This is a genomic window from Nocardia sp. NPDC001965, assembly GCF_053594175.1.
In genome coordinates, this window is record NZ_JBSFDZ010000009.1 from 192,310 (window position 1) to 239,666 (window position 47,357).

Sequence of the window (47,357 nt, forward strand, 5' to 3'; positions counted from 1 at the left end):
CACCGTAGTCGCCGCGGCGAGCGCGGTGGCCAGCCGATTGGCCGCCTGGTCGCGGGCCTGGGCGTCGTGCTCGGCGGTGACATCGCGGACGGTGCCGACGAAGATGTGTTCCTCGCCGTCGGGTTTCACCAGGGCACTCGTGCTCACCGCGATCCAGCGGCGGCGTCCGTCGCGGTGCTGGATCGGCACCACGAACCGGGACGCTTCGGTCCCCAGGTCGGGGTAGCGGGGACCCTCCGGGATAGCCCACGGATGCGGTAGCGGATAGGGCACCCCGGCGGCGCCGTAACCGGTGAGCTCACCGAAGGCCTTGTTCACCTCGATGAGGGTGCCGCGCGCGTCGGCGACGAAGAACCCGTCCTGGAGCGATTCGACCAGCGCGGTCCGGAATTCGTCGCGTCCGGCGAGATCGTCGGCGCGGGACCGTTGCTGTTCGTAGCGGCGGGTGCCGTCGAGATAGCCGCGGGTCGCGACATCCAGTGTGATCAGGGTCTGTAACAGGAATTCGAGTGCCCGCTCCGCGAGCGAATTCTCTTTACCGGCCGATTCCGGCGGCGGGGCCGCCGCGACGGCTTCCGACTGCACCTGCCTCGCCACCCGGAAATGGTGCTCGGTGAGATCGAGCAGGCTGATGCCCTCGACGAGCGCCCGGCGACCCAGCTCATGGCCTTCGGCCAGACCGTCGCCCTCGGGATCGGCGAGATGGCGGCGCAGGGCGTCGGCGTAGGCGTCGAGGAACGCCGCGAGTACCGTGCTCATCGCCGGCCTCGCCGGATCACGACACTTCTCGCTGGGCGGTTCCGTTCGAGGCACCGCGCACCCGGGCCGCGAGGACCAGGGCATCGTCGGAGTCCTTGGCGTGCCGGTTCAACAGCTCGTGCACGATCTCCGCGGTCGATTTCGCGAGATCCACACCTTGGCCCGGTTCGGCTTCCACCCCGTCGGTGGACATCAGCAGCAGATCGCCGGGCCGGACCGGCACGGTCTGCGGCTGCAGAATCGAGGGCAGCCGATATCCGACGATACCGCCGCTCTGTAGGACACTGGCGCTGATCTGCGGGCCGGTGGGACCGGCCGTGAACAGATGCGATTCGACATTGCCGACACTGAGCCACTGCGTTTCCTCCGTGCCGAACAAGACCAGGGTGACCGCGGCACCACGAGTATCGGACATGGCCCGATGGCACAGCACCATCAGTGCGTCCAGCGGTTCGGCGCGGTGCTCGGCGAGTACCCGTGTCGCGCGGTCCACCGCGGCGGCCGCCGCCGCGCCGTGACCCAGACCGTCGAGCACCGCGAACAGAACGACACCGGCACCGGTATCCAGGACGAGGCAGCGATCTCCGGATACGTCCTGTCCGGGGAGGGGGCGGCCGGCCATCGCCCATTCGATCCGGCCGATGTACCCGTCCTCATGCACCGTGGGGTACCCACTTCCACATCTCCACCAACGTGCCTGCGCCGGGCGCGGATTCGATGGCCATGCCGTCCATCAGCCGTTTGGCACCGGGGAGACCGAGACCCAGGCCGAGGCCGGTCGAATAGCCGTCTTCCATGGCCCGGGCGATATCGATGATTCCGGGACCCTGATCCTTGGCCTGGACCACCAGAGCGCGGCGGCCGTCGCGTTCGTCGACCTGCAGCCGGATCTCACCGCTGCCGGCATAACTGGTGATATTCCGCGCGACCTCCGAGATCGCCGTGGAGATCATGGTCCGGTCGGTCAGGGTGAAGCCGAGTTCTTCGGCCAGCTCACGTCCGGCCTGACGTGCGGTCACGATGTCGTTCGACATCTTCACCGCGATAACCACCTGTTCAGCGGGCACTGTCACGACCATCTCGGTGCTGACGCCGCGCCGAGGCCTTGCGGTTCAACCAGGCCAAGCCCTCTTCGAGGTCCAGGGCGGTATGCATGTCCTCGAAAGTGAGGCCGAGTTGCACCATGGCGAAAGCGACTTCGGGCTGTAGGCCCACGATGACGGTTTCCGCCCCGCGCAGCTGTGTCATATGCGCGATGGTGCGCAATGATCTGGCCGCGAAGGAGTCCATCACGTCGATCGCTGTCACATCGACGATGATGCCCTGCGCGCGGTACTTGCTGACCTGCTTCATCAGGTCGTCCTGGAGGCGTTCGGTATCGGCATCGGTCAGCGCCGACTGCACCGACGCGATCAGATATGTGCCCTGTTTGAGGATCGGTACTGGCATAGTGGATTCCGGTCAGCGCGAATCGCGTTCGCTGCGCTCGGTCACTCTGGACACTTCGTAGCCCAGTAACCGTTCCGCTTCCTCGATACCGCCCTGCAGATCGCCGACCGCGTTCATCTTCGACAGGTCCAGCCCGATGGTGACCAGTGTCAGCGCGATCTCGGAGGACAGGCCGGTCATGATGACGCTGGCACCCATGAGTCCCGACGCGTCGACGGTCTGCACCAGGTGATTGGCCACGGTGGAGTCGATATCGGGCACACCGGTGATATCGATGACGACGACCTTGGCACGGTTGTTCCGGATGGCGCGCAGCAGTTGTTCGGTGAGCTGGCGGGCACGCTGGCTGTCGAGCACGCCGATTATCGGCAGGATCAGCAGTTGTTCACGGACCTGCAGAACCGGGGTGGACAGCTCCCGGATCGCTTCCTGCTGCTGGCGGATGACGCGTTCGCGCTCCTGGACGAAGGAGACGCCCACCGTATTGGCGATCCGGTTGGCCGCCGGTTCGTAGGCGTCGAGCACCGCGTTCAGCAACTCGAAATTGGACTGGTACTTCTCGAACAACGACCGGGCCAGCACATCGCGCAGCAACAGCACCATGCCGAGGACCTCGTCGGTCTCCACCCCACGCGGAATGATGCGCTCGGAGAGATCGCGGGCGTAGGCCTGCAGCGCCTCGACGCTACCGGTCTCCAGAACCTCGACGTAGTTGTCGTAGACCGAGGTCGCCTCGGAGAAGACCTCCTCCGGCGTCATCGCGGTCAGCAGGCGCGCCTCGGTGATCCGCCGGGCCCACTCCTCGCGCAGCGCGGTGCGGTTCTGGCGCAGATGCTCGACGAGCTGTGGGAGCAGATTGTCTACGGGTCCCGCAGCCAACGAGTCCGCCGAAAGGCCCATGGACACCTCGGACATGTAACTTGTGCCCCTTTCGACGGCGGTCGGGTACATCATAGATTTCCGGCGGTCGTGCCGATTACCGAGCCTAGTCATACCCACGCGCCCATACTGGCGAAACCTGCCGGTCAGGTTTTATCGCGTCGGTGTGACCGGGGTCGCGCCGGGGGTCGGGAAACCGTGCTCGAGCGCGCCGAGTGCTCGATCCAGATACACGGTGAGATCCGCGTCCGCCCGGGCGAGCCACGCGTCGAAGGCGGCCCGGGCCGCGGCCAGCGTGGTGCGCCCGACCGCCATCGGCAGGAGTGAATCCGCGGGTTCCCCCAGCCGTTCGGCGGCGAACTCGCCCACGGTGCGCTCCCAGGCGTCGTAGTGGGGACCGGCCGTAGCGGTCAGCGCGGGTACATCGGCGACGAGTTTCATCCGGACCCGTAGTTCGGGGACGTCCTCGGCGCGGTATCGATTGGCGTTCACCACCACGCGCCGGACGGCTGCCATCATGGGCTCGGCGTCGGGCACGGTGGCGAACGCGGCTCGTAGCGCGGTGACCTCGTCGTCGAACGAATACCAGAGCACTTCGGCCTTGCCCGGGAAATACCGGAAGAAGGTGCGGCCGCTGATCCCGGCCGCGGCGGCGATCTGCTCGACGGTGGTCTCGTCGAATCCCTGCTCGCTGAACAACCGCATCGCGATCAGTTCGAGCTCGCGTTTGGTGGTGCCCCGCGGGCGGCCGCGGGGATGCTGTGCCGTCACGAGTAAATAGTGCGCTGTGACCGCCGCGTTCGGGGTCGGTACCCCCGGGCAGTTGCGTCCGGGGCTGTCGCGGGGCCCTGGGCTCTTGATTATGTCAGTCACTGACGTTAATCTCGGCGCATGATGGTGGCGGACCTCACATCGCCCGAGGTGGGCGCGCCCGGCGCGGCCGCCCGGGTGCTGCTGGTACCGGTCGGCGCGACCGAACAGCACGGCCCGCACCTGCCGCTGTCCACCGATACCGATCTGGCCGGTGCGATAGCGGCGGGCCTGGCCGCGCGCCGTCCCGAGACGCTCGTCGCCCCGGCGCTCGCCTACGGCGCGAGCGGTGAGCATGCCGGATTCCCCGGCACGCTGTCGATCGGGCAGGCGGCGCTGGAATTGCTGGTCGTCGAACTGTGCCGGTCCGCGACCGATACTTTCGAGCGGATCGTGCTGGTCAACGGGCACGGCGGCAATATCGACGCGTTGCGCCGGGCGGTGGGCCGGTTACGCGGTGAATCCCGCGATATCCGGCTGTTCCTGCCACGCCACGACGGTGACGCGCACGCCGGCCGGGCCGAGACCGCACTGCAGTTGCACCTTGCCCCGGAACGCGTGCGCCTCGGACGCGCCGAATCCGGCGATACGCGGCCGCTCGCCGAAATTCTGCCGCAGTTGCGGGCGGGCGGCGTAGCCGCGGTGAGCGCCAACGGGGTGCTCGGTGATCCCACCGGCGCGACCGCTGCCGAAGGCGCCGAACTACTCGAACGGCTCGTCTCCCAGTTGTACGAACAGATCCGGCAGTGGTGGCCGGAACCAGTGGAAAGGATCCGACCATGAATCCGTGGTTCGAAACCGTCGCCGAAGCGCATCGGCGCGCGAAGAAACGGCTGCCGAAATCGGTGTACGGCGCCTTGGTCGCCGGCTCGGAACGCGGTCTGACCATCGACGACAACCAGGCCGCCTTCGGTGAGCTCGGTTTCGCCCCGCACGTCGCCGGGCCCATCGGCGAACGCGACCAGTCGACTACCGTGCTGGGTCAGCAGATCTCGATGCCGGTGATCATCTCGCCGACCGGTGTGCAGGCCGTGCACCCCGATGGTGAGGTCGCCGTGGCCCGCGCCGCCGCGGCCCGCGGGACGGCGATGGGCCTCTCCTCCTTCGCCAGCAAGCCGGTGGAAGAGGTCGTCGCGGCCAACCCCGCCACCTTCTTCCAGCTCTACTGGTGCGGGAGCAAGGACGATATCGTCGGGCGTATGGCGCGGGCGAAAGCCGCGGGGGCGGTGGGGCTGATCCTCACGCTGGACTGGTCGTTCTCGCACGGCCGCGACTGGGGCAGCCCGTCGATTCCGGAGAAACTCGACTTGAAGACGATGGCGAGTTTCGCGCCGCAGGTGATGGTCAAACCGCGCTGGCTCACCACGTATCTGAAATCGGGGTCACTGCCCGATCTCACCGCGCCCAATATGGCGCTCGGGGACGCGCCGGCTCCGGGCTTCTTCGGCGCCTACGGCGAATGGATGGGGACGACACCGCCGGACTGGGCCGATGTGGCCTGGGTCTGCGAGCAGTGGGACGGTCCGGTGATGCTCAAGGGTGTGATGCGGGTGGACGACGCGCGGCGCGCGGTCGATGCCGGTGTGGCGGCCATCTCGGTGTCCAACCACGGTGGTAACAACCTCGACGGCACCCCGGCTTCCATCCGTGCCCTCCCGGTGGTGGCGGATGCGGTGGGGCACGAGATCGAGATCCTGCTCGACGGCGGTATCCGCCGGGGCAGCGATGTGGTCAAGGCGGTGGCGCTCGGTGCGCGGGCGGTCATGATCGGCCGCGCATACCTGTGGGGTCTGGCGGCGAACGGGCAGGCCGGGGTGGAGAACGTGCTGGACATCCTGCGCGGCGGGATCGATTCCGCGCTGCTCGGGCTGCGAAAGACCAGCATCACCGAGCTGGACCGGTTCGATATCGTGATCCCCGAGGGCTTCGAGCGGCGGCTGGGCGTCGATGCGTCGACGCAGTTGCGGATACCGGAATCGACTGCCGAAGCGGTATGACGCGGTCGGTGTAGTGGTCCGATTCGCACCGCAGTGCTGCGGCCGTCTCGCTTCGGGAGAGCCGGCCGCAGCACTGCGGTGATGTCCGGATCGGGACGCCCTGTGATATCGGTCATCCGCCCACACCCGGGGGCTTCGCGGGCAGCTCGCTTACTTGCAGGTGAGGTACCGCACTGGAAAGTGTGTACTTGTCGGCCCCACCGGCCACGCCGACACTCGATCCCTGTGAACATGACTGCAGAACCGCCCCGAACAGCACGTACGGGAGGCCGACCGGCCGACCGGCCGATTCCGGTGACTGTGCTCGGCACCGGGTCGATGGGTCGTGCTCTGGCCGAAGCCTTTCTCGCGGCAGGGCATCCGACCACCGTATGGAATCGCACCCCGCAACGAGCGGCCCCGTTGGTGACCGCGGGCGCCGACCATCGGCTCGCCATCGCCGATGCCCTGGCCGTCGGCTCGCTGATCATCAGTTGTACCAGCACATTCCGGGCCGCACGCGAAAGCTTGACGGGCGCAGAGTCCCAGCTGACCGGGCGAACCTTGATCACCCTCAACAGTGGCACCCCCACCGACGCGCGGGAATTCGCGGCGTGGGTGCGCGGCTGTGGGGCCCGGTTCCTCGGCGGAGCGATCAAGAATGTGCCCGCAGCCGTCGGAAAGCCGGACACACTGCTGTATTTCGGCGGTGACCGGGCCGTCTTCGACGACCATGAGGGCGTATTGCGGGCTCTCGGTGGCGATCTCGTGCATCTGGGCGAGGAACCGGATCTGGCCGCCCTCTACGAGTCGGCCGTCGGTGCCACTCTGCTTCCCTCGCTGCTCGGGTTCTTCGAAGGGGCGGCATTACTGTCGGTGCGCGGGCTCTCGGCGCAGTCGATGGTGTCCTACTCTGTCAAGTGGCTGCAGATGATCGAATCTCTGCTACCGCTCATGGCCGGAGAGATCGACGACCGGGACTTCACCCGGCTCGGTTCCTCGATCGCCTTGTTCCACGATCAGATCCCCGACGACGAGCGGCTCGGCGCTGATTCGGGTGTCGATATGTCGTGGCACGCTCCGATGCACGAGCTGTTGCGCCGGGCGGTGGCCGAAGGTCGAGGCGAGCAGAGCATCACCGCGCTGTTCGAGCTCATGGCTCCGGCCGCCCGGGCCTCGGCCGCCCGCGAACCCCGCAAGGATGCGTGATCATGCGTCGAGTAGCCGGTTCGGTGACCGTTATCGGGCTCGGTCCGATGGGGCGGGCAATGGTCGAGACGTTGCGTGCTGCGGGCACCGCGGTCACCGTGTGGAACCGCAGTCCGGAGAAAGCGCACGCCATGGGGGAGTTCGGCGCTGCCCGTGCGGATACGGTCGCACAGGCCGTCGATGCCGGCGAAGTGATCCTGGTCAGTTTGACCGACTACGCCGCGATGTATGACGTCCTCGAGGCTGCCGCCGATCATCTGCGGGGGAAGACGATTGTCAACCTCTCGTCGGATTCGCCGGAGGAGACACGTAGTGCGGCGCGATGGGTCCGGGCACGAGGGGGCCGGTTCCTCGCCGGTGGAGTGATGGCCGATGGAGCGGGTGTCGGGGGCGCGGACTCCTTCATCTTCTACAGCGGCGAACGCGAGGTGTTCGATGCCTGCGTCGAGATACTCGGCCCCCTGGGCCGGCCGGAATACCTGGGAGTGGATGCCGGGCTCGCGCAACTGTATTACCAGGCAGTCCTCACGATCTTCCTGTCCGGACTGCTCGCTTTCGAACAAGCGCTGGCCATGATCGAGCGCTCGGGTGAACCGGTCGAGCGGTTCCTGCCTTATGCGCAACGGTCGATGGGCGATATGACGGAGCTGTACGCTGCGGTCGCCGCCATGGCCGCCGATACCGGCGGGTGGCGTGATATCGGACATCTGCAGATGATGGCGGCCGGTGCCGGGCACGTGGTCGAGACCGCCGCGGCCGTCGGAGTGGGTACCGACCTGGCGCGTGCGGTTCGGGATCACTGGCTGCGCGCCTTGTCCGAGAGCGAGCGGGCAGGTGCGCCGGTTTCGACTTTCCAGCTGCTTCGAGGTCGTGATGCCTGACCCCGGCCCCGGAGCCGTGACGGCCGGATACGGATGCGGTGCTACCGGGCGATGGTTCCTACGGTGCCAGGGCCGGTAACCCGCCGATCACCGGTGCTGGTGGGTTACGATTTAGGTTTGCCTAACTCCAGGTGGGGTGCGGGAAGGCCGCTAGGCTCGCTGTGCTCGACCCCGGCGCAGTGGCTGTTCTCCGCGGCTGCGCCCTGTTAGACCAGCAGCCCACCTCCAAAGGAGTGCGATCGGTGACCGCGCCCGAGTTCCGTTATTCAGACCTGCTCCCGATCGGCGCCGACGACACCCCGTACCGGCTGCTCACCACCGAGGGCGTCAGCACCTTCGAATCCGGCGGCCGGACCTTCCTCCAGGTCGACCCGGAGGTCCTGCGGATGCTGACCGCCGAGGCGATGCACGACATCAGCCACTATCTGCGGCCCGCGCATCTGTCCCAGCTGCGCAGCATCATCGACGATCCCGAGGCCAGCGGTAACGACCGTTTCGTGGCGCTGGATCTGCTGAAGAACGTCAATATCTCCGCCGGCGGGATCCTGCCCATGTGCCAGGACACCGGAACAGCCATCGTGATGGGTAAGAAATCCGAGGGTGTGCTCACCGGTGCCGACGACGCCGAATGGATCAGCCGCGGCGTCTTCGACGCCTACACGAAGCTGAACCTGCGCTATTCGCAGCTCGCGCCCATCACCATGTGGGACGAGAAGAACACCGGGTCCAACCTGCCCGCGCAGGTCGAGCTGTACTCCGCGCCCGGCGATCCCGCGAAGCCGGCCTACAAGTTCCTGTACATGGCCAAGGGCGGCGGTTCGGCGAACAAATCGTTCCTGTACCAGGAGACCAAGGCGATCCTGAACCCCACGCGGATGCTGGAGTTCCTGGACGAGAAGATCCGCTCACTGGGTACCGCGGCCTGCCCGCCGTACCACCTCGCCGTGGTCATCGGTGGCACCAGTGCCGAATTCGCGCTCAAGACCGCCAAATACGCCTCGGCGCACTATCTGGACAATCTGCCCACCGAGGGCTCGATGACCGGGCACGCCTTCCGCGATCTCGACCTCGAACAGGAAGTCTTCAAACTGACCCAGTCCTTCGGGATCGGCGCCCAGTTCGGCGGTAAGTACTTCTGCCACGACGTCCGGGTGGTGCGGTTGCCCCGGCACGGTGCGAGCTGCCCGGTGGCGCTCGCGGTCTCCTGCTCCGCCGACCGGCAGGCCCTGGCCAAGATCACCCCCGAGGGGGTGTTCCTGGAGCAGCTCGAACGCGAACCCGCGCAGTATCTGCCCGAGCAGACCGACGCCATCCTCGGCGGTGATGTGGTGAAGGTCGACCTGAACCGGCCGATGGACGAGATCCGTGCGGAACTTTCCAAGTACCCGGTGAAGACCCGGCTCTCGCTGTCGGGTCCGTTGGTGGTGGCCCGCGACATCGCGCACGCCAAGATCAAGGAACGCCTCGACGCGGGCGAAGAGATGCCGCAGTACCTGCGCGATATGGCCGTCTACTACGCCGGACCGGCCAAAACCCCGGACGGCTACGCCTCGGGTTCCTTCGGCCCCACCACCGCGGGTCGGATGGACTCCTATGTCGACCAGTTCCAGGCGGCCGGCGGGTCGTTCGTGATGCTGGCCAAAGGCAACCGCTCCGCCCAGGTCACCAAGGCGTGCAAGGAGCACGGCGGGTTCTACCTCGGCTCCATCGGCGGCCCCGCCGCCCGGCTCGCGCTGGACTGCATCAAATCGGTCGAGGTCCTCGAATACCCGGAACTGGGTATGGAAGCGGTGTGGAAGATCGAGGTCGAGGATTTCCCGGCGTTCATCGTGGTGGACGACAAGGGCAACGATTTCTTCGCCGAAACCCAGAAGCCGATCGCGCTGCGGGTGCGCACTCGGTCCGCGGAACGGGTCTGAGTCCGCGGTCGGGGTTCCGGAAGGCCGGCTTCCGTTCCGCGCCGCGCCTGCCGGGCAGGCGCGGCGCCACCACCGTGCCCCGGCCGACGGGACTCGCCGGGGCGAGATCGGCGGCCGGGCACAGAAACCGTTGTGCTACAAGGAATCCCGGCCCCGCGTAGATCTGTGGCGAATCCGGCCGATCCGGTGCACCCAGGGTTGCCGGCGGGTACCCCGATGCGGTAGCCGGTCTCGTAAGCATGGGTAAGGGTTTTTTCGTGGTGGACACGGCGGTAAAGACGCACGCGACCGCTCCGCGGGCCTCATTCGTCGGACAGGACCTCGATGTACCCGTCCGTCCCGTTCACCCGGATCCGCTGCCCGTCACGGATCAGCCGGGTGGCCTGCTCCACGCCCACCACGGCGGGCAGGCCGTACTCCCGCGCGATCACCGCGCCGTGGGTCATCAGTCCACCCACTTCGGTGATCAGGCCCGTGATCGCCACGAACAAGGGTGTCCAGCTCGGATCGGTATAGGCGGTGACCAGAATGTCGCCCGGTTCGAGGTCGGCGCGCGCCATATCCGAGACGACCCGGGCCCGCCCTTCCACGATCCCACTGGACACCGCCATACCGGCCAGCGCCCCGGCCGGTAGGTCCGCGCGTCGATACGCTCCGGCGAAGGTCTCGCCGTCGGAGGTGATCACCCGCGGCGGTGTCAGCGCTCGGTAGGTGCGGAAAGCTTCCCGTCTCTCGCTGATGAGCTGGTCACAGGACTGCTGGGTGCGCACCAGCCGGGCCAGCTCATCGAAGGTCAGATAGAAGATGTCGTCGGGCCGGCGCAGCACCCGGCCCCGGACGAGACGCTCGGCCTCGCGCAACAGTGCCTGCTTGTAGATGAAATACCTGCTGACCATGCCGTACTTCGGATACTCCCGGTATCCCGAAAAGGTGCGGAGCTGCTCGATCATGCGCGCGGTTTCGCGGGCTTTCCGCTCTCCGTCCGGTAGGGCGCGCAGACGCGTCAGCAGGTCCGCTTCCTTCTGCCCGGCTTCGCGGCGGCCGTCCTCGAAACGCCGTTCGGCCGCACCCGGCTCGAAACTCTTGATATTGCCCAGGATCGTCGGCACGAGTGCGGCGGGACGTTCGCTCCAGCGCGGTCGCGTGAGGTCGATCTCGCCGGCGCAGCGCATACCGTACCGGTCGAGATAGGACTCGATAGCGGCCTGCGCCTCGCGGCCGCCCGGCACCCGCACCAGCTCGTCGAGGAAATCCCGGCCCTCGTAACCCGCCTCTTCGACCTGCCGCAGAAAAGTGACCACCTCCGGGTACGGCCGGATCACATCGGCGACGTCCAGCAGTGCGAGACCCATCTCCGAGGTCACATTGTGCGGAACCGATTGGGCTAGCGTATCGGCCGCGTTGTTCTTCTCGCCCAGCCATTCCCCGAGGTGGTCGTCGAGCCAGAAGGCGGCGTCGATACTCGCTACGATCGCTCGGTAGCTGCGCGGGTCGAACAGGAGTCGCTGCATCTCCTGGATATCGGTGTGGATGAAGTCGAGCAGTTCCGGTCCGGATCTGGTCTCGATATCGCGCTTCAGAGCCTCGACGGAGGCCTGGTTGTCCGCGATCAGTTCGGTGACGACTGCCGGATCTATTTCGGTCGGGCCGGGGGCGGCACCGGCCTCCGGTACGGCGGCGGCCGCCGCCTCCGGTTCTGTCCGCACGATATCGTCCCGTTCGGCGACGGTCCGCAACGCGTCTCCGATGAGCGGATCGGATTTCCCGAGTGCCTCGATCATGGTCCGCCGGGCCGTCGGCGATGCCAGCCGTTCGGTGACGTCGATGAACAGCCGGCCACCGGCGTGCCGCATGGGCGCCCGGCTGGTCAGCTGCCATATCGAGATGCCCAGCGGTTTCATGGGGTCGGTCATCATCTGCTGGTGGCCGACGGAGACGTAGACGCGGTTCGCGTCGTCGGCGGCCTCGGGAATCGGGAACAGCGTGGTGATCGGCCGGCTCTGCACAATACGGAATTCGTCGTCGGCCAGACACCATTCGATGTCCTGCGGGCTGCCGAAATGCGCTTCGATGCCGCGGCCCAGGTCCGCGAGGTCCACGATCTGCGCATCGGTGAGCACCTGCTGGTTCTGTCGTTGGTCCTCGATCTCCTGAACGAACGTGCCGCCCGCCGGCGCGGGCGCGACCGCGACCCGCTTGGTGGCGACGGTCCGGTCGATGATCACGCTGTCGCGCACCTTGTAGACGTCCGCGTTCACCAGACCGGAGACCAAGGCCTCGCCGAGTCCGAAGCCGGCGTCGACGGAGACCACCTTCCGGTTGGACGTGACCGGGTCGGCGGTGACCAAGATCCCGGCCGCCTCCGGGAACACCATCTGCTGCACCACCACCGCCATCTGCACCTTCCGGTGTTCGAAGCCGTTGTGCAGCCGGTAGGTGACGGCCCGTTCGGTGAACAGCGAACCCCAGCACCGGCCGATGTGCCGCAGCACCGCCGCCGGCCCGACGATATTCAGATAGGTGTCCTGCTGCCCGGCGAAGGACGCGTTCGGCAGATCTTCGGCCGTCGCGCTGGACCGGACGGCGTAGGCGTGGTGGGAACCGAGTCCGGCGATCGACCCGGCGATCTCCGCCGCGATATCGCCGGGGAGGGCCGATGCTTCGATCGCCTCCCGTATCGCCGCGCTCAGCACCCGAATCGACTCCCGGTCTTCCGGATCGATCCGCGACAGCTGTCCGATCAACTCGTCGATCACCGGTGTACCGGCCACGACCTGCCGAAAGGCCGCGGTCGTCACGCAGAATCCGTCCGGCACCCGGACACCCTCGATCCGCGACAGCTCCCCGAGGTTCGCGCCCTTGCCGCCGACGACCGCGACCTGGGTGCGGTCGATCTCCTGGAAGCCCAGCACGTAACCCATTCACCGCTCCTCACCTGTGGTTTCTGCGTACCGCGGCGATTATGGACCACGATCCGGTTTCTCATGAGGGCCACGAATCCTGTATAACCTGAAAGGGGGATGGGGAGTCACCACAGCCGTTCGGTCGTCGAACTCCCAGGTGTGAATCTGCCCTGTCCGGTCACCGATCACTCGCTCCATGTTCGCAGGCCACGGAGTTTGTCGGGATTGACCTGGAACCGGAGGTGGTGAATACGGCCGTCCAGCAGGTCGTAGGTCATGGCACCCACCGGGTGCTCGCCGAGGACGACCAGCAGGCCGAGTTCGCCGTTGATCGTGGCCGGTTCCAGTCGCGTCCCCGCCGAGCCGGGTTTCGCCATGACGCCGAGCAGCCAGCGCGCGATATGGTCCGGGCCGTGTAGCGGCCGGCGGGCGGCGGTGACCTTGCCGCCGCCGTCGTTCCAGAGCGTCACGTCCGGGGCGAGCAGTTCCATCAGCGCGTTGACGTCGCCGCCGTGGGCGGCGTCCAGGAACTGTTCGGTGATCCGGCGGCGTCCGGTGGAGTCGGAATCGTGTCGCGGCCGCCGGGACCGGACGTGATCGCGGGCACGGTGGGCGATCTGGCGAACGGTGGGCTCGGGTTTGTCGATGTATCCGGCGATCTCGGCGTGGGAGTACCCGAACACCTCGCGAAGTACGAAAACCGCGCGTTCGATGGGGCTCAGGGTTTCCAGTACGACCAGCATTGCGGTCGAGACGGTGTCGGCCATTTCGGACTCCTCGGCGGCGTTCGGTGCTGTGAGCACGGGTTCGGGAAGCCACGGGCCGAGGTAGGTTTCGCGAGTGGCGGCAGCCCGGGTGAGCCGGTTCAGCGACAAGTTGGTCACGGTGCGCACCAGGTAGGCCTTCGGGTGGGCCACCGTATCGGGGTCGATATCGTGCCATTTCAGCCAGGCGTCCTGGAGGACGTCCTCGGTATCGGCGACACTGCCCAGCATCCGATAGGCGGTGCCGAACAGCAGGCCCCGGTGTTCGTGGAAGGGGTCGGCGCCGGCCGGCGCCGGGTCGGTGTCGTCCGTGTCGTGTGGCATGAGCTCAGGCTTTCCGTGCGCAGGTGTTTCGTTCGGCTGCCCGCTCACCCGCTGCGACAGGTATGCGGACACGGGTCGGTGGCTGCGTCCGTGATTCCACCCGTGGTCATACTGCCTTCCGGGTCGCGCGACCGCCCTTGGACAGGGTCACCGAGACGTTCATCTTCTTGCTCAGCCGCAGCACCGGCACCGGGCTACCGCTCACGCTCTCCTTGTAGAACACCGCGGCGCGGCCCTTCAGATACCAGCGCCGCGGGCTGTCGTCGGCGTGGGTGAACTGGATGACGGCGTCGCGGCGGCCCAGACTCACCGGCTGGTGGAAATAGCCGAACCGGAAGGGCGCCACCTTCTTGTTCCGCAGTCGCCGGGTGACTGCGTCGGCCACATAGGTGGCCGTGGGCAGGCCACTCTGGCAGGTGCCGTGGATCCGGCCCCAGGCCATCTCCACCGCCGCCGCGTCACCGATCGCGTAGATATCGGGATGCGACACCGACCGCAGCGTGGAATCGGTGATCACCGCACCCTGTGCGTCGGTGGCGATCCCGGACTCCGCCGCCAGCGCGGGAACCTGTACGCCGGCCGTCCACAGAGTGAGATCGGACGGCACCACCTCGCCGTCGGCCAGCCGGACGCCGCCGGGCAGCACCTTCGTCACCTGCGCACCGACCTTGCGGACTATGCCGAGCCGATCCAGTGCCCGGTTCAGATGGGCGCGGGCCCGCGCACCCATCATCGCCCCGGGTTCGGCCGACGCGATCAGGGTGACGTCGAGTTCCGGGTGGCTTTCGGCGATCTCGGTGGCCGCCTCGATACCGGTGAGCCCACCACCGACGACGGTGACGGTGCCGCCGGCGTGCGCGAGTTCGGTCAGGCGCCGGGAGAAGTGCCGGGCGCGGCGCGGATCGTTCAGCGTCCAGGCGTGGTCGGCGGTGCCGGGCACCCGTGTGGTGTCGGTGCTGCTGCCGAGTGCATAGACCAGGGTGTCGTAGGCCAGAACGCGGCCGCTGTCGAGCATCACCCGGTGGGCGACCGGGTCGATGGCGGTGGCCGCCGCCCGGTGGAAATCGACTCCGGTCCCGTCGAGCAGGTCGGGGATCCGGTGGTCGGCCAGGGATTGCCCGGCGGCGATCTGGTGCATACGCAGCCGTTCGGTGAAGCGGTCCGCCGGGTTGACCAGCGTGATCCGCACCTTAGTCTTGCGGGTGCGGTGGGCCAGCCGCTCGGTCGCGAGCATGCCGGTGTAGCCGGCGCCCAGGATGACGATGTGGTGGGTTGCGGTGGTGTTCATGGCGTTCTCCGCGGTCTCGGCGTTGTGGTCGAGCATTGGACAGAGCAGCCGCGTCGAACGTGACAGCACCTCTATGTGATCTGAATCACTATGACCTGACCTGCTGATTTCCCAGGCATACGGAAACGGGGATGCTTCCACCCGGTCGAGTGGAAGCATCCCCGGCTGCGGCCGTGGTGGGCCGGTGGCCCCCACGCATCGCTCAGGCCTCGTCGGTCCGGTAGGCGTCGAGGCGGATGGTCGCGGTCGCCTCGTGGGCGGCCATACCTTCGTACTGCGAGATGGTTTCCACGGCGCCGGCTGCTTCGGGGGTGGCGCAGCGTTCGACGCGCTGGTAGGTCAGCGGTTTGAGGAAACGGGAAACCGACAGTCCCGCACTGTGTTTCGCGCCACCGGCGGTGGGCAGCACATGATTCGTACCGGCCATGCCCTTGTCGGAATACGCCACGGTGCTCCATCGGCCCAGGAAGATCGAGCCGTAGTTGTGCAGGGTGTTGTGGTAGTACTCGTCGTCTGCGGTCTGGATCTCCAGGTGTTCCGGTGCCAGATCGTCCATCAGCGCGGCGGCGGTCGCGGCATCCTTGGCCCAGGTCACCGAACCGTAGTCGCGCCAGGCCGGTCCGGCGATATCGCGGGTCTTCAGTGTTTCCAGCTGCCGGTCGGCCTCGGCGATCACCGCTTCGCCGAGCTGCCGCGAGGTGGTGACCAGGGCAGCGGGGGACTCGGTTCCGTGTTCGGCCTGGCCGAGGAGATCGGCGGCGACGGTGGCCGGGTCGGCGGTCTCGTCGGCGATCACCGCGACCTCCGACGGGCCGGCCAGCAGGTCGATGGCGACCTTTCCGAAGAGCTGCCGTTTGGCCTCGGCCACATAAGCGTTGCCCGCGCCGACGAGCATATCGACAGCAGGCTCACCGACCAGTCCGAATGCCATCGCGGCAAGTGCCTGGACGCCGCCGAGGACATAGACGCGATCGGCGCCGGATAGATAGCAGGAGTACAGGACGGCGGGGTCGGCGGTGCCGTCGCGGCGTGGGGGAGTGCAGGCGAGCACGGTCGGCACCCCGGCGACCTTGGCGACCCCGACGGTCATGAACGCGCCGGCGAGCAGTGGGAAACGACCGGCCGGAACGTAGGCGCCCACTCGGGACAGGGGTATGTAGCGCACGCCGGTGGTGAGGCCGGGAGCGAGCTGGGTTTCGAAATCCACCAGATGCGAACGGGTTTCGCGGGCAAACGCGCCGGTGCGCTCGTGTCCCAGTTCCAGGGCCGCCCGCAGTTCCGGAGACAGTGAGTCCCCGGAGCGCGCCAATTCGGCCGAGCCCAGTTCGACCTGGGTGGATTCGAACCCGTCGAGGGTGCGGGCGTAGGACAGCACCGCGTCCAGGCCGCCCTTCTCGATCGTGGACAGCATCTCCGACACGGTGGCGATGACTTTCGGATCGCGCTGTGCGGCCGGGCGGTCCAGGCCGGGGTGCTTGAGGATCTGGAAGGAGCCTTCGAGTTCGGCGAGGCGGGCGGGGGTGAACTTCATGGCTTCGACGGTATGGGGCCGGTTGTCAATGGACAAGCCTATTGAGTCCTGCAGATTTCGCAGGTAAACCCTTTGTATTGTCGGAGGTGGCAGGCCGGTAGCGTCGACTCGTCGAAACCGACTAGTCGTTCTCTTGTTGTATCGAGGAGCTCACCGCCTTGAATTTCCTACGCGCCTTCGCCCCCTGGATCGTCTATGCCGCCGTTCCGTCCGCGCACTGGCAGTGGGCCGCTCTCACCGCCGCGGCGATCGCGTTGGCCGAGTTGGTCCTTCGGCTGCGTGCCCGGTACAGCGTGGACGGACTGATAATCGAGATCGGTTCACTGGTGTATTTCAGCGCCCTGAGCGTCCTGGCCTTCACTCACCCGGACACCCCGCTCCACGCCTATGCGCCTGCCCTTGCCAACGGGGCACTTGCCGTGATCGCGGTAGCGTCGCTGGTCCTGCGTGCGCCGTTCACTCTCGGTATCGCCAAACAGTCCACGCCACGAGAGCTCTGGGAACAACCTCTGTTCATCCGCACCGGATACTTGCTCACCGGGGTCTGGGCGGCGAGTTTCGCCACCGGCTGTCTCGTCCTGGCTCTCCTCGCGCACGCGGGCGCCGGGGTACTCACCGGCGTGCATCTCCTCATCTTCGGTGTACCGGCTGTTTTCACCCTGTGGTACGTGGCACGGGTCCGCTCTCGTGCCGCCGCACTGTCCGCCGCGCACTCGTGACGAGATCCGCCCGGCGGTGGAGGCCGGTGCGCAGTGGTCGCGGCTTCAGTGAAACGTCCTTCGCGATCCGGCGATACCGAGCCCACGCCCGCCGGAATACGGGCAAACCCGATCGGGACGAGCCCTCGCATAGGATCATCCTGTGACTCTTCGGCAGCTGCGCGCATTTCTGGTCACGGCCCGTACCGGTACCTTCACCGCCGCCGCCCGATCGATGGGAATCGCCCAGGCCTCGGTCTCCGAACTCGTCCGGACCCTCGAGGACGAGTACGGGACCACCCTGTTCGTGCGTGGGGGGCGCAAGCTGGTGCTGACCGCTGCCGGGGTCGCGTTGCTGCCCCATGCCGAACAGTCGCTGGCCTCGGCCGATAGCGGCGTGCAAGCGCTGAAATCGGTGCGCTCGCTGACCGGCGGGGTCGCTACCTTCGGGGTACTCCGCAATGCCTCGTACTATCTGCTGTCGGATCTGGCGGAGGAGTTCCACCACCAGTTCCCGGAGGTGCGGATCCGGCTGGTCGGGATGAACTCGGTGGAAGTCGCGGCGGAAGTCGCCGAGGGGCGGCTCGAGGCCGGGCTCGTGGTGCTGCCCATCGACGCGGACGGGCTGCGCGTGACTCCACTGGTGCGCGACGAAGTGCTCTACGCCTCCACCTCGCCGGAGCGAGTGGCGAGCGCGGTCACCATCGAGCGGTTCGCGCATTCCACGGTGATCCTCTACGACGCGCATTACGGATGGAAGGAGCCGACCCGGCGGCAGTTGGCCGAACGGGCCCAGCTCACCGGGCTGAAGATCGAACCGCTCATCGAGGTGGAGCAGGTGGAATCGGCGCTCGGACTGGTCCGCCGGGGGATAGGGGACACGATCGTCTCCCGTGCGGTCGCCATGAGTTCGGCGTGCCCGCCGGAGGTGCGGGTGGTGAGTTTCGACCCGCCGCTGTACGACACCATCGCGCTGGTGCAGCGGGAGTCGGGGGTGTTGTCGCCGGCGACGCGGGAGCTGGCGCGGATGGCGCAGCAGATGTTGTTGCGCAACCGGGTCGCCGCCGCGGAACGCGCCGGCGACCCGGACGGTGATCAGTAGATGTTCTGGCTCACGTACGGCTCGTCGCCGCGATGGGCGTAGATCTGCGAGCGGGTGGCGATATCGTCGTAGATCCGGGTCTCTTTGACGATCTTCCCGGACTGCACCAGGAACTGGGAGATGCCGAGGATCTCCACCGGGGAACCGGTGAGCGGTCCGTAATCGGCGATTCCGTCGTATTTTCCGGTGAACTTCCAGGTCACCGCGATACGCAAGCCCCCGTAGCGGGGTGAGTCGTTGGCCGCGACATCGCGGATATCGAAGGTGCCGCCCGGGAACGGCCGCAACATCCGCATGAGTGCGCGGCGATACCCCTCGGGGCGGGCGATGGTGCGGTCGTCGATGGTGTGGAGCCAGAGGTCGCGAATCCAGAACTGTTCCACGCGCTCGAGTTCGCGGTTGTTCCAGACCGACTCGATGAAGTCGAGCACCATCTCCACCTCGGGCCGGAAATCGTCCGGGCGGGGACCGCTGCCACCTTCGGTGATCACATCGGCGGGAGCCGGGCCGGCCATGGAGCCGCTGTAACCGCGGAAGGCCTGACGCCGGGCGAGCTCGTCGGGATCCCGGCCGAGCTGGCGCGCCACCGACAGGGCGTCACGCACGACCCATTCCTCCACCATGCGGCCGCGGCGGTACAGGCAATTGGCGATATTGCGGCTGCGGTACTCCAGGTTCTCCCGGTCGGTGCCGAGTACCAGGTGGGAACTCATGAATGCGTCGTCGCCGCGCGCTTCCCAGACGATGTCCTCGGCCTGGCCCACCCGGTTCGGGGTGGTGGAGATCCGCATCAGCGTTCCCTCGATCACCTCACGCGCGGTGGTGGAGGTGCCGTATACGCCGTGCACGATCGAATCCGGCTCGTAGTTGTCGTTGATATGGCCGATCGCGCGCTCGATCCAGATGTGATCGGTGACCTCACGGATGAAGTCGTCGGGGTCGGCATAGGGCTGATAAGCAATCGGATCGAGTGGCATGACCTTCACAATACATACGTATTCAGGGGTAGGGAAGTCGGCGCGGGGCGAGTTTTACCGGGACGTTCCGGCGCCGACGCCGCGAACGAACACGAGGCGCCGACCGGACCTTCGCCCGGTCGGCGCCTCCGAAAAAACGCAGCTCAGGCGGCCAGTCGGGCGCCCGTCTCCGGATGGAACAGATGCACTTCCTCATGGCTGCGCAGACCCACCCGCACCGTCTGCCCGATCCGCGGCGGCGTGCGGCCGTCGACCCGGACGTTCACGCGGTGCGCGCCGGAGGGGCTCAGAACCGTGCCGTGGACATACGCATCCGCGCCCAGTTCCTCCACCAGTTCCACGGTGACGGCGAAGCCCTCGTCTGCTTCGCCGATCAACCGCAGCGTCTCCGGCCGGATGCCGCAGACGATTTCCCGCAGATCCGAGACCGCCGCCCGCGCGACCGGAACGGTGCACTCACCGATCTCCACCCCGTCGCCGGAGACATTCAGGGTGGTGAGATTCATTCCGGGCGAACCGATGAAACCCGCCACGAAAGCATTGGCCGGCCGGTCGTACAGCTCGCGGGGAGTCGCGACCTGTTGCAGTACACCGTCTTTCAATACCGCGACCCGATGTCCCATCGTCATCGCCTCCACCTGGTCGTGGGTGACGTAGACGGTGGTGGTCGCCAGCCGCTGCTGCAGCGAGGCGATATTGGCGCGGGTCTCGACCCGTAGTTTGGCGTCGAGGTTCGACAGCGGCTCGTCCATCAGGAACACCGCGGGATCGCGAACGATCGCCCGTCCCATCGCCACCCGCTGCCGCTGGCCGCCCGAGAGAGCCTTGGGTTTGCGGTCGAGATAGGGGGTGAGGTCCAGCATCTTCGCCGCGTCCGCGACCTTCTGCCGGACGGTCTCCTTGGCCACACCCTTGAGTTTCAAGGCGAAACCCATATTGTCGCCGACGGTCATATGCGGGTAGAGCGCGTAGGACTGGAACACCATGGCGATATCGCGTTCCTTCGGCGCCACGAAGGTCACATCACGGGTGCCGATGGAGATCGACCCCTCGTCGACGTCCTCGAGCCCGGCCAGCATGCGCAGCGCGGTGGTCTTACCCGATCCCGACGGACCGACGAGGACGAGGAATTCGCCGTCGGCGATCTCCAGATCCAGGCTGTCGACGGCGGCGGTATCGGACCCGGCGTAACGGCGGGTCGCCCTCTGGTAACTGACTTCTGCCATATCAATGCCTTTCCGAAGCGGATTCGCCCGCCGGACCCGAGGGTTCGTCGCCCCGGGCGTGGGCGATCTGGGCCAGGACAGCGAGTTGGTCGTAGACCCGCCACTCCTGCACGATGTGGCCGTCGCGCAGCAGGAATTGTGAGGATCCGAGGATCTCGACCCGGGACCCGGTGACCGGCCCGAAGACCGGGAGCCCGGAGTAGGTGCCGGTGAGCCACCACACGACACCCACCCGCAGGCCGCCGTGCGGAGCCGAATCGTTGGCCACGACATCGCGGACCTCGATCCGCGCGTCGGGGAAGGGCGCGAGTACGTCCATCCAGGATTCCTGGTAGTTGCGCGGCCGGGTGAGGGTGCGGTTGCCGACGGTGTGGCAGGTGATATCGCGTGCGATGTAATCGGTGATGCGCTGGAACATCCCCTGGCCGAGCACCGTATCGAACATATCCAGGACGAAGGCGCATTCCTCCCGGTGGGTATCGGGCCGGGCGCCCGAATCACCGGCGGCGAGCGGTTCGACGGGCTGTTCGCGGGTCGCCGAACCGGTGAAACCGCGGAACGCGAGGGTCCGGGCGACCTCGAACGGGTCGAGGCCGAGGTCCTGGACGACCGCGAGTTCATCGCGGATCACCCATTCCTCTTCCATCACGCCGTTGCGGTAGAGGCAGTTGGCGATGGTGCGGTGCGAGAACCGGCGATGTGTGGGCGGCCCGTAGACGGAATGCTTGGCGTTCGTCCCGCTGCTGAAGATGCGATGCGAACTCAGGAACGCGTCGTCACCGCGGGCCTCCCACACCACGTCCTCGGCCTGGCCGACCCGGTCGGGGAAGGCGCTGATCTTGGCCAGCGTGGAGGCGACCACCGGCTCGACGCCGACGCCGGTGCCGTACGCGCCGTGCACGATCGCGTCGGGCGCGTAGTTCTGCCTGATCAGCCCGACTCCGCGCTGTACCCAGATACGGTCGGTCCATTCGACGATGAACTCCTCCGGATCGGAGTAGGGCAGAAAGGCCTTGTCCTGCAAAGTCATACATTCGTCCTTCGGGTGGAGGCGAGGGCTGGTCGCTCAGTCGAGATCGTGGATCCGGCGCGCGGCGTCGGTGAGCTGCGCGCGCACATCGGCACCGTTGGCCATATTGCTGACGGCCACGGCGAGGACGTCCATGATCCGGGGCCAGTCGAGGTCCATCGGGATCGCGCGGGCGGACTGGAGTGCTTCGTACTGCAATCCGGGCAGACCGTTGTTGGCGGCGTCGACCTCGGGATCGAGCATGTTCGAATCGTGCACGGTGATACCGGTGTTCGTGGCCGGCGACGATTTGTCGAGGGCAATGGCGCGTTCGGTGGACGCGTTCGCCATCCACTTCACGTACTCCCAGGCCGCGCCCTGATTACTCGAGGTGTTCATCACCCCGGCCAGCCAGGTATAGGCGTAGCTCTGCGCTTCGTGGCCGGGGAATCCCGGCACCGGCGCCACGCCCACGTTCCCGGTGAGTTCCGGTGCGGCTTTGGTGGGGTTGACGAAGTCCTCCAGATGCCAGGACCAGGTGAACACGGTAGCGGCATCGCCGTTCTGGAATGCCTTGGTGGATTCCAGCTCACCCCAGTTCGAGGATTCCGGTGGGCTGTAGCCGGTGCGGAAGGACTCCAGGTACTTCTCGGTCGCCGCGATTCCCGCCGGGCTGTCGAACGCCGGTTCGCCGTTCTCGTCGAGCAGTTCCGCGCCGTTGCTCCACAGCATGGACAGCCAGGTGTTCAGGTTCTGGCCGTTGCGCCGGTTGAACTGACCGGCCACCGGATACTCCGGCCGGGCCCTCTTGATCGTTTCCAGTTGGCGGTAGTATTCGTCCCAGGTCGTGGGCGGTGTCAAACCCAGCTTCGCGTAGATGTCCTTGCGGTAGAAGAGGTTGTAGGAGAAGCCGCGCATGGGCATCCCGTAGGTGGTATCCGGCTCGCCGGCGGCAGCGGCCTCCTTGAACGGTCCGGAGAAATCGTCCATGGTCACGCCGTGCGCGGCCATGACCTCGTTCAACGGCTGGACGCCGATCTTCAGCGACGGTCCCCAGGCGTCCGGCCAGATCAGCGCATCGTAGGTACCGCCGCCGATGGCGCTCTCGGCCACGATCTTCTGCAGGTACGCCGCGTAGGGGATATTCGACCATTCGACCCGGATACCGGTGCGCTCGGTGAATTCCGCGGTGCGCTGATGCAGGGCGGCGAACTGGGGCACCGTCGCACAGCAGGTGAGCAGGCGGATGGTGGTGCCGTCGTAGGGTTTCCCGTCGAGCAGGCCGTCGGGCCCCACCGGCGCCTGCGCCACCTGATCCATCAGGCTCTTGGTCTCCGGCGCACTGGTGCAGCCGCCGGCCAGTACCGCCACCACGGTCGCGAAGACCAGGGCGAGAATGCCGCGTTTACGTCTCGTATGTTCCGGTCGTCCGGACAGCGTCTTCACTTGACTGCTCCCAGGGTCATGCCCTGCGCGAAGTGCTTGCGCACCAGTGTCGCCAGGACGATCATCGGCACCATCACCAGCAGGCCGGCCGCTGCCATCTGGCCCCACAGCACCCCGTCGGGCTGGTCGAGTGTCATCAGCGAGACCGGCAGGGTGACCGCGTTGCTCCGGGCCAGGAAGGTGGGGAAAAGGAATTCGTTCCAGGCCAGCAGGAACGAGAACACCACGCCGACGAAGATCCCGGGCGCGGCCAGCGGGGTGACCACCCGCCACAGCAGGGTCAGCTGCCCGCAGCCGTCCAATCGGCCGGCCTCCTCGACCTCGATCGGCAGACCGTCCACGAACCCCTTGAGCAACCAGGTGTTGTAGGGGACCACGATCGCCAGGTTGGTGATGATCAGCGCGAGGTGGGTGTCGAGCAGGCCCAGGTCGCGGTACATGGTGAGGAAGGGCAGTGCGATGGCGACGCCGGGAATGAACTGGGTCGCGACGATACCCAGCAGGATCGGTTTGGCACCCGGGAACTTGTACCGGGAGAAACCGTAGGCGGCGAGCATCGACAGCGGTACCGCGATCACTGTCGTCACCACGGCCACGATGATGCTGTTCCACATCGGATGGACCAGATCGTTCGGGCCGCCGATGATGGCCCGGAAATTGTCGAGCGAGGGCCGGAACAGCACCGAGGTGGAGAACACCTCGCGGTCCGGTTTGAACGCGGTGAGGGTGAGCCACAGAATCGGGAACATCACGAAGAACAAGATGGCCAGCGTGCCGAGCAGGCGCAGCAGGCTGCCCGCCCGGCCCAGCAGTGACGGTCCCCGCCGGGCCGCGTTCCGGGCCGGTGCCGCGGTGGCGGTGACGGATTCGAGTGTGTCGGTCATTTCTTCTCCTGCCGACCCATGAGGATCAGGTATCCGGTGGCGAGCACGCCCAGCACGACGACCAGGATCCACGAGACGGCCGAGGCGTAGCCGATATCGAGGAAGGTGAAGCCCTGTTCGTAGGCGAAGAAGTTGAGGGTTTCGGTGGCCCGGCCCGGTCCGCCGCCGGTGGTGGTGACGACCTGGTCGAACATCTTCACCGACCACACGGCCTTGAGGAACACCACGATCAGGATCAGCGGCCGTAGCAGCGGGAACTTGATCCGCCAGAACTCCTGCCAGGCGTTCGCGCCGTCGACGCGGGCGGCATCGCGGATCTCCGGTGAGATGGAGCCGAGGCCGCCGAGGAACATCAGCGCGATGAGCGGGGCCCAGCCCCAGATCTCGCTCAGCGTCACCACGACCAGGGCCCAGAACGGTTCACCGAGCCAGTTGATATCGCGGGTGAACGGCAGCAGTTTGTCGAGCATATCGTCGTAGATGCCGTAGTCGGGGTTGAACATGAACCGCCACGAGTAGCCCTTGAGCGCGGGGGCGATGGCGAACGGCAGGATGAGCAATGCCTTGGTGAGGCCGTTCAGCCACGTCGCCTTGTTCAGGATCAGTGCCATGACCAGGCCCAGGCCGACCGACAGTGCCACCGACATGATGGTGAAGAGCAGCGTCACCCAGACGGCGTTGTGGAACGTGTCGTCGGTCAGCGCCTTGGTGTACTGCGCGAAGCCGACGAACTGCTGGGGTTCGCGGGTCTCGTTCACCCGCCAGTGGCGGAAGCTGTTCACCAGCGCCACGCCCAGGGGGTAGATCGTCGTGAGAACGATGGCCACCAGCGCGGGCGCGAGGTGTGCGTAGGGCACGCCGATGCGGCGCCAGGCGGAGTGGCCGCGGCGCGCGGCGGTGGCCGTCATCGCCGGGCTCGCGAGCGGCAGGAGGTCGGCGCGCCGGGGTCGGCGAGTGGCTCGGCCCGGTGGGGGCGGCTCGGCTTCACTCTGAACTCCTTCGGATTGTGATCCCACAGGACGGGGGAGAGGGAGGGTGAGGCGGCGGGGTGTAACGCGGCTCTCAGTGTCCGGTGAGTGTATGCGTATGTATTCGAGAATGACAAGAGGTCTCTTCGGATCGGTGAGGTCCGAAGTGTCCGTTGGTAGCTCCGGGTGTTACGCCCTCATGAAGTGCATAGACCGGAACTATTTCCTGGCGGCTACGGAGTCGGTGAGCCGGTCTCGCGTGGTCAGGATACGTATGCAGTTCTGGGAGCGGGATCCCGTCGGTGGTGCGGCTCGGGTCCGGTAGATGGATCGCGCGACCACTGTCCGGTGGGGCGCCGCTGCGCCACGCCCTTCGCGGCGCACGGATTCGCGCACTTCGCTCATCCGCGCGGTAGCGCGGTTCGTCCTATGCGCGCGGCGCGGCGACGGTGGCGCGTTCGATCAACTGTGGTGTCATGACGATGCGTCGTGGCCCGTCGTCGCTGTTCTTTTTTTCCACACGTTCGACGAGCAGGCGCGCGGCCGCCGCGGCCATCGCGTCGAGGTCGTGACCGACCGTGGTCAGGCGGAAGGCCTCCCACTCGGCCATCGGGATATTGTCGAAACCGATGATCCCGATGTCCGCAGGGATGCTAACGCCCCTGGCCAGGGCCGCGTTGAGCGCCCCGATCGCCACCACGTCGTTACCGCAGAACACTGCCGTGGGGCGGGGGTCGGCGTCGAGTAGTTCGAGCATCGCCCGGTAACCGGTTTCGAACTCGAAAGGGCCCCGGCGGGTGAGCACGCTCGGCAGCGCGATCCCGGCCTCGGCCAGTGCGGCACGGAATCCGAGCTCCCGATCGCGTCCGGTGCTGGTGGTGCCGGGTCCGAAGATTCCGGCGATCCGCCGGTGCCCGAGATCGGTGAGATGGGTGGCGGCCAGCCGGCCGCCGAGTTCGTTGTCCACGACCGCCGCATCGGCGGTGTGCGGGGTGCTCTCGCGGTTCAGGAAGACGAACGGCATCCGGCGGCGCTGCAGCTCGCCGGGGAGCAGGGAGTCGGTATTGCTGGTCAGCAGGACCGCGCCGTCGATGGAGCCGTCGACCAGTTGTTCCAGGGGGACCTGGTTGTCCGAGCGCTCGGTGAAGACCATCATCCGGTAGGAGTGCTGTTCGAGTTCATCGTGCAGCGGGCCGATCAGGTGCGGGTAGAACGGGTTGGTCAGATCGCTGACCACGATGCCGATCCGTTTCGTCCGGCGCGTCACCAGGCTGCGGCCGGCTTCGCTGGGGACGTAGCCGAGCGCTGCCACGGCCTCCTGTACCCGGGCGCGGGTCTCCGCGGCGACCCGGGGATCACCGCGCAGCGCGCGTGAGACCGTCGGCTGCGATACGCCCGCCAGTCGTGCGACATCGCGACTCGTGATCGGCATGGGTCTCCCTGGTCGGTGCGCGGTCGCCGGGGTGGCGTCCGGTCCGGAACCGTTCCGGTGTGGTGAATACGAATCTTAGTCGATGCGGATTCGTGCGCCGGTGGCTGCTTCCGACTGTCTGCTTCGGCCTTCAGTGAGTGGTGAATACCCCGATTGATCGGCGAAATCGGGGTGTAGGCCGAGGAGCGGCCGGCGGGGCATTGACACGATGTTGCTGTTCCGGCACGATGCATACGTATAAATCATCGTCTTGTTGCACGCTTACCGTCCGCGTGGTTGCGCCGCCGCTGTGCCGAGCGCCCACCGTGAACAGAAGAGGTCAGATGTCTCCCGAAGTCACCGTCACCGCCGCCGACCTTGCCCGGTACACCATCCGACGCACCGACTTCGTGTCCTGCAACCAAGCGTTCATCGACTGCCGCACGCCGGGCTCGGACCGCAAGGAGAACTACTCGATGATCGGGCGCGGTGTGAGCCAGAGCGCCGGTCAGGTGGTCAATCTCCGCGAGCCGCACGGGTTCCAGATCGGTGCCGCCGCGATGCCCAACGGAGTTACCAACAACCTGCACCTGCATTTCACCGCAGAGGTGTTCCTGTGCTTCCGGGGCGAATACCTGCTGCGCTGGGGCGCACAGGGCGAGCAGGGCGAACTGGTCCTGCGCGAAGGTGAGATCGCCTCCATTCCCACCTGGATCTTCCGCGGTTTCACCAATATCGGTCCCGACGACGGCATTCTGTTCACCGCCCTCGGCATGGACGACACCGGCGGGATCATCTGGGGACCGTCGGTACTCGAGGAAGCCAAGGGGCACGGCCTCTACCTCAGCGCCGAGAACAAGCTCATCGATACCGTCGCCGGTGACGAGATCCCCGAGGGTGTCGAACTGGTCGAACCGATCAGCGACGAGCAGATCGCCGCCCTGCGGCCGTTCACGGTCGAACAGATGGCGGCGCGGATCGCGACCCAAGAGAACATCGAATGGTCCCGGCGCGCGCTGCTGGATTCCGCGCTCCCCGGCGGCGGCGTCGAACTCGGGCTGGTGATCGGTTACGGCATGACCGAGGACGCCGCCCAGGTACCGCGGATCCACAACCCGCACGGTCACAACATCGCGTGGCTGCGCGCCGAACCGGGCGCCGGAGTCTCGTCGCATCGGCATTCCGAACGCCAGGTCCTGATGGTCAAGGACGGCGAATGGGAGGTCACGCTCAACCGCGGGGTCGACGCCCGCACCGTCGGCCTGGGCCCGTGGGACATGCTCTCGGTTCCGGCCGGCGCCTACCGGTCGATCCGGAACGTGAGCCAGGAGACCGCACTGCTGCTCGTGGTGAACAGCGGCGACGGCCGGGTCCGGCTGACCTGGGACGACGAGGTGGTCAAGGCCGCGGCCGATGCCGGTGACGCCCTCGATCACAACGGTTACCTGGCGCCGTACGCGCTGGTCCCGCGCCGGAAGCGCTGAGATGTCCGGCGATATCCCGGTCGTGTTCGTGCCCGGCATGTTGTGCGACGCGCAGTTGTGGGCACAGGTGCGGCCGGGCCCCGGGTTCCGCATTGTGCACAGCGCTCTCGACGCGCCGTCCCTGTCCGGTATGGCCGATCAGGTGCTCGCCGCGGTGGACGGGCCGTTCGTCCTGGCCGGGCTCAGCCTGGGCGCGATCGCCGGGTTCGAAGTACTGCGCCGGGCACCGGAGCGGGTCCTCGGGTTCTGCGCGATCTCGACGAACCCGCACGCGCCGACCGCCACGCAGTACCGTTCCTGGCACGATATGGCGTTCCGGACCACCCGGGGGGAATTCGGCATCGTGGTGCGCGAGGTCATCGCGCCCACTATGTTCGCCGACCGGGCCGGCACCCCCGAACTGGTCGAACGATTCGTGGCGATGGCGCTCCGCGTCGGCCCCGACCGATTCCTCGGTCAGCTCCGGGCCCAGGCGGACCGCTTCGATTCGGTTCCTTCACTGGGCGCCGTCCGCTGCCCGGCGCTCGTCGTCTCCGCGGACGACGACGCCCTCTGTCCTCGCGAATACCACCGGGCCATTGCCGGCGCGATCGAAGGTTCCCGCTTCGAAACGATCGCCGGCACCGGTCATCTGTGCACGTGGGAAGTGCCGCAACGAATTTCCGAACTTCTGGGCGATTGGCTGCCCGCCGTCGCTCAGTACCGAACCACCGCACAGGAGTCGATATGCCCGTAGTTCTGAAGAAGCCGGTCCCGGCGGAAGTGGTCCGGCAGGACCGCTCCGAGGTCGGCGAACGTGTCACCGCGATCCTCGAGGACATCCGGACCGGCGGCGATGCCGCGGTACGCAAGTACTCCGAGCAGTTCGACAAATGGAGCCCCGAATCGTTGCGGCTGTCGCAGACCCGGATCGAGGAGATCATCGCCTCGCTACCCGCGCAGGTCGTCGAGGACATCGAATTCGTGCAGCAGCAGGTGCGCACCTTCGCGCAGCATCAGCGCGATTCGCTCACCGATTTCGAAGTCGAGACGCTGCCCGGAGTCCACCTGGGGCAGAAACATATCCCGATCGGCCGGGTCGGCGCCTACGTGCCGGGCGGGCGCTACCCGCTCACCGCATCGGCTCATATGACCATCGTGACGGCGAAGGTCGCCGGAGTGCCGAGCGTGGCCGCGTGCACCCCGCCCATTCGTGGCGAGATCCCGGCGGCAACCGTCGCCGCCATGCACCTGGCCGGTGCCGACGAGATCTATCTGCTGGGCGGTGTCCAGGCGATCGGCGCGCTCGCGCGGGGCACCGAGACCATCGACCGGGTCGATCTGCTGGCCGGTCCCGGTAACGCCTATGTGGCCGAGGCCAAACGCCAGCTCTTCGGCGAGGTCGGTATCGATCTCTTCGCCGGCCCGACCGAGATCCTTATCATCGCCGACGATGCGGCCGACCCGTTCGTCGTCGCCGTCGATCTGCTCTCCCAGGCCGAACACGGCCCGGATTCACCCGCGGTACTGATCACCACCTCCGAAGCGCTCGGCCGGCGGGTTCTCGACCATATCGAGGCGCTGCTGCCGGATATGCCGACCGCCGATTTCGCGACCCCGGCCTGGCGTGATCACGGCGAGATCCTCGTGGTCGATTCCCTCGACGAGGCCTACGCGCTCGCCGACACTTACGCCAGCGAACATGTCGAGGTCCTGACCCGGGAGCCGCGTGAGGCGCTGGAGAAGATGACCAACTACGGTGGCCTTTTCCTCGGCGAGGGCACCTGTGTCTCATACGGCGACAAGGTGATCGGGACCAATCATGTGCTCCCGACCCGGGGTTCGGCCCGCTACACCGGTGGCCTGTGGGTCGGTAAGTATCTGAAGACGGTCACCTATTCCGAGGTGGTCGATCGCGCGTCGAGTGCGCGGCTGGGCGAGGTCTGCGGTCGGGCCGCCCGAGTCGAACTGTTCGAGGGACACGCGCGGTCCGGCGATGTGCGGGCCGCCAAATACGCGGGTGCGGAATTGCCGTGGGCCGCGGATGTGTATGCCGGGGCGTCGTCGTGAGCGGCCCGGTCATCGGACGCACCGCCCTCGTGACCGGCGGCGGCAGCGGGCTCGGCGCGGCCATCGCCGTGGCACTGGCCGACGCCGGGGCACGGGTGATCGCGGTGGGCCGGGACCGGGCCAAACTCGACAGTGTCGTGGCCCGGTATCCGGAGTCCGTCCGCGCGGCGGTCTGTGATGTCGCCGACCGGGACTCGGTCGCGGCGCTGACCGCCGAGCTGGCTGGTGAGGATGTGTCGATCCTGGTCAACAATGCGGGCGTACCGGGCCCGGTCGCGCCGCTCACCGAGATCACCCCCGACGACTGGGACGACGTCTTCGCGGTCAATGTGCGCGGTGTGTACCTGCTGTGCCGGGCCTTCGTCCCGGCGATGGTCGAGGCCGGGCGCGGCGATGTGATCAACCTGGCCTCGGTATCCGGGAAGCGGCCGCTGGCCCGCCGGACCCCCTATTGCGCGTCGAAGATGGCGGTTATCGGTCTCACCACGACATTGGCCGCCGAGGTCGGCCCACTGGGGGTGAATGTGAACTCGCTGTCCCCCGGTCCGGTGGACAGCGCGCGGATGCACCGCAACTTCCGGCTCGAGGCCGAACGGACGGGAACCACGTACGAAGAGGCCGAGCACGCGTTCGTCTCCCGCGCCGCGCTCGGGCGCATGGTCACCGAGGACGAGGTGGCCCGGGCGGTGCTGGCGATGCTCGCAATGCCCGGCCTCTGCGCTGCCGATATCGACCTGTCCGCCGGCATGGTGGCCCGTTGATGACGGCGATGAAACAGCGCCTGCGCGCGGGCGAGCGGTTGCTCGGCGCGCTGGTCCGCATGCCCGCCGAGGAACTGGTGGAGATGGCCGGGGTGGCCGGATTCGACTATGTCCTGATCGACTGCGAACACGGCCCCGCCGACCTGATCCCGCTGCGGCAGCACATCGCCGCCGCTCAGGCGCACGGGATGGAGGTGCTGGTCCGGGTCGGGCAGCGTGAACCGGCACTGATCCAGCGGGTGCTGGATCACGGCGCCACCGGGGTGGTCGTGCCCCACGTGGACGATGCCGGTCAGGCCGCTGCCGTGGTCCATGCCGCTCGGTACCCACCGGTCGGCGACCGTGGTTTCGCGACCTACGGCCGCGCGGGCCGGTACGGCACCGTCACGGCGGCGGATCATCTGGCCGCCGACGAGCGGGCGACGATCGTCATCGCCATGGTCGAGTCCACGGCGGGCTGCCGCAACACCGCGGAGATCGTGGCCGTGCCCGGAATCGACGGGGTGATGGTCGGACCGGCGGATCTCGCGGTGTCCATGGGCGTCGCGGGGCCGGCCGATCCGAGGGTGCGCGCCGAAATCGAGAAAGTCCACGTGACGATAGCCGGCCGGGGACTGATCCGGCTCGATATCGTATCGAGCGAAGAGCGCGCGGCCGCGGCGTTCGATTCGGGCGCGGGCCTGGTGGTGATCAACCTCAGTCATGTGCTGATGGAGACCTTCGCGAAGCTGCGGTCGGTGCGCTGATCACCGGACGGTTCCAGGGCGGGCCGCAGTGCCCCGGCGGGCGGCGCGGCCCGGGTCGGTGGCAAGTGACAGATCCGTGGCTACCGGATCACATTTGTGCAGCTCAGCTCAGGTTTTCTCGGAGGTGGGTGAGCGGCGCCGATAGGATCATCGGCATGATCAACCCCGCGCGCGTCCGATCCCGCCGCACCGGTGCGACGGCCACGATCCTGGCGGTCGCGGCCACCGGACTGGTGCTGGGCGCCGCGCCCGCCGGTGCCGCGCCCGCTCCGGGATTCCCGGTACCGCCGCTCACCGAGGTAGCGGCGGCGGGTACCGAGGGCCTGGACCCGATGCTGGCCCTGGCCTACACCATGGCCGAGGAGGAAGCTCACGCGCAGGGTGTGCCGATGTCGATCAATTCGGGTTTCCGCACACCCGAGGAGCAGCGGGCCATGTGGGAGGACGGGCTGCGCACCTACGGAACCCCGGAGGAAACCCGGCGCTGGGTACTGCCACCGGAGGAATCCACCCATGTCACCGGCAAAGCGGTGGATATCGCGCCTCGCGACGGTGCCGCCTGGCTGGAGGCCAATGGCAACCGCTGGGGACTCTGCCGCACCTTCGACAATGAATGGTGGCATTTCGAGCTGGTCACGCTGCCCGGGACCGGGTGTCCCGCCCGAGTGCCCGATGCCGCCCACCGCTGACAGCGTCGGAGGCCGACCGGACTCGGTGCTGACCGGTCGGTGCCCGGACGCCCGGTGTAGCGCCCGATGCACGGGCGGCGAATCCTCAGACTCCCGACAACGACCGGAGCTCGTCCAGGAATGCGCGGGTCCGCGGGTCGCCCGGGAAGTTCTCGACCAGTTCGTGCGCGACCTCGCTGCCGATGCACAGTAGCGAGGGCAGAGACCTCCGTTTCGCCTCGAATGCCCGCCGTCCCTCCGCGACCGCCAACTCCAGATCACGGCCGCGGGCGGCCACCACGGCCAGGGTCAGCCGGGCTTCGGCGACCCGCATGGGATTGCGCACCGAACCGTCCAGGGTGACCGAATCGGCCAGTACCGCCTGGGCGTACATCGCGGCGTTCGTATCGTCGCCGACGACGCGGCAGCAGTCCATGGCGTAGAAATCGAATTTCTGCGGATCCACCACGAAATGGTTCTCGAGATCGTCGGGATGCCCCAGCCGATTCAGCAGTGTGCGCCCCTCGGCCAAGGCCGCGTCCACCGCCGCGCGATCACCGAGCCGGGCCCAGGCCTTCGCCCGCTGGGCCGCGAGCTGTACCCCGACCCCGCTGGCCGCGCATTCGGCCGGGACCGCCTCGGCCGCCTGGATGACCCCGCGATGATTGCCCTGGGTGAGCGCGAACCAGGCCGCCAGTTCCGAACTCCAGCCGATGATCTCGGTATGGCCGGCCTCCTGCCCGAGTGACCGGGCCGCCCGCCGGGTGGCCTCGGCGCTGCTGCGCCGGCCCAGATCGTATTCGAGGCAGCCGAGTAGCAATGCGACCCATCCGGCCAGTTCCAGGACCTCTTTGTGCTGGGCCAGGGTGAGCCGGCTGTCGAGCAGCGCGGCGATCCGGCGCAACCAGCCCGAGGCCTCGAGATGGAGTTCGTGGGGATCGGTGGAGGAGTAATCACAGCACAGTCGCTGCGCGGTGATCCGCACCGCGTCCAGGGTCGCGGTCGAAATATCGGACATCCGTAGGCGTCCCATGAACTCGAGCGTGTCCATCCCGGTGGCGGTGAGCAATTCGTCGTCGCGGCTCGGGCGGGCCTTCGGGAAGAACGCCGCGGCCACCGAATCGAAGGCGGCCGCGATGAGCGGGGCGTAGAAATCGTCGGGGCGCGATTCGCCCGATTCCCAACGCCGCCAATTGCGTAGGAGGGTGCTGTCGGTCGGGAGATTCTGGGACGACTTCGCGCGTAGCGCGCGGACGGCGTCCGCCTGTGACCAACCCCGGGCATCGCGTTCCGAGCGCATCCGGACGGCCCACAGCGGACGATCTTCAGCAGCAGTCACGTCGCCAGTATTGCACCAGCAAACTTTCCGTGGACCGCAGAGGGCATCCAGATGTCCCCCGCATGACCTCTTCTGCCGTTGTGGGCGTTCGGTCATGCTCGAATAGAACCGGCTGCGTACTGGTTCAAGCAACACCCCCGCGAATGCGGGAGGAGATCCCGGAGCAGGAAATGGTTCCCCGCCCCCGCGGTGGGGAAGGATTCAGGAGGTTCGGGTGGAAGCGTTGGTATACGGGTATTTACGCGACGATCTGGCCGCGGGCGACGGTGACGATATGGAGGCGGCGCTACGTGAGCTGGCCGAGGCCCGAGGACTGTGCTTTGCCGCTACCTTCCATGAATCCCGCCCCGGTGACGGGACGGCATTCGCAGAACTGACCCGGGAACTCCAGCGGGCGGACGCCCACCACGTGGTCGTTCCCTCGCTCGATCACCTCACCGGCCAGACGATTCCACGCGAACTGCTCATCGCGAAATTGGCCAGTGATGCCGCCGCCCGCATCTGGTCGGTGGCCGGCTGAACCGAGGACCCGGCGGCCCGGCGTACCCCCCTCAGCGCCCGAAGCCGCCGGGTCCTCGTCTGCGCAGGTACTTCTCGAATTCGGCGGCGAGGGCGTCGCCGTCGATCTTGGCCATCGCCTCGTTCACATCGATCGCGGCATCGCCGCGCTCCTCCAGTGAACGCACGTATTCGGCGATCTCGTCGTCGGCGACGGTCATCTCGTTCACCGTCGACTCCCACTCCTCGGCCTGCTGCGGCAGTTCGCGCAGCGGCACCTCGATATCGAGTACATCCTCGACCCGGTGCAGGAGCGCGATCGTCGCCTTCGGATTCGGCGGTTGCGAGACGTAGTGCGGAACCGCGGCCCAGAACGACACCGCCGGGACCCCGGCCTTCACACACTGATCTTGGAGCACGCCGGTGATCCCGGTAGGCCCCTCGTAGCGGGTCTGCTCGAGGTTGAACTGTTCGGCGGCCTCTTTGCTGTAGGCGGAACCGGTCACCGGGACCGGGCGGGTGTGCGGGGTATCGGCGAGCAGCGCGCCCAGGATCACCACGGTCTGCACGCCGAGCTGATCGATGAACTCCAGCAGATCCGCGCAGAAGCGCCGCCAGCGCATATTGGGTTCGATACCACGCAGCAGCACCACGTCGCGGTCACTCCCCGGCGGGGAGCACACCGACAGCACCGTCGCCGGCCAGACGATCTCCCGGGTGACACCCTCCACCTGCCGGACCATCGGCCGGTTCACCTGGTAGTCGTAATAGTCCTCGGAATCGAGTTCGGCCAGCGGCCGCGCATCCCAGATCAACTCCAGATGTTCCACCGCGCCGCTGGCCGCGTCACCAGCGTCGTTCCAGCCCTCGAAGGCCGCAACGAGCACCGGGTCGCGCAGGGCGGGTAGTTCCCGATCCACCGGGGATTCACTCGAGCTCACCCCTGCCAGCCTACGGTGCGGGCCGCTACCGGCGCGCAGTATCGGTCCCGCCGCGCCTGTCGCACCCCGGTCGTGTGTGGCCGCCCGCACAGGGCGGGAAGTAGGGGGACACCGTGACGGAGGTGCACACTAGGCTGGAATCCATGTCTGCCTCCCGCTCCGCCGAGTTCGATACCACCTTGCTCGACACTCTCACCAGGCGTGTCGTGATCGGTGACGGTGCGATGGGCACGATGCTGCAGGCCGTGGACCTCACTCTCGACGATTTCCGCGGGCTGGAGGGCTGCAACGAGATCCTCAACGACACCCGCCCCGAGGTGCTGCGGCACATCCATCGCTCCTATTTCGAAGCCGGCGCCGACGCCGTGGAGACCAACACCTTCGGCTGCAATTTACCGAACCTGGGCGACTACGGGATCGCCGATCGGATCCGGGATCTCTCCGAGAAGGGCACCCGGCTGGCTCGTGAGGTCGCCGACGAAATGGGCGCGGGTCCCGACGGGGTGCCGCGCTATGTACTCGGCTCGATGGGCCCGGGTACCAAACTCCCCACCCTCGGCCACGCGCCCTACGCGGATCTGCGCGATGCCTACACCGAGGCCGCGCTCGGCATGCTCGACGGCGGCGCCGACGCGGTCCTGATCGAGACCTGTCAGGATCTGCTCCAGGTCAAGGCCGCCATCACCGGCACCCATCGGGCGATGGAACGGGCCGGGCGACGGATCCCGATCATCACCCACGTCACCGTGGAGACCACCGGCACCATGCTGGTGGGCAGCGAGATCGGCGCCGCGCTCACCGCGCTCGAACCGCTGGGGATCGATCTGATCGGCCTCAACTGCGCGACCGGCCCGGACGAGATGAGCGAGCATCTGCGGTACCTGTCCCAGCACGCCCGTATCCCGGTATCGGTGATGCCGAACGCGGGGCTGCCGGTCCTCGGTGCGAACGGCGCCGAATATCCGCTGACCCCGGAGGAGCTGGCCGCGGCCCTGCGCGGTTTCGTCGCCGATTACGGCCTGGCCCTGGTGGGTGGCTGCTGCGGCACCACTCCGGAACATATCCGGCAGGTGGCCGAAGCGGTCCGGGAAGTCGAAAGCGGCCTGGCACCCGTCGGGCAGCGCCGTTCGCCCGAACCCGAGCCCAGTATCTCGAGCATGTACACCGCGGTGCCGTTCCGGCAGGACGCGAGCGTGCTGATGATCGGCGAGCGCACCAATGCCAACGGTTCCAAGGCGTTCCGCGAGGCCATGCTCGCGCAGGACTGGGCGAAATGCCTGGACATCGCGAAGGATCAGACCCGCGACGGCGCCCATATGCTCGATCTCTGCGTCGACTACGTCGGCCGCGACGGTAGCGCCGATATGTCGGAGCTGGCCTCCCGGCTGGCGACCGCGTCCACGCTGCCGATCATGCTCGACTCCACCGAGACCCCGGTGCTGCGCGCGGGGCTGGAACATCTGGGCGGGCGCTGCGCGGTGAACTCGGTGAACTACGAGGACGGCGACGGCCCCGATTCGCGGTTCCAGCAGACCATGGCCCTGGTCGCCGAACACGGCGCCGCGGTGGTCGCGCTGACCATCGACGAAGAGGGCCAGGCCCGCACGGCCGAGCACAAGGTCGCCATCGCCGAGCGACTCATCGCCGATATCACCGGCAACTGGGGTCTGCACGAGAGCGACATCATCATCGATACCCTCACCTTCACCCTGGGTACCGGGCAGGAGGAGTCGCGTCGCGACGGCCTGGAGACCGTCGAAGCCATCCGGGAGCTCAAACGCCGTCACCCCGACGTGCAGACCACGCTGGGTCTGTCGAATATCTCGTTCGGTCTCAACCCGGCCGCCCGGCAGGTCCTGAACTCGGTGTTCATGCACGAATGTGTGCAGGCCGGCCTGGACAGCGCCATCGTGCACGCGTCGAAGATCCTGCCGATGAGCCGGATCCCGGACGAACACCGGGAGACGGCCCTGGACCTGGTCTACGACCGCCGCCGCGAGGGCTACGACCCGCTGCAGAAACTCATGCAGCTCTTCGAGGGTGTCTCCGCAGCCGATTCCCGGGCCTCCCGGGCCGACGAACTGGCGGCGCTGCCGCTGTTCGATCGCCTGGAGCGGCGCATCGTCGACGGTGAACGTGGCGGTATGGAAGCCGATCTGGACGAGGCGATGCGGGAGGTGCCGCCGCTGAAGATCATCAACGAGACACTGCTGTCCGGGATGAAGACCGTCGGCGAGCTGTTCGGGTCCGGGCAGATGCAGTTGCCGTTCGTCCTGCAGTCGGCCGAGGTCATGAAGACGGCGGTCGCTTATCTCGAACCGCATATGGAGGCCACCGACGACAGCGGTAAGGGCCGCGTCGTCCTGGCCACGGTCAAGGGCGATGTGCACGATATCGGGAAGAACCTGGTGGACATCATCCTGTCCAACAACGGCTACGAGGTGGTGAACCTCGGGATCAAGCAACCCATCGCCACCATTCTCGACGCAGCGCTGGACAAGAAGGCCGATGTGATCGGGATGTCCGGGCTGCTGGTGAAATCCACCGTGGTGATGAAGGAGAACCTGGAGGAGCTCAACTCCCGTGGAGTGGCCGACCAGTTCCCGGTCCTGCTCGGCGGTGCCGCGCTGACCCGCTCCTATGTGGAGAACGATCTCACCGACGTCTACGAGGGCGATGTGCACTATGCGCGCGACGCCTTCGAGGGCCTGCGCCTGATGGACGAAATCATGTCGCGTAAGCGTGGCGGCGGTCCCGACCCCGACAGTCCGGCGGCCGTCGCCGAACGGAAGAAGGCAGCCGAACGCAAGGCGCGCCATGAGCGTTCCCGTCGGATCGCCGAACAGCGCCGGGCGACCGAGACGCCGATCGAGGTACCCGCCCGGTCGGATGTCGCCGCCGATGTGCCGGTGCCGGTGCCGCCGTTCTGGGGGACCCGGGTGATCAAGGGTCTGCCGGTGCACGAGTACTCCGGACTGCTGGACGAACGGGCGCTGTTCCTCGGCCAGTGGGGGCTGCGCGGCCAGCGGGGTGGCGACGGGCCCAGTTACGAGGAACTGGTGGAGTCCGACGGCCGGCCGCGGCTGCGGGCCTGGCTGGACGAGCTCAGCACGCAGGGTGTGTTGCAGCACGCCGCGGTGGTGTACGGGTATTTCCCGGCCGTCTCCGAAGGTGACGATGTCGTGGTGCTCACCGAACCGGAACCCGATGCGCCGCAGCGTCACCGTTTCACCTTTCCGCGGCAGCAACGCGACCGGTTCCTGTGCATCGCCGATTTCATCCGTTCCCGGGAGCGCGCCCGTGAGTCCGGACAGGTGGATGTGCTGCCCTTCCAGCTGGTCACCATGGGGCAGCCGATCGCCGATTTCGCCAACGAACTCTTCGCCGCGGACAACTACCGGGATTACCTGGAGGTGCACGGTATCGGTGTCCAGCTCACCGAAGCGCTCGCCGAGTACTGGCATCGGCGGATCCGGGAGGAACTCACACTCGACGGTCACGCGATCGCCGAGACCGATCCCGCCGAGGTCACCGATTACTTCAAACTCGGGTATCGCGGTGCGCGCTATTCGTTCGGCTACGGTGCCTGCCCGGATCTGGAGGATCGCGCCAAACTGGTGGATTTGCTCGACGCCGGTCGGCTCGGGGTGACCCTGTCGGAGGAATTGCAGTTGCATCCCGAGCAGTCCACCGACGCCTTCGTCCTGCTGCATCCGGAGGCGAAGTACTTCAATGCCTGAGTCCGGGTAAACCTTCCGGGTGTGTGATTGTCGTCACTCATCGGTGTATCCGGCCGATCCGTCCTGGCCCCGTAAACGAAAAATGCAGGTGAGCGGGGTTCGGCGGGATCGGTAAACCCCTACTGCCCGCGCGGCTTCCAGGTGCCGGAGCGTAGGATTTCCGGGAATTTCCGCTGAGGTTCCCGGCCGAATCAGGTGTCCCGACAATGTTGTCGGGTAGTTCGGCCATGCCGTGCCGGAGCGGAGCCGTAGGCAGCCGCCTGTGACGCGCGGAGTGCTGGAAGACTCGGCGGCGAACAGAAGGGGCCACGACAGAGATGACCAAGGATCGGCTGATCGCCGGACGGTATCGGCTCACGGATCCCATCGGCACCGGCGCCATGGGTGTGGTGTGGCGGGCACTCGATATCCGGCTTCAGCGCACCGTCGCGGTCAAACAGGTGCTGCTCGGGCCCAACCTCACCGAACAGCAGACCGCGGAGGCGCGGAAACGGGCGCTGCGCGAAGGGCGTATCGCCGCCCGCCTGCACCACCCCAACGCCATCTCGGTGTTCGACGTCGCCGACGAGGACGGCCAGCCGTGGCTGGTCATGGAATACATGAACGCGCCGAGTCTGGCGAGCCGGTTGAGCCTGGACGGCACCATGGGGCCGCTGGAGGTCGCCGCTCTCGGTGCCCAGGCGGCGGCCGCCCTCGCCGCCGCACACGACGCCGGAATCGTGCACCGCGATGTGAAACCGGCGAATCTGCTGGTGGGCGACGACGGTACGGTGAAAATCACCGACTTCGGTATCTCCCGGGCTACCGGCGATGTCACCGTCACGGCCACGGGGTTCCTGGCGGGGACCCCGGCCTACCTCGCCCCCGAGGTGGCCCGGGGTGAGCAGCCCATACCCGCTTCCGATGTGTTCGCGCTGGGATCCACGCTGTACCACGCGCATACCGGCCGCCCGCCCTTCGGCGACGGCGACAATCCGCTGGCGGTACTGCACGCGGTGGCCGGTGGGCAGGTCGAACCGCCCGCCGGAGCGGGCGCGCTGGGACCGGTGCTGATGCGGCTGCTCGCGACCGAGGTCGCGATCCGGCCCACCATGCACGAGGCCCAGGTCATGCTCGAGGATGTGGCGGCCGGCCGGACAACGCTGCCGGTCGAACCGGAGCAGCCCGCTGCCACGAAGATCCTGCCGGCCGATCTGGCCGCGCCCGCCCCGACCGCGGCGGCGGATACCCCGGTCGCGGCGCCGGTTCCGCCGCCGGGCGGGACTCCGCCGGCCTTCCGTGGTCCCCGCCAGGGCTCGGTCGGTCCCGCACCCGCCGGTTCCGGGCCCGCGGCCGCCGCGTCGCCCCCGCCGCCTGCCGCCGGTGGATCCGGGAAGCGCACCAGGACGGCGCTGCTGGCGGGTGCCGCCGCGCTGGTCCTGGTGGTGATCGCGGGCCTGGTGCTGGCGAACCTCACCGAGGGCGGCGACGCCGAGGATCCGGCCGCGCTCGCTCCGGGTACCTCGCAAGCGCTCACGCCGGATACTTCGGAAACCGATACCACCACGACCCGGTCGACCATCACCACTGCGGCGCCGACGACCCCGGCCGAGACCGGCCCGCCGACACCGGCCAAGGTGGAACAGTTCGTCCGCGGCTATTACGGCCAGCTACCCGGTAACCCGTCCGCGGCCTGGGCTCAGCTGTCGCCCGCCTACCAGGCCACCACCGGTGGTTATGCCGAGTACACCCGCTTCTGGTCGGGTATCTCGGCCGTGAGCGTCGGTGCGGTATCCCCGGCGGGCAATGGTTCGGCCGTTGCCACGATCACGTACACGATGAGTAACGGTTCGACGCAGTCGGAGAGCCGATCGTTCCAGGTGGTGCCCCAGGGCGGGCAACTGGTGATCACCGCGTCCCAGTTGCAATGAGCCGGCGGGTGCGGATCCGGCAGCGTGGTGGGCCCGGGATGCCCGGGCGGTTCGGTGGCGGCGTGGGCCGGTACCGCGGATGCCGGGCGGCCGGTGAGCCGATCGCCCGCGCTCGTCTGGTGCAGATACCGTCGGGCGACGGTTTTTCGGGCGCCGCGCCGGGCGTCGGGGCAGGGGAGATGAACCACCGCGACGAAAGGCCTCACGTATGAGCCCGCTGGCCGCAGTGCTGTGGGATATGGACGGCACCCTCCTCGATTCGGAGAAACTCTGGGATATCGGGGTCCGGGAGCTGGCCCGGGAGTTGGGCCGGGAGATGACCCAGGAGATCCGGCACGCGCTGATCGGGGCGTCCGGTGCGAACGCGTTGCGGATCATGTTCACCGAACTCGGTCTGCCGCCGGAGCCCGAGGCCGTCGCCGAGGCCGGGCGTTTCCTGGAGGCGCGGGTCACCGAACTCATGACCGGGCCGATTCCGTGGCGACCGGGCGCGGTGGAGGCGCTGGAGATGGTGCGTGCCGCGGATGTGCCCTGTGCGCTGGTGACCAATACGAAGCGGTCGCTGACCGAACTGGCGCTCGAGACACTGGGGCGCGACCGGTTCGATGTCTCGGTCTGCGGTGACGAGGTGCCGCACGGGAAACCGGATCCGGCGGTCTATCTCCGGGCGGCGGAACTGCTGGGTCTCGAGCCGGGCGATTGTGTGGCCGTCGAGGATTCGGTCACCGGGGTGGCGGCCGCGGCGGCCGCAGGCTGCGGGGTACTGGTGGTCCCCTGCGAGATACCGGTGCCGGCCCACCCGTCGAGGGTGCACCGGGAGAGCCTGATCGGGTTGTCACGAGCCGATCTGGACGAGGTGTTGCGGATCGGCCGCGCCGTCGCGGCGGGGGACGCGACCGCATTCTGACGCGAAGCGGCTCGCGCAACGCGCCCCGAATCATCCGATCATGGGCTGCTTTTCGCGAAGGTCGTCTCGAAGACGGTGAAGGCTGACAATCCGGGCCCGCGAACGGTGTTGTGTATCAACAAGACCGAACGGTCCGTGACCGGACTCACCCGCTATCTCCGGCAAACACCGGGCGTGTCGCAGACAGTCCGACAACAATATCGCTATGGCCGCCACGGTGACCTTGGACGAAATCGTCGACACTTCCCGCTACCCGCTCGCGGAGCCCGGTGCGCCCGGCTGGCGCGCCGCCGTCGCGGCGGCCCGGGCCGATCTCGCCGAGGACGGCTGTACCGTCCTGCGCGAGTTCATCCGGCCCGAACTACACGCCCTGCTCGCGGAACAAGGCGAGCAGATGGCGCCGCACGCCTACTACCGCACCGAGCAGGTCAACGCATACAACATTCCGCTGGACAGCGATTTGCCCGACGGCCATCCGGGCCGGATCGTGTTCGAACGCGGTAACGCCTTCGTCGGACGGGACCGGATTCCCGCCGACGCGCTCATCCAGCGCCTGTACACCGACGATCTCTTCCAGCGCTTCCTCGCCGACTGCTTCGGCCGGGACCGGCTCCACGAATTCGCCGACCCACTGGCCGGCCTGGTGCTCAATGTGGTCGCACCGGGCCAATCGCATCCGTGGCATTTCGATACCAACGAATTCACGGTCAGTATGCTCACCGCCACCCCGGAATCGGGCGGAGTGTTCGAATACTGTCCGGGCATCCGCTCCCCGCAGGCCGAGAACCTGGCCGATGTGCACGCGGTATTGACCGGGTCCGGAGACCGCCTGGTGCGGCGGCTGGCGCTGCGGCCCGGCGATCTGCAGCTGTTCCAGGGCCGCTTCTCGCTGCACCGGGTCTCCCCGGTGGCGGGTGCGGCCGCGCGGCATACGGCGATCTTCGCCTACAGCGACCGCCCCGGTGTCATCGGCACCGTGGAACGCACCCGTCAATTGTTCGGGCGGGTGCTCACCGAGCATTTCGCGGCGGCCGATGCCGTCCGAGGTGACCGGCTGCTCGATTGATCGACGCGATCGAGCGGATACAGCCCGAGGAGAGGAACACCACGTGCCAGTTCCGTTGCACACCACCGGGAAAGCTTCCTTCGACGATATCTACTCGAGACCCGATCCGCGCGACTACTACGCCCGGATGTCGGAGCTGGACTACCGCATCCCGGAACTGGCGAAACCGCATCTGCGCAAGCAGATCGCCGAGTATCGCGCCGCTACCGGCGCGGCGCCGAGCGTGCTCGACATCGGCTGCTCCTACGGGGTGAACGCGGCGCTGCTGCGGCTGGACACCACCCTCGCCGAACTGGCCGATTCGTACGCGGACCCGGATATCACCACCGACGAATTCGTCACCCGGGACCGCGCCCGGCTGGCCGGCGCCGAGGCGCTGCCGGGAGTGCGGTTCATCGGTATGGACGCCTCCGCGCCCGCGCTGGAGTACGCCCACGCGGCGGGGCTGCTCGACGCTGTCGTGCACGCCGACCTCGAGGTCACCGACCCCACCGACGCCCAGCGGGCGGTCCTGGCCTCGGCGGATCTGGTCGTCTCGACCGGTTGTATCGGCTACGTCACCGAGAAGACGATCGTGCGTATCGCGACCGCCCATCCCGAACGGCGTCCCTGGATGGCGCACTTCGTGCTGCGCATGTACGGTTTCGGGCTCATCGAGGCGGAACTGGCGGCACTGGGGTACCGCACCGAGCGATTACCCGGCGAATTCGCCCAGCGCCGTTTCGCCTCGGCGGCCGAGCGCGAGCAGGTGCTCGGTAGGCTGGCCGGTAACGGGATCGATACGACCGGCCTGGAGGACGAGGGTCGGCTGTATGCCAATCTCTATGTGTCCCGGCCGCTTTCGTCGCCCACATCCACCGAATAGCCCGCCGGGCGCGACCCGACGACCGACGACCGAACCGGAGAACGACTTGACCGAACCCACCTTCGCCGCCGAGGACCAGCTGCCGCGGGTCCCGCTGCCGACCCTCGAGGACAGCTGCGCGCGTTTCGTCCAGTGGTGTACGCCCCTGCTGACTGCCGAGCAGCTGGCCGTCACCGAGGACGCCGTCGCGGATCTGCTGCGTCCCGGCGGTCCGGGCCGCGTCCTGCACGACGCGTTGCGCGAATACGACGAGACCCCGGGCGTGGGTAGCTGGCTCGACCGGTTCTGGCCGTCGCGCTATCTGGGCCGGCGGGACCGGATCGCGCTGAACGCCAACTTCTTCTTCCTGTTCCGCGACGACACCGCATTGGCGAGTTCGACCACGGCGGACCAGGCCGAGCGTGCCGCCGCCCTGGTCACCGCCGCGGTCGACTACAAACTGGCCCTGGACCAGGAAGCGATCCCGCCGGTCACCCAGCGCGGGCAGCGCCTGTCCATGTGGCAGAACAAGTACCTGTTCTCCGAGACCCGGATCCCGGGCACCGAACAGGACACCGTGCGGGTGCCCTACAGCGACGCGGAGCCCGGGCCGTCCACGGCCCGCCATATTCTCGTCCTCCATCGCGGGTCGATATTCCGACTGGAAGTCGTCGGCCCCGAAGGCGATCCCTATGCTTTCGAGGATGTGACCGCCGGTCTGCGGAGCATCCTGAAATCCGCCACCGAACCGGCCCCGGCGGGTACCTCGGTCGGACAACTGACCACCGCGGCCCGCGCCGAGTGGGCCCGCGCCCGCACCCGGCTGCTGAGCGATCCGCACAACGCCGCGGCACTGGACACCATCGAAACCGCGCTGTTCGCCGTCTGCCTCGAGGATTTCGCCCCGCGCGACGATCTGCACGCCGCGGATACGCTGCTGCACGGTGACAGCGCCAACCGGTGGTTCGACAAATCCGTATCGTTCATCGTCTTCGCCGACGGCCGGGCCGGAATCAATGTCGAACACTGCGGACTGGACGGCACCACCATCCTGTCCTTCGTCGACACCCTGCTGGAAACGTCCGTCGCCGACCACGCCCAGCGTTCCGGCGCCCGGGGGCAGGGCCTGCCGCCGTCCGAACAGATCGAGTTCCGGCTCGACGTGGAGCAGCAGGCCGAAGTGGTGGCGGCCGGTGCCGCGTTCACGCAGTACGCCGCCGACAACGCCACCACCACCGTATCGTTCGCGGATTTCGGCACCGCGCGCGCCAAACAGCTCGGTATCTCCCCGGATGCCTTCGCTCAGCTGAGCTACCAGCTCGCGCACCGGCGCAGCAAGGGCCGCACCGGCGCCACCTACGAATCCATCGCCACCAGGCAGTACCGCAACGGTCGGACCGAGGCGATGCGTGTGGTGACCCCGGAGATGGTGGCCTTCGCCGACACCCTGCAGGACCCGGCGGCCGATACCGCCGCGAAACTGGCCGCCACCCGCGCTGCCGCCGCCGCACATGTGGAACGGGCCAAACAGTGCCAGTCGGGTGCGGCCCCCGAACAACACCTGTGGGAACTGGAGTGGATCCAGCGGCGCCGGGGCGCCGAGCTCGGGGTCATCGAACCGATCCCGCTGTACAGCAGCCCGGGCTGGACCGTCATGCGCGACGACTATCTCAGCACGAGCTCCGCGCCGTCGGTGAACATCAGCTACTTCGGATTCGGGTCCACCAGCCCGAAGTGCATCGGCATCGCCTATGTACTGCTGCCCGACCGGTGGAACCTCTACCTGGCGACGCCGGCGGCCGTCGCCGACGAGATGCACGCCTTCGCCGGACACCTGCGCACCGCCGTGGCCGAACTGGAGGCGCTGCTCTCCGAAGCCTGATCCGGTTTCCTGCACTCCGCCCCGGGTGCGCGCCACCATGGTGCTCACCCGGGGCTGAGTCTTGCCCGGCGGTTGCGGCATGTCTCGATTCCGAAGCGACGAAGCGTTGTGTAGTCGGCCTGTCATGGATCGATCCGCAGCGAGACCATCGCAAACTGAGCCTGCTCGTCATGCCCCTGGGCGTATGAGCATCGTGTACCGGCAGAGTCCCGCTCCACCCACGCCGACCGAGGCGCACCCGGCGAACCATCCGTCTACTTCTGATGGTCGACCTCGGTGGCCGGGGCCCGCCCCGGTTCTGGAGCGACGGAGCGGGGGAGCGAAGCGGAGGAGCGCAGGAGTGAAGAACCGGGGTCACGAGGGCCCCGACACGCGACGCCGGAGGCGGCGCCATGAGCACAGCCCCGCGACGCCGGAGGCGGCGCCGCGAACACCGTCTGAAACAATGACCTGCCGTGAAGACTTTCGAGACCCTGTTCGCCGAGCTCCAGGATCGCGCAACCACCCGTCCCGCCGGGTCGGGCACCGTCGCCGCGCTGGACGCGGGCGTCCATACCCAGGGCAAGAAGGTGCTGGAGGAGGCCGGTGAGGTGTGGCTGGCCGCCGAACACGAAGGCGACGAAGCGCTCGCCGAGGAGATCTCGCAACTGCTCTACTGGGTGCAGGTGCTGATGGTGGGCCGTGGGCTGCAGCTGGAGGACGTCTACCGACATCTGTAGACGCCCCGACCATCCCTTCCAGCCGAAAGGACCAGCCATGCTGCGCGTCGCAGTACCCAACAAGGGCGCACTCTCCGAATCCGCGGTCGCCATTCTCACCGAGGCCGGTTACCGCAAACGCACCGACTCTCGCGACCTCACCGTGCTCGACCCGGCCAACCAGGTGGAATTCTTCTTCCTGCGACCCAAGGACATCGCCATCTATGTCGGCTCCGGCGAACTCGATCTGGGCATCACCGGACGGGATCTGTCGCTGGACTCCGGCGCCCCCGTCGAAGAACGACTCTCACTCGGATTCGGCGGCTCGACCTTCCGCTACGCCGCCCCGCAGGGCCAGGACTGGAAGGTCGAGGACCTCCAGGACAAACGGATCGCCACCTCCTACCCGAACCTGGTACTGGCCGATCTGTCCCGGCGCGGAATCGAAGCCGAAGTGATCCGCCTCGACGGCGCCGTCGAGATCTCCATCCAACTCGGCGTGGCCGACGCGATCGCCGACGTGGTCGGCTCGGGCCGCACCCTGCGCCAGCACAACCTGGTCGCTTTCGGGGATTCGCTGTGCGACTCCGAAGCCGTCCTGATCGAACGGGCCGGCTCCGACCAGCGCGATCGGGCTCGTAACCAGCTGATCGCCAGGGTCAAGGGCGTGGTGTTCGCTCAGCAGTACCTGATGCTCGACTACGACTGCCCGAAGAGCTTGCTGGATCGGGCAGCCGAACTGACCCCCGGCCTGGAATCGCCGACGGTAGCCCCGCTGGCCGACCCCGGCTGGGTCGCGGTGCGGGCGCTGGTGCCGCGCCGCAAGGGCAACGAGTTGATGGACCAGCTGGCCGAACTCGGCGCCCGGGCGATTCTGGCCACCGATATCCGTTCCTGCCGCGCCTTCTGAATCTATGGCGCCGCCTCCGGCGTCGCGGGGTCGGGGCCCTATTAACCCCGGTTCTTCACTCCGCCGCTCAGTCGCTGCGCTCCTTCGCTCTGTCGCTCCAGAACCGGGGCGGGCCCCGACCACACATGCCGGCCATTCGGGAGTAGGTACATGGTGTGGATAAGCATGCCGACGATCCGCAGTAGCAATAGACAGGGGTTCGCATGCCGACCCACCCGGAGTAGCTGAACTCCCGGGTCCGCATGCCCACCATCCGACAGCAGAACCAAATGCCCGCATGCCGACCCGCACACACAGCGGGTCCGCATGCAGACGAATGTCGAATGCCACCGCAACCCGCATGCGTCGAGTTTTACGAGACACCTCCAAGGGTTGAGGCCCGTCTCGCCGTTTCGGCCTCGAAAGCGCATGAGCCGAAGGCTCGAGTCTCGAGGCCGAAACGGCGAGACTTCGGGGGCCTCGACCCCGCGCGCGCCAGCGCGCCAAAAACACAGCACCTTC

41 protein-coding genes (1 of these 41 running past the window's edge) are annotated in these 47,357 nt (G+C 67.5%); 22 read left to right on the forward strand and 19 right to left on the reverse strand.

Features of this window, described 5'->3' with window-relative positions; all coding sequences use genetic code 11:
- From ACWCPQ_RS16170 to mftR, 6 genes are all read right to left on the reverse strand, one after another.
- Positions 1-759, reverse strand: the 5' portion of a protein-coding gene (locus tag ACWCPQ_RS16170) for a SpoIIE family protein phosphatase (protein ID WP_449899264.1). It extends 1,572 nt beyond the left edge of the window; 759 of the gene's 2,331 nt are visible here — the first part of the coding sequence; it begins with the start codon at positions 757-759; its stop codon lies beyond the left edge, outside the window.
- 16 nt (positions 760-775) lie between these two features.
- Positions 776-1,420 (reverse strand): SpoIIE family protein phosphatase, encoded by a 645-nt coding sequence (locus tag ACWCPQ_RS16175; RefSeq protein ID WP_449899267.1) that lies wholly within the window; start codon positions 1,418-1,420, stop codon positions 776-778.
- The gene (locus tag ACWCPQ_RS16180; protein ID WP_327150759.1) at positions 1,413-1,838 is read right to left on the reverse strand and encodes an anti-sigma regulatory factor; all 426 of its coding nucleotides are present in this window, start codon (positions 1,836-1,838) and stop codon (positions 1,413-1,415) included. Before ACWCPQ_RS16180 ends, ACWCPQ_RS16175 begins: the two co-directional genes overlap by 8 nt.
- Entirely contained in the window at positions 1,816-2,208 is a 393-nt protein-coding gene (locus ACWCPQ_RS16185) for an STAS domain-containing protein (protein WP_327150760.1), read from the reverse strand. Before ACWCPQ_RS16185 ends, ACWCPQ_RS16180 begins: the two co-directional genes overlap by 23 nt.
- Before the next feature lie 12 nt (positions 2,209-2,220).
- Complete coding sequence (locus tag ACWCPQ_RS16190; RefSeq protein WP_030521382.1) at positions 2,221-3,123, reverse strand: STAS domain-containing protein; 903 nt, start codon at positions 3,121-3,123, stop codon at positions 2,221-2,223.
- Between the two features lie 117 nt (positions 3,124-3,240).
- Positions 3,241-3,858, reverse strand: a complete 618-nt coding sequence (gene mftR, locus ACWCPQ_RS16195; protein WP_449899272.1) for a mycofactocin system transcriptional regulator — start codon at positions 3,856-3,858, stop codon at positions 3,241-3,243.
- Between the two features lie 123 nt (positions 3,859-3,981).
- On the opposite strand from mftR, the gene mftE reads away from it, so the two are divergent.
- The 5 genes from mftE to ACWCPQ_RS16220 all read left to right on the forward strand — a co-directional run bounded on the left by mftE (position 3,982) and on the right by ACWCPQ_RS16220 (position 9,882).
- Positions 3,982-4,680 carry a mycofactocin biosynthesis peptidyl-dipeptidase MftE gene (gene mftE / locus ACWCPQ_RS16200; RefSeq protein ID WP_449899384.1) on the forward strand — a complete coding sequence of 233 codons (699 nt, stop codon included), beginning with the start codon at positions 3,982-3,984 and terminating at the stop codon, positions 4,678-4,680.
- Positions 4,677-5,894: a pre-mycofactocin synthase MftD gene (mftD, locus tag ACWCPQ_RS16205; protein WP_449899275.1), complete on the forward strand. Its 1,218-nt coding sequence runs from the start codon at positions 4,677-4,679 to the stop codon at positions 5,892-5,894. Before mftE ends, mftD begins: the two co-directional genes overlap by 4 nt.
- 294 nt (positions 5,895-6,188) lie before the next feature.
- Positions 6,189-7,082 (forward strand): NAD(P)-dependent oxidoreductase, encoded by an 894-nt coding sequence (locus ACWCPQ_RS16210; protein ID WP_449899278.1) that lies wholly within the window; start codon positions 6,189-6,191, stop codon positions 7,080-7,082.
- A gap of 2 nt (positions 7,083-7,084) precedes the next feature.
- Positions 7,085-7,963 carry an NAD(P)-dependent oxidoreductase gene (locus tag ACWCPQ_RS16215; protein ID WP_449899280.1) on the forward strand — a complete coding sequence of 293 codons (879 nt, stop codon included), beginning with the start codon at positions 7,085-7,087 and terminating at the stop codon, positions 7,961-7,963.
- Between the two features lie 242 nt (positions 7,964-8,205).
- The gene (locus ACWCPQ_RS16220) at positions 8,206-9,882 is read left to right on the forward strand and encodes a fumarate hydratase (protein ID WP_449899283.1); all 1,677 of its coding nucleotides are present in this window, start codon (positions 8,206-8,208) and stop codon (positions 9,880-9,882) included.
- A gap of 302 nt (positions 9,883-10,184) precedes the next feature.
- On the opposite strand, the gene rph is transcribed toward ACWCPQ_RS16220, so the two are convergent.
- The 4 genes from rph to hisD (ACWCPQ_RS16240) form a co-directional block, all read right to left on the reverse strand.
- Positions 10,185-12,803 carry a rifamycin-inactivating phosphotransferase gene (gene rph / locus ACWCPQ_RS16225; protein ID WP_449899285.1) on the reverse strand — a complete coding sequence of 873 codons (2,619 nt, stop codon included), beginning with the start codon at positions 12,801-12,803 and terminating at the stop codon, positions 10,185-10,187.
- A gap of 167 nt (positions 12,804-12,970) precedes the next feature.
- Complete coding sequence (locus ACWCPQ_RS16230) at positions 12,971-13,873, reverse strand: RNA polymerase sigma-70 factor (protein ID WP_449899287.1); 903 nt, start codon at positions 13,871-13,873, stop codon at positions 12,971-12,973.
- A 106-nt stretch (positions 13,874-13,979) separates the two neighbouring features.
- Positions 13,980-15,161: an NAD(P)/FAD-dependent oxidoreductase gene (locus tag ACWCPQ_RS16235; protein ID WP_449899290.1), complete on the reverse strand. Its 1,182-nt coding sequence runs from the start codon at positions 15,159-15,161 to the stop codon at positions 13,980-13,982.
- Positions 15,162-15,363: 202 nt separating this feature from the next.
- Positions 15,364-16,692: a histidinol dehydrogenase gene (gene hisD / locus ACWCPQ_RS16240; protein WP_449899292.1), complete on the reverse strand. Its 1,329-nt coding sequence runs from the start codon at positions 16,690-16,692 to the stop codon at positions 15,364-15,366.
- 158 nt (positions 16,693-16,850) lie between these two features.
- On the opposite strand from hisD (ACWCPQ_RS16240), the gene ACWCPQ_RS16245 reads away from it, so the two are divergent.
- Both ACWCPQ_RS16245 and ACWCPQ_RS16250 read left to right on the forward strand, forming a co-directional pair.
- A complete protein-coding gene (locus tag ACWCPQ_RS16245; RefSeq protein ID WP_449899295.1) occupies positions 16,851-17,411 on the forward strand; it encodes a hypothetical protein in 561 nt (186 codons plus the stop codon).
- A gap of 142 nt (positions 17,412-17,553) precedes the next feature.
- Positions 17,554-18,492 carry a LysR family transcriptional regulator gene (locus ACWCPQ_RS16250; RefSeq protein WP_449899296.1) on the forward strand — a complete coding sequence of 313 codons (939 nt, stop codon included), beginning with the start codon at positions 17,554-17,556 and terminating at the stop codon, positions 18,490-18,492.
- Here the strand turns inward: ACWCPQ_RS16250 and ACWCPQ_RS16255 are convergent.
- The 7 genes from ACWCPQ_RS16255 to ACWCPQ_RS16285 form a co-directional block, all read right to left on the reverse strand.
- Complete coding sequence (locus ACWCPQ_RS16255) at positions 18,486-19,469, reverse strand: ester cyclase (protein WP_449899299.1); 984 nt, start codon at positions 19,467-19,469, stop codon at positions 18,486-18,488. The genes ACWCPQ_RS16250 and ACWCPQ_RS16255 overlap by 7 nt on opposite strands.
- 143 nt (positions 19,470-19,612) lie before the next feature.
- Entirely contained in the window at positions 19,613-20,695 is a 1,083-nt protein-coding gene (locus ACWCPQ_RS16260; protein WP_449899302.1) for an ABC transporter ATP-binding protein, read from the reverse strand.
- A 1-nt stretch (position 20,696) separates the two neighbouring features.
- Positions 20,697-21,725 (reverse strand): ester cyclase, encoded by a 1,029-nt coding sequence (locus tag ACWCPQ_RS16265; protein ID WP_449899305.1) that lies wholly within the window; start codon positions 21,723-21,725, stop codon positions 20,697-20,699.
- Positions 21,726-21,761: 36 nt separating this feature from the next.
- Positions 21,762-23,150 (reverse strand): ABC transporter substrate-binding protein, encoded by a 1,389-nt coding sequence (locus ACWCPQ_RS16270; RefSeq protein ID WP_449899308.1) that lies wholly within the window; start codon positions 23,148-23,150, stop codon positions 21,762-21,764.
- On the reverse strand, positions 23,147-24,034 hold the full coding sequence (locus tag ACWCPQ_RS16275; RefSeq protein WP_449899310.1) for a carbohydrate ABC transporter permease: 888 nt from the start codon (positions 24,032-24,034) through the stop codon (positions 23,147-23,149). Before ACWCPQ_RS16275 ends, ACWCPQ_RS16270 begins: the two co-directional genes overlap by 4 nt.
- Entirely contained in the window at positions 24,031-24,942 is a 912-nt protein-coding gene (locus ACWCPQ_RS16280; protein WP_449899313.1) for a carbohydrate ABC transporter permease, read from the reverse strand. The genes ACWCPQ_RS16275 and ACWCPQ_RS16280 overlap by 4 nt, the downstream gene beginning before the upstream one ends.
- Positions 24,943-25,429: 487 nt before the next feature.
- A complete protein-coding gene (locus ACWCPQ_RS16285; RefSeq protein WP_449899315.1) occupies positions 25,430-26,434 on the reverse strand; it encodes a LacI family DNA-binding transcriptional regulator in 1,005 nt (334 codons plus the stop codon).
- Positions 26,435-26,757: 323 nt separating this feature from the next.
- Between ACWCPQ_RS16285 and ACWCPQ_RS16290 the strand changes: the two genes are divergently transcribed.
- From ACWCPQ_RS16290 to ACWCPQ_RS16315, 6 genes are all read left to right on the forward strand, one after another.
- The gene (locus ACWCPQ_RS16290) at positions 26,758-27,897 is read left to right on the forward strand and encodes a cupin domain-containing protein (protein WP_449899318.1); all 1,140 of its coding nucleotides are present in this window, start codon (positions 26,758-26,760) and stop codon (positions 27,895-27,897) included.
- Between the two features lies 1 nt (position 27,898).
- Positions 27,899-28,633 (forward strand): alpha/beta fold hydrolase, encoded by a 735-nt coding sequence (locus ACWCPQ_RS16295; RefSeq protein ID WP_449899320.1) that lies wholly within the window; start codon positions 27,899-27,901, stop codon positions 28,631-28,633.
- Positions 28,624-29,946, forward strand: coding sequence for a histidinol dehydrogenase (gene hisD, locus ACWCPQ_RS16300; protein ID WP_449899322.1), 1,323 nt, complete (start codon positions 28,624-28,626; stop codon positions 29,944-29,946). Before ACWCPQ_RS16295 ends, hisD (ACWCPQ_RS16300) begins: the two co-directional genes overlap by 10 nt.
- Complete coding sequence (locus ACWCPQ_RS16305) at positions 29,943-30,707, forward strand: SDR family NAD(P)-dependent oxidoreductase (RefSeq protein ID WP_449899324.1); 765 nt, start codon at positions 29,943-29,945, stop codon at positions 30,705-30,707. The genes hisD (ACWCPQ_RS16300) and ACWCPQ_RS16305 overlap by 4 nt, the downstream gene beginning before the upstream one ends.
- Complete coding sequence (locus tag ACWCPQ_RS16310) at positions 30,707-31,453, forward strand: HpcH/HpaI aldolase family protein (RefSeq protein WP_449899326.1); 747 nt, start codon at positions 30,707-30,709, stop codon at positions 31,451-31,453. Before ACWCPQ_RS16305 ends, ACWCPQ_RS16310 begins: the two co-directional genes overlap by 1 nt.
- A 155-nt stretch (positions 31,454-31,608) precedes the next feature.
- Positions 31,609-32,142, forward strand: coding sequence for a M15 family metallopeptidase (locus tag ACWCPQ_RS16315; RefSeq protein WP_449899328.1), 534 nt, complete (start codon positions 31,609-31,611; stop codon positions 32,140-32,142).
- Positions 32,143-32,227: 85 nt separating this feature from the next.
- Here ACWCPQ_RS16315 and ACWCPQ_RS16320 read toward each other — a convergent pair whose 3' ends face one another.
- Entirely contained in the window at positions 32,228-33,460 is a 1,233-nt protein-coding gene (locus tag ACWCPQ_RS16320) for an XRE family transcriptional regulator (protein ID WP_449899330.1), read from the reverse strand.
- Positions 33,461-33,674: 214 nt separating this feature from the next.
- On the opposite strand from ACWCPQ_RS16320, the gene ACWCPQ_RS16325 reads away from it, so the two are divergent.
- Complete coding sequence (locus ACWCPQ_RS16325; protein ID WP_036513657.1) at positions 33,675-33,980, forward strand: hypothetical protein; 306 nt, start codon at positions 33,675-33,677, stop codon at positions 33,978-33,980.
- A gap of 31 nt (positions 33,981-34,011) precedes the next feature.
- On the opposite strand, the gene ACWCPQ_RS16330 is transcribed toward ACWCPQ_RS16325, so the two are convergent.
- On the reverse strand, positions 34,012-34,899 hold the full coding sequence (locus ACWCPQ_RS16330) for a PAC2 family protein (protein ID WP_063061211.1): 888 nt from the start codon (positions 34,897-34,899) through the stop codon (positions 34,012-34,014).
- Positions 34,900-35,042: 143 nt separating this feature from the next.
- Here ACWCPQ_RS16330 and metH point away from each other — a divergent pair, with 143 nt between their 5' ends.
- The 8 genes from metH (at position 35,043) to hisG (ending at position 46,856) form a co-directional block, all read left to right on the forward strand.
- A complete protein-coding gene (gene metH, locus ACWCPQ_RS16335) occupies positions 35,043-38,639 on the forward strand; it encodes a methionine synthase (protein WP_449899332.1) in 3,597 nt (1,198 codons plus the stop codon).
- Positions 38,640-38,956: 317 nt separating this feature from the next.
- Positions 38,957-40,549, forward strand: a complete 1,593-nt coding sequence (locus ACWCPQ_RS16340; protein ID WP_449899335.1) for a serine/threonine-protein kinase — start codon at positions 38,957-38,959, stop codon at positions 40,547-40,549.
- A gap of 208 nt (positions 40,550-40,757) precedes the next feature.
- Positions 40,758-41,456: an HAD family hydrolase gene (locus ACWCPQ_RS16345; RefSeq protein ID WP_449899338.1), complete on the forward strand. Its 699-nt coding sequence runs from the start codon at positions 40,758-40,760 to the stop codon at positions 41,454-41,456.
- 205 nt (positions 41,457-41,661) lie between these two features.
- Entirely contained in the window at positions 41,662-42,522 is an 861-nt protein-coding gene (locus tag ACWCPQ_RS16350) for a HalD/BesD family halogenase (RefSeq protein WP_449899341.1), read from the forward strand.
- A 43-nt stretch (positions 42,523-42,565) separates the two neighbouring features.
- Positions 42,566-43,387, forward strand: a complete 822-nt coding sequence (locus ACWCPQ_RS16355; protein ID WP_449899343.1) for a class I SAM-dependent methyltransferase — start codon at positions 42,566-42,568, stop codon at positions 43,385-43,387.
- 46 nt (positions 43,388-43,433) lie between these two features.
- A complete protein-coding gene (locus ACWCPQ_RS16360) occupies positions 43,434-45,248 on the forward strand; it encodes a choline/carnitine O-acyltransferase (RefSeq protein WP_449899344.1) in 1,815 nt (604 codons plus the stop codon).
- A 455-nt stretch (positions 45,249-45,703) separates the two neighbouring features.
- Positions 45,704-45,967 carry a phosphoribosyl-ATP diphosphatase gene (locus tag ACWCPQ_RS16365; RefSeq protein WP_449899346.1) on the forward strand — a complete coding sequence of 88 codons (264 nt, stop codon included), beginning with the start codon at positions 45,704-45,706 and terminating at the stop codon, positions 45,965-45,967.
- 37 nt (positions 45,968-46,004) lie between these two features.
- Positions 46,005-46,856: an ATP phosphoribosyltransferase gene (gene hisG, locus ACWCPQ_RS16370; protein WP_449899347.1), complete on the forward strand. Its 852-nt coding sequence runs from the start codon at positions 46,005-46,007 to the stop codon at positions 46,854-46,856.
- Positions 46,857-47,357: the final 501 nt, after the last annotated feature.

Coding starts and splice junctions, on each gene's coding strand:
- ACWCPQ_RS16180 (WP_327150759.1), bottom strand. CDS start 1,838: ATGGTCGTGACAGTGCCCGCTGAACAGGTGGTTATCGCGGTGAAGATG.
- ACWCPQ_RS16185 (WP_327150760.1), bottom strand. CDS start 2,208: ATGCCAGTACCGATCCTCAAACAGGGCACATATCTGATCGCGTCGGTG.
- ACWCPQ_RS16190 (WP_030521382.1), bottom strand. CDS start 3,123: ATGTCCGAGGTGTCCATGGGCCTTTCGGCGGACTCGTTGGCTGCGGGA.
- mftE (WP_449899384.1), top strand. CDS start 3,982: ATGGTGGCGGACCTCACATCGCCCGAGGTGGGCGCGCCCGGCGCGGCC.
- mftD (WP_449899275.1), top strand. CDS start 4,677: ATGAATCCGTGGTTCGAAACCGTCGCCGAAGCGCATCGGCGCGCGAAG.
- ACWCPQ_RS16215 (WP_449899280.1), top strand. CDS start 7,085: ATGCGTCGAGTAGCCGGTTCGGTGACCGTTATCGGGCTCGGTCCGATG.
- rph (WP_449899285.1), bottom strand. CDS start 12,803: ATGGGTTACGTGCTGGGCTTCCAGGAGATCGACCGCACCCAGGTCGCG.
- ACWCPQ_RS16230 (WP_449899287.1), bottom strand. CDS start 13,873: ATGCCACACGACACGGACGACACCGACCCGGCGCCGGCCGGCGCCGAC.
- ACWCPQ_RS16235 (WP_449899290.1), bottom strand. CDS start 15,161: ATGAACACCACCGCAACCCACCACATCGTCATCCTGGGCGCCGGCTAC.
- hisD (WP_449899292.1), bottom strand. CDS start 16,692: ATGAAGTTCACCCCCGCCCGCCTCGCCGAACTCGAAGGCTCCTTCCAG.
- ACWCPQ_RS16255 (WP_449899299.1), bottom strand. CDS start 19,469: ATGCCACTCGATCCGATTGCTTATCAGCCCTATGCCGACCCCGACGAC.
- ACWCPQ_RS16260 (WP_449899302.1), bottom strand. CDS start 20,695: ATGGCAGAAGTCAGTTACCAGAGGGCGACCCGCCGTTACGCCGGGTCC.
- ACWCPQ_RS16265 (WP_449899305.1), bottom strand. CDS start 21,725: ATGACTTTGCAGGACAAGGCCTTTCTGCCCTACTCCGATCCGGAGGAG.
- ACWCPQ_RS16275 (WP_449899310.1), bottom strand. CDS start 24,034: ATGACCGACACACTCGAATCCGTCACCGCCACCGCGGCACCGGCCCGG.
- ACWCPQ_RS16280 (WP_449899313.1), bottom strand. CDS start 24,942: ATGACGGCCACCGCCGCGCGCCGCGGCCACTCCGCCTGGCGCCGCATC.
- ACWCPQ_RS16285 (WP_449899315.1), bottom strand. CDS start 26,434: ATGCCGATCACGAGTCGCGATGTCGCACGACTGGCGGGCGTATCGCAG.
- ACWCPQ_RS16290 (WP_449899318.1), top strand. CDS start 26,758: ATGTCTCCCGAAGTCACCGTCACCGCCGCCGACCTTGCCCGGTACACC.
- ACWCPQ_RS16295 (WP_449899320.1), top strand. CDS start 27,899: ATGTCCGGCGATATCCCGGTCGTGTTCGTGCCCGGCATGTTGTGCGAC.
- hisD (WP_449899322.1), top strand. CDS start 28,624: ATGCCCGTAGTTCTGAAGAAGCCGGTCCCGGCGGAAGTGGTCCGGCAG.
- ACWCPQ_RS16310 (WP_449899326.1), top strand. CDS start 30,707: ATGACGGCGATGAAACAGCGCCTGCGCGCGGGCGAGCGGTTGCTCGGC.
- ACWCPQ_RS16315 (WP_449899328.1), top strand. CDS start 31,609: ATGATCAACCCCGCGCGCGTCCGATCCCGCCGCACCGGTGCGACGGCC.
- metH (WP_449899332.1), top strand. CDS start 35,043: ATGTCTGCCTCCCGCTCCGCCGAGTTCGATACCACCTTGCTCGACACT.
- ACWCPQ_RS16340 (WP_449899335.1), top strand. CDS start 38,957: ATGACCAAGGATCGGCTGATCGCCGGACGGTATCGGCTCACGGATCCC.
- ACWCPQ_RS16345 (WP_449899338.1), top strand. CDS start 40,758: ATGAGCCCGCTGGCCGCAGTGCTGTGGGATATGGACGGCACCCTCCTC.
- ACWCPQ_RS16350 (WP_449899341.1), top strand. CDS start 41,662: ATGGCCGCCACGGTGACCTTGGACGAAATCGTCGACACTTCCCGCTAC.
- hisG (WP_449899347.1), top strand. CDS start 46,005: ATGCTGCGCGTCGCAGTACCCAACAAGGGCGCACTCTCCGAATCCGCG.